Raw genomic sequence first — 57671 nt, forward strand, 5'->3', positions numbered from 1 at the left:
AAAGACCTCGCCGCGCTATTGATTCCGGGCGACGGCAATGCCTGACAGAACGGCAACAGGAGGAGGATGTCATGGCCGAAGAACTGGTATTCTATACGAACCCAATGTCACGCGGGCGCATTGCGCGCTGGATGCTGGAGGAGATCGGTCAGCCCTATCGCACCGAACTCCTGACCTTCGGCGAAACCATGAAGGCGCCGGAATATCTTTCGCTCAACCCGATGGGCAAGGTGCCGGCGATCCGCCACGGCAACACCGTGGTCACCGAATGCGCGGCAATCTGCGCCTACCTCGCCGAGACCTTCCCGGAAAAGGGGCTGGCCCCCAAGCCGGAAGAGCGCGCCGCCTATTACCGCTGGATGTTCTTTGCCGCCGGTCCGCTGGAATCGGCGGTGACGATGAAGGCGCTCGGTTTCGAAATTCCGGCGGAGCGCCTGCGCATGGCAGGCTGCGGCAGTTTCGGCGACGTCATGAACACGCTCGAAATGGCCGTTTCCGGCTCGACTTACGTCACCGGCGAGCGCTTCACCGCCGCCGACGTCTATGTCGGCGCGCATATCGGCTGGGGCCTTGGCTTCGGCTCCATCGAGAAACGCCAGGCCTTCGTCGACTATTTCGGCCGCATCAGCGAGCGCGAAGCCTATAAGCGCGCCAATACACTGGACGACGAAGCCGGCAAGGCGATGCAGGCGGCCTGAGCGTTCAGGCACGATCGAGGACGCGGCAACTCCGCCGCGTCCTCGCATGAGGTCAGGCAAGCGGCATGTGGATTTCTGTCAGAAGCTCGGTTGGCGGCACGTCGCGTGGGTTGTTGAGATATTCCTCGAACATGACGCTGTCCTTCAACTGCCGTCCTGATTTGGGCAGCCATTCCGCATAAAGCCACTGATAGGCCTTGTGCATGTCGGCATAGGGACCCTTGTGACGCAGCACCGCATAGGTGCCGCCGTCGACCCTGCGCCGCTCGAACGGCGCTTCGGCCGGAACGTCGGCGGAGCCGGTCACACAGGCGATCGAGCGCAGCTGTTCGGCCGGCACGATATCGGGATCGTCGAGATAGACACCGATCATCCTCATGTCGGGCCTGGCGAGGCCGCGGGCGTAAAGCGTGCCGAACAATGTCTCGAAGGCTTTGCCGATCTGCATATAAGAGCCGGTATGGGCGACACCGATCAGCTCGGTCGGTGCGATCTCACGTATGGTAACGTCGAACATGGGTTGGGTCTTTCCGTTAGGTGAGGGTTTAAAGGCTGTGTGGCTTCCCTCTTTCCGATAGCGGGCCGGCGGCATGCCGTAGACCGACTTGAAAATGCGATTGAAGGATTGGAGATTGGGATAGCCTGATCGTTTCGCAATCTCGCTGACGGCAAGCTCCGTGCCGACGATCTCGCCCGCCGCGCGATGCAGCCTCAGCCGCTTGACGGTGGCCGCCAGCGTCTCGCCATAAATCGCCCGGTAGATCCTGTGCCAGTGATAGCTCGACAGGCAGGCGATCTCGGCCAGGCGCTCCATATCCAGCTCCTCGTCGAGGTGGTCGTGAATATAGGCAGAAACCCGTCTCAGACGGCTTTCATAAAGTGCCCATGCCGTTTCGCCATTCATGTCAAACCTCAAGCAAATCGATGGGCTGCAGAGAACCATATCCCGATTTGACAAATCCTGCTGACTTGAACTGGCGACGAATCCCGCATAGACCGGAATTCCGGCTCGAACCCAAGAGGAAGACTGATGCCGGACTTTTCAACATTGATACTCTTTGCCGCCGCCGCGCTGATCCTGACTGCCACGCCCGGTCCCGACATGCTGCTGATTGCTTCGCGCAGCATTAGCCAGGGACGCGCTGCCGGATTTTTGACCTATGCGGGTATTGCGCTCGGCACTTACTGCCACGCCCTTGCTGCCGCTTTCGGGCTCTCGCAGCTCTTCCTGACTATACCTATCGCCTATGAGGCCGTGCGCTGGATCGGCTGCTGCTATCTGCTCTATCTCGCCTACAAGACGATTCGCTCGGAAGGTACCGCCTTCGCGCCCGCTTCCACGTTGAAGCGGCTTTCGGGTCGGCGCATCTTCTTTGCCGGCCTCGCCACCAACCTGCTCAATCCGAAGATGGCGCTCTTCGTCATGGCGCTCTTCCCACAATTCGTGAATACGGAGAGCGGCTCAATGGTCGCGCAAATGCTGGTGCTAGCCACCATCCTGAACGCCATCGGCTTCGTCGTGAATGGAACCGTCATCCTTCTCGGAAGCCAGATCCGTTCACGGCTTAGCTCCGTGTGCCGTTTCCCGAAACTGCCGCAATATATGCTCGCAACGGTCTTTACCGGGCTTGCCTGCCGTCTCGCGCTGCAGACGAGAAACTGACCACCGCAGCCGCGCATTGAAAACAAACCGGCTGCGAAATCCAAAATCTCGCAGCCGGTTCCCATTTCAAACAGTTCTCGGACTGGACGATCAGCCTGCGAGTGCCGCCGCGACGGCCTCAAGCGCCTCATCAGCCTTGGCGCCATCAGGGCCGCCGGCCTGCGCCATGTCGGGACGGCCGCCGCCGCCCTTGCCGCCAAGGGCTGCCGACGCAATGCGGACGAGATCGACGGCGCTGTAGCGCTCGACGAGATCCGGCGTCACCGCGACGACGGCGCTCGCCTTGCCGTCATCGGACACGCCGATCAGCGTCACGATGCCGGAGCCGATGCTGGCCTTGCCGTCATCAGCAAGACCCTTGAGGTCCTTCGGATCGACGCCGGCCACGGCCTTGCCGAGGAATTTCACTCCGGCAACCTCGCGCACCGCATCGGCAGACCCGCCCTGCCCGCCGCCCATGGCGAGTTTGCGCTTGGCATCGGCCAGTTCCTTTTCGAGCTTGCGGCGCTCGTCCATCAGCGCCTCGACGCGCGACAGGACTTCCGAAGGCTGAACTTTCAGCGAGGCAGCGAGCGTCTTCACGCGCTCGTCCTGTTCGGCGAGATATTCGCGCGCGGATTCACCGGTCACCGCTTCGAGGCGGCGAACGCCGGCGCCGACGGCGCTTTCGCCGAGGATGCGCACGAGGCCGATCTGACCGGTCGCCGACACATGCGTGCCGCCACAAAGCTCGACCGAGTAAGGCTTGTTGCTCTTTGCGCCATGAAGGCCTGTGCCCATCGAGACGACCCGCACCTCATCGCCGTATTTCTCGCCGAACAGCGCCATCGCGCCTTCGGCGATCGCATCGTCGACGCTCATCAACCGCGTGGTGACCGGCGAATTCTGCAGCACGATTTCGTTTGCCATATCCTCGACGATCTTCAGCTCTTCGGCCGACATCGGCTTCGGATGCGAGACGTCGAAACGCAGGCGCTCGGGCGCGACCAGCGAGCCCTTCTGGGCGACATGGGTGCCGAGCACTTCGCGTAGCGCCTCATGCAGCAGGTGCGTCGCCGAGTGATTGGCGCGCAGGCGCGAACGGCGGGCATGATCGACCGTCAACGCGACAGCATCGCCATCCTTGACCACACCTTCGATGACCGTACCCAGATGCACGAACAGGCCTTCGCCCCTCTTCTGCGTGTCCGATATCTCGATCTTGCCGTGGTCGGACGAGATCACGCCGGTATCGCCCATCTGGCCGCCGGATTCGCCGTAGAATGGCGTCTGGCTGACGACGATCTGCACCTTGTCGCCGGCCTTGGCCTCGGTCGAAACCGCGCCGTCCTTGACAATCGCTTGCACGACGCCCTCAGCCGTTTCGGTGTCGTAGCCCAGGAATTCGGTCGCGCCATGCTTTTCCCTAAGGTCGAACCACACGGTTTCGGTCGCCTTTTCGCCGGAACCGGTCCAGTGCGAGCGGGCTTCGGCCTTCTGGCGCTGCATCGCATCGGTGAAGCCGGAGATGTCGACGCCGATCTCACGGGCACGCAGTGCATCCTGCGTCAGATCGAGGGGGAAACCGTAGGTGTCGTAGAGCTTGAAGGCGGTCTCACCGTCCAGCATATCGCCTTTGGAAAGATCCGTCGTCGCATCCGACAGAAGCGACAGGCCGCGTTCCAGCGTCTTGCGGAAGCGGTTTTCCTCAAGCTTCAGCGTCTCCGAGATCAGCGCCTCGGCGCGTACCAGTTCCGGATAGGCGCGGCCCATCTGCTGCACCAGCGTTGGCAGCAGCTTGAACATCAGCGGCTCCTTGGCGCCAAGCAGCTGAGCGTGGCGCATGGCGCGACGCATGATGCGGCGCAGCACATAACCGCGGCCCTCATTCGACGGCAGCACGCCGTCGGCGATCAGGAAGGCCGAAGAGCGCAGGTGGTCGGCGATGACCCGATGGCTGGCGCTACCTTCCGCCTTGACGCCCATCGTATCTTCGATGGCGCCGATCAGTGTCCGGAAGAGATCGGTGTCGAACACGCTCTGAACGCCTTGGAGAATACAGGCCATGCGCTCAAGGCCCATGCCGGTATCGATCGACGGACGCGGCAGCGGGTTGCGAACGCCGGGCTCGGTCTGCTCGAACTGCATGAAGACGAGGTTCCAGAATTCCAGGAACCGGTCGCCATCTTCCTCCGGGGAACCGGGAGGGCCGCCCCAGACGTTCTCGCCCTGGTCGATGAAGATTTCAGAGCATGGGCCGCAGGGGCCGGTATCGCCCATCTGCCAGAAATTGTCGGAGGTCGGGATGCGGATGATCTTGTCGTCGGAAAAACCGGCGATCTTCTTCCACAGCGCCGCGGCCTCCTCGTCTTCGGAGTAGACGGTCACCAGCAGGCGATGCTTCGGCAGGCCGAAACCTTCGGTCACGAGCTTCCAGGCAAGCTCGATCGCATTCTCCTTGAAATAGTCGCCAAATGAGAAGTTGCCGAGCATTTCGAAGAAGGTCAGGTGGCGCGCGGTATAGCCGACATTGTCGAGGTCGTTATGCTTGCCGCCGGCGCGCACGCATTTCTGCGACGTCGTGGCCGTCGTATAAGGACGCTTTTCCAGGCCGGTGAAAACGTTCTTGAACTGCACCATGCCGGCATTGGTGAACATCAGCGTCGGGTCGTTGCGCGGCACCAGCGGGCTCGACGAAACGATCTCGTGGCCGTTCTTCTTGAAATAGTCGAGAAAGGTCGACCGGATATCGTTCACGCCGCTCATTCTATGCCCTTCAATGCTGCCCGAGGCAGATAAATACAAATCCATCGGCTTTTAACGTTCGCCTCCGCCACTGTCCAGCCGACAAACAAAACCGGCCGCATTCTCATCAGGGAATGCGGCCGGCGGAGATATCCGACAAGAGTCAGGCGCGAGACTTACATGTCCGCGGCGGCATCGCCGTCATCTGCATCCGGTCCGCCGTTCTGCAGGAAGCGGTCGGCGATGAGACCGGCATTCTGGCGCAGCGCCAGTTCGATCTCGCGGGCGAGATCCGGGTTGTCGCGCAGGAAGGTCTTGGCATTTTCGCGGCCCTGGCCAAGACGCTGGCTGTTATAGGAGAACCAGGCGCCCGACTTTTCCACGATCCCGGCCTTGACGCCGAGATCGACGAGTTCGCCGGTCTTCGATACGCCTTCGCCATACATGATGTCGAATTCGACCTGTTTGAAGGGAGGCGCCATCTTGTTCTTGACGACCTTGACGCGGGTCTGGTTGCCGACCACCTCTTCGCGCTCCTTGACCGAGCCGATGCGGCGGATGTCGAGGCGCACGGAGGCATAGAATTTCAGCGCATTGCCGCCCGTCGTTGTCTCCGGCGAACCGAACATGACGCCGATCTTCATGCGGATCTGGTTGATGAAGATCACCATGGTATTCGACTTGGAGATCGAGGCGGTGAGCTTGCGCAGCGCTTGGCTCATCAGACGCGCCTGCAGGCCGGGAAGGCTGTCGCCCATTTCGCCTTCGATTTCGGCGCGCGGCGTCAGTGCGGCGACCGAGTCGACGACCAGAACGTCGACGGCACCGGAGCGCACCAGCGTATCGGTGATCTCAAGCGCCTGCTCGCCGGTATCGGGCTGCGAGATCAGAAGGTTTTGGAGATCGACGCCCAGCTTGCGGGCATAGACGGGATCGAGCGCATGTTCGGCGTCGACAAAGGCGCAGATGCCGCCCTTCTTCTGCGATTCCGCGATGGTCTGCAGCGCAAGCGTCGTCTTGCCCGAGCTTTCCGGCCCGTAGATTTCGATGATGCGGCCCTTCGGCAGGCCGCCGACGCCAAGCGCGATATCGAGACCAAGCGAACCCGTCGAAATCGTCTCGATTTCGATGACGTTCTCGTTGGAGCCGAGTTTCATGATCGAGCCCTTGCCGAACGACCGCTCTATCTGTGAGAGTGCCGCTTCAAGCGCCTTGCTTTTGTCCACCGATTTGTCCTCTACCAGCCGCAATGAATTCTGAGACATCTGATCCACCTTTAGGTTATTGAAGCCGCCCAAGCAATGTCGAGTTTGTACCCTATTTGTTCCACTCTCGCAATAGGCGATCAAACGATTGAAAGAAAAAGGTAAAACAGCCTGTGTTCTATATTTGTTTTATCGATGCAAAGCAACGGCTTAGGCCAGGTGCGCCGGCGTTGCCGCGCCAGGAGGCCCCGTCTCGATTCGCGCTTGGGGCATCGAAAGGCGGTTGAAATGAAGAAAAAGATTCTTGTTCTCGGCGGCGCCCATATCGACCGGCGCGGCCGCATTTCCGGGGAAACGGCACCGGGCGCCAGCAATCCCGGCACCTGGTTCGAGGAGCCGGGCGGCGGCGGCTTCAATGCGGCGCGCAACCTTGCAAGGCTCGGTTTTCAGGTGACGATGATTTCGCCGCGCGGCGGCGATCCCATCGGCGAGATGGTCGGCGAAGCCGCCGATTTCGCCGGCATCGACGACCGGCCCTTCGTTTTTCTCGACCGCAAGACACCGAGCTACACCGCGATCATCGAGAGGGACGGCAACCTGGTGATTGCCCTTGCCGACATGGATCTCTACCGCTTCTTCGTGCCGCGGCGTCTTTCCATCCGCTGGGTGCGCGAAGCCTTCGCCGCGCATGATCTCATCCTTTTCGATGCCAATCTGCCGGAAGAGACGATCGCTGCAATCGTCGCCAAGGCACGGTCGCTGGCCAAGCCCGTCGCGGCGATCGCCATTTCGCCGGCCAAGGTCGTCAGGCTGAAATCCTGCATCACGGATATCGACTACCTGTTCCTGAACGAGGCCGAAGCCGCAGCCCTTATCGGTGAACGGCCGGAAGACGCTGGCGGCTGGCCGCCGCTTCTGAACGAGATCGGCATCCGGAGCGCCGTCGTCACCCGCGGCCAGCGCGAGCTGGTCGCATTTTGCGACGGCCGCGCCGTGACGCTGCAGCCGCCGATCGCCGAGACCCTCGCCGATGTCACCGGCGCCGGCGATTCCCTTGCCGCCGGCACGCTCGCCGCCTTGATGCGCGGCCTGCCGCTCGAGGAAGCCGTCCGCCACGGCACCGCGGCAGCAGCGCTGACTGTGCAGTCGCCGCATGCCGTCAACGAAAATCTGACGCCGGATCTGCTGAATGAGGCGCTTGCCCTTGTTCCCCAGATCAGAATTCTGCATTGAAGCGGCCAAATGAAATAGTCGAGCATGATGTCGTCGCAAAACCGCCGACACATTCGGCATCATGCTCTATCGACGACAGGACAAGATCATGACCCAGCCCATCTCCCCTCTTCTGCCGATCGCCTATTCGAAGGAGGTCGCCAGCGCCAAGCAGCGCGGCGCGCCGCTGGTGGCGCTGGAATCGACCATCATCACCCACGGCATGCCCTATCCCGGCAATATCGAGATGGCCCGCAGCGTCGAGGCGATCATTCGCGAACAGGGTGCCGTGCCGGCAACGATCGCCGTCATTCACGGCACGCTGCATATCGGCCTTGAAGCCGGCGAACTGGAGCAGCTCGCCAAGGCGACCGACGTGATGAAGGTGTCGCGCGCCGATCTCGCCTTTGCGATCGCCGAGCGCCGCACCGGCGCCACCACGGTCGCAGCGACGATGATCGCGGCGGCGCGCGCTGGCATCCGCGTCTTTGCCACAGGCGGCATCGGCGGCGTGCACCGTGGCGCCGAGGAAAGCTTCGATATTTCGGCCGATCTCGAGGAACTGGCCCGCACCGGCGTCATCGTCGTCTGCGCCGGCGCCAAGGCAATTCTCGACATTCCGAAAACGCTGGAAGTGCTGGAAACCCGCGGCGTGCCCGTCGTCACCTATGAGAGCGAAGAATTCCCCGCCTTCTGGTCGCGCTCCTCGGGGCTTCGCAGCCCGCTGTCGCTGAACAGCCCGGCGGCCATCGCCAACTTCCAGACGGTGCGCGAACAGCTCGGCATCAATGGCGGCATGCTGATCGCCAATCCGGTGCCCGAGGCCGACGAGATCCCGCGCGAAGAGATGGAGATCTATATCGAGCGCGCGCTCGACAGCGCTGAACGCGACGAAGTGACCGGCAAGGCGGTGACGCCCTATCTGCTCTCGACCATCTTCGACCTGACGGACGGCCAGAGTCTGAAGACGAATATTGCGCTTGTTGAAAACAATGCGCGGCTGGCGGCAGAGATTGCCGTGGCGCTCGGGGAGTAAGGGGGGATGGGGCAGGTTGTTTCCGCCCAGTCTTTGCCGGATTGCCGTGGATCACCCCCTCTGCCCTGCCGGGCATCTCTCCCACAGGTGGGGAGATTGGGCGGGAGCGCAGGCCGCACGAATAATGAACATTGCAAACTGCACAACGTTAGCGACGTGCGAAGGTCAAGCCGAGCGTCAATCTCCCCCCTTGTGGGGGGGGGAGATGTCCGGCAGGACAGAGGGGGGGGTGCCACGTCGAACGCCCTATCCGGAAACCACGAAGCCGTAACCGCTAACTATCCAGCGTCTCCTTGACCACCACAGCCAGCTGCTTCAGCGAAAACGGCTTCGGCAGGAACCCGAATTTCGCATCCGGCGGCAGGTTGCGGGCAAAGGCGTCCTCGGCATAGCCGGAGACGAAGATGAATTTCAGGTCTGGATAGTTCTTGCGCAGCTCACGCAGCAGCGTCGGGCCGTCCATTTCAGGCATGACGACGTCGGAAACGACGATGTCGACCTTGCCCTCAAGCTCTTCCATGATGCTCAGCGCCTCGACGCCCGAGCCCGCCTCATGCACGGTGTAGCCGCGCGTTTCCAGCATCCGCTTGCCGCCCCGGCGCACCGCCTCCTCGTCTTCGACGAGCAGGACGACGGCAGAGCCTGTCAGGTCCTCGGGCTGCTGCGCAGCAGGCGCCTCGGGAGGCGTGCCGACTGCGGCAATGGCGCTGTCGATCGCGCCGGCTTCGGCGGCAACCGCCGGCTCGGGGATATGGCGCGGCAGGAAGACGCGGAAGGTCGTGCCTTTGCCGACCTCGGATTCCGGCTGGATGTAACCGCCCGATTGCTTGACGATGCCATAGACCATGGCAAGGCCAAGCCCGGTGCCTTTGCCGACATCCTTGGTGGTGAAGAAGGGTTCGAAGATCTTGTCCATGATCTCAGGCGCGATGCCGGTGCCGGTATCGGTGACCTCGACCAGCACCATGTCCTCGGCGGGCATGTAGGAATAGTTGAAGGCGGAGACCTCGGCAGCCGTCAGATTGCGGGTGCGCAGCGTCAGCGTGCCGCCTTCCGGCATCGCATCGCGCGCATTGACGCAGAGATTGATCAGCACCTGCTCGAACTGCGACAGGTCGGTTTTGACAGGCCAGAGATCCCGGCCATATTGCACGTCGAGCTTAACGTTGGTGCCGGAGAGCAGCCGGTCGACCAGCATGCGCAGGTCGCCGACGACATCCGTCAGGTTCAGCACCGAGGGCCGCATCGTTTGCTTGCGCGAGAAGGCAAGCAGCTGGCGCACCAGCACCGCGGCGCGGTTGGCGTTGCGCTTGATCTCCATCAGGTCGGCGAAACTCGCATCGGAGGGCCGCGCCTGCAGCAGCAGATGGTCGGACGACAGCAGGATCGCCGTCAGCACATTGTTGAAGTCATGCGCGATGCCGCCGGCGAGCGTTCCGACAGCGTTCATCTTCTGCGTCTGCGCCATCTGCGCTTCCAGCGCCTTCTGCTCGGTCACCTCGACGGCATAGACGATCGCCGCTTCCTCCGGCGCCTCGTCGCTCTGGTCGATGACAGCATTGACATAGAAGCGGAAATAGCGCGCCTCGTCGGTCGGCGTGCGGGTGTCGAGCGGCGCGATGTCGCCCTGCCGGTCCTTCGCCGCCGCCAGCGCCGCGGCCAGCTGCGGCCGGTCGCTCTCCTGCACGATGGTTTCGAGAGAGGGTGATTTCTCGAGATCGTCGCGCGACACGACGCCGGAAAACAGCTTCAGGAACGGCGCATTGGTGCGCAGAATGCGCCCTTCGCCATCGACCGAGGCGATCGCCATCGGCGTGTTGTTGAAGAAGCGCGTGAAGCGCATGGCGGCGGCCGAAGCGGATTGGCCGCTCTCGCTGCTCTTTTCGCGCGCCAGCACGATCGTCCGGCTTTCGCCGGGCGCCCCGTCGCGCATCGAGGTGACGCTGTGGATGATCTGCACCGGCAGGCTCTGGCCGTTGGTCTTGCGCAAATCGAGATCGAGCGTCACGGTCTTCTTCAGGCCTGGTTCGGCCTGCACCGACTGGATCAGCGCCAGCCCCTCGCCCGCCACCAGGTCGCCGATCGACATCGAGCCCGGCAGGAACTTGGTCAGGTCGAGGCCCAGCCACTCGGCAAGCGTGGCATTCAGGTAGAAGATTTCGCCCTTCCGGCCGGCGGAGAAGAAGCCGGCGGGTGCGTGATCGAGATAGTCGATCGCGTTCTGCAGCTCCTTGAAGAATCGCTCCTGATCGTCGCGTTCGGCGGTGATGTCGGTAATCTGCCAGATCTGCAGCGGCTTGCCGCCATTATCCTCCTGATGCAGCAGCCGCGCCTTCAGCCGGTACCAATGCGCGCCCGAGCTGTTGGAGCCGGGGCCGACGGCGCGCAGCAGACGAAACTCCTCACGGCCCTCCTTGCCCTCGCGCAGACCGTTGACCAGCCGGTAGAGCGCCTCGTTGGACTCGCGATGGCGCGACAGCAGCGTTTCGAGCGTCTGCACCTCGGTCGCCTTGCGCGCGCCGGTCAGCGCGCTGTAGGCAGCGTTGGCATAGATGATCCGTCCCTTGTCGTCGGTGATCAGCGTCCCATCCGGATGACTGTTGAGAAAGGCGCGCGCCAGGCTGTCGGACTGGTGCTGCGGCATCACCTCGATGAAGCCGATGACCGAGGACACCAGGAAGAAGATGCCGACCATGGCAAGCACGCCGAGGCCGCCGAGCACCATCTCGTTGTCGAGTGATCTTTTGAAGACGACGAAGGCGCCGGCAGCCGCAATCAGCACGAGCGCCAACAGAAGGATGCGCAAAACCGTGCCAGAACGCCCCCCACGATCCACAAGCGGTGCGTTATAGTCGTCGGCCTGACGCGGTTTCGTCATGTATTCCTCGCATAAGCCCTTCCCATTTCATAGCACGAACACGAAGCAGGAATCAGGCACTCTTTCCTTCTTAGCAATTTGCCACGCCGGCAAAAACACCGGTCACCGGCAAGACTGCTTGAATTCACAGGCTAGAGCGCCATCTGCCTCGCGCAAGCCGGCAGCCGTCATCCGGCACAATACGAAATCGCCTCCGTGCGTCACTGGACAGGACCTTCGGCCCTTGTTTAAGGAACGGAAAAGTCGTCAATATGTGCCGAATGCGAAATGGAGTGAGTGACTATGTTCGATGATCTTGTCGGAGCTTACGGCAGCCGTTTCCTGCTTGCGGCCGGTGGCGTCGGCCTGGCGCTTCTCCTGCTCATTCTGGCGCTCTGGCTGATTCGAAGCCGCGCCCCCTCGCCCTTCGTGCGCGGCGGCCGCAACCGTCAGCCCCGCCTGCAGGTGCTGGATGCGGCAGCCGTCGATACCCGCCGCCGGCTGGTGCTGGTGCGCCGTGACGACGTCGAACATCTGATCATGATCGGCGGTCCGACCGACATCGTCATCGAAAGCCGCATCCTGGCCGAGGCGGCCGAACAGCCCGAAAGCGTCAAACGGCCAGAGCCGGCTGCGGAGCGGCCGGCAACAGTCCCGCGCCCCGAAACACCGCCCGTTTCCGTAAGCCGTCCGCCGCTTGCAGCCCGTGCCGAGCCGCCCGCTGAACCGGCCTTCGCGGCCTCAGCCGCGCCGGAGCCGCGCCCGCGCCCCGAACCGCCGGCCCAGCCGGCCGTGCCGCCGCCGGTGGCCACCAGCCCGCTTCCGGCGGAGCCCGCGACGGCTCCGCTGTCGGCCGAACGCGACCATTCTCCGCGCCCGGCTCCGCTCCAGCCGCGCCCGCCGGAACAACCGGTTGCCCCGCCGGTCGCGCAGCCCGCGCCCTATCACGATACGGCGAGTGCCGCCGAAATCCTTGACGCCGCCCGCCAGCGGGTCCTGCCGCAGCAGCGCATCGATCCCGAGGTCTCCGCCCCCGACATGCCGGCGCCGCGCACCGCACCCGCGACGCCTGCGGACGAAGCGGCTGCTCAATCGGCAGCGGCGATTCGCCGTGATTTCCAGCGGGTGCTGGAACAGGAAATGGCGAACAATTTGACGGCCGAGCGCATCGTGCCGGCCCCGGCAAACCAGACCCCGCGCCAGACCACGCCGCAGCCCGCCAACCTGCCGCGCCGCGATCCCGAGCTTGCCCCGATCACCGGCGCCGACACGGAGCTGCAGAAGGAAGTTGCCCGCATTTTCGGCGAAATGAGCGTCAATCGCGACAAGTGACTGCCGGCGCAGGCGCGGTTGCGCGCATTCGTGACCTCATCACGAAGTTGCAGAAATGCCGCAACGCCGCGGCTTTTCAGTCCTGGAGCTCTTCGGGCCTCCCCACCGCGTCGATCATTTGTTATCAATCGACGCGAAGAGCTTTGGCGCATCGAGGTCACACTTTGCCTAAGTAAATACCGGTCTCACCCCAGTTTCACCCGTACTGCCGCAAAGCGAGACGCTGGCGGCATGCGACCATGTTCATCGGGTGGTGGCGAGAGACCGGTTTGGCATTGTTACAATGTGCCATGTGCAGCTCCGCTGCCCAGCTCTTCAGCCGCCCACAACATCGCCACACCGCGCCCGCAAGGGTTTCTCCTGCACCATCTTGGTGGACTTCCAAACGGAAGACCAAGACGATATGTGCAAGACGCTTCGGGTCCGATGGACCATCACCCCCAAGACAGCGCCCCAGCCGTGGATTGCATGTGGCGGATGCGGAGGCCTCAGAGCTTTCCGATCCAGCGGCAAGATCCGCTTGAATGCCAACGGGCGCAAGCTCGACGCCTGGCTGATCTACAAATGCCTGACCTGCGAAAGGACATGGAACCGGCCGATCTTCGAGCGCCGGACTATCCGCGACATCGATCCGTTGACGCTCGACGCGCTGCAGTCCAACGACCCCGATTGGGTTCGCGCGGAAACCTTCAATCTCGATGGGCTGCGGCGCAAAGCACAGCGCGTTGACGAGTTCGCCGAATTCGACATCGCCAAGGAGATACGGCACGAGATCGCAGGCTGGACACGCCTGGAAATCGAACTGACAGCCCAGTTCGCGACAAACATACGGCTGGATCGGCTGCTGGCCGGGGAGTTGAAGATGTCGCGCTCGCGCCTGCAGGCGCTGCACGATCAGGGCCTATGTCGAACGGACCCCGGTGGGGTTGACATCATGCGGCGGCGGATCAGGAGTGGCACGCTCGTCACGATCGATCTCGTCATGGAGGCGGAGCGGGAGCGACCGTGGAAACCTCTGGCGGTAGGTGGCCCGCTCTAAATGTATGCCGCCCGGACGTGTGCAGCGATTCCGGGACAACGAGATGCATAAAACAAAGGCTGATGCGCGTCGCTTGAATAAAATGTGATGCGACGCGCATCGATGGGCGGCGCACCAAGACCGATCGACAAGCCGCCAGTAGGCCCCGACAAAAAGGCGCCGCGATCAGATCGCGGCGCCCAATGTGTCTCTGCCTATATCGAAAACGTCATTCGTCGCGATAGACCTTTTCACGGCGTTCGTGGCGCTCCTGCGCCTCGATCGACAGCGTCGCGATCGGGCGGGCGTCGAGGCGCTTGAGACCGATCGGTTCGCCGGTTTCCTCGCAATAGCCGTAGGTGCCGTCTTCGATGCGCTGCAGGGCCGCGTCGATCTTGGAGATCAGCTTTCTCTGCCGGTCGCGGGCGCGAAGTTCGATCGCCCTGTCGGTTTCCGACGACGCCCTGTCGGCGAGATCGGGATGGTTTGCGCTTTCCTCGGCCAAGTGGTCGAGTGTTTCGCGCGCTTCTCTAAGGATATCGTTTTTCCAGGCGACCAGCTTCGCCCTGAAGTAGGCACGCTGGTTTACGTTCATGAACTCTTCCTCTTCCGAGGGAACGTAATTGCTAAGATCGATCTTCTCACTCAACGCGATTCTCCTGAAGAACATCTCATCTGGGCGGGTGTATATCCCAAGCGCTATCCGCGATTCAAGCCAAATACGACAGGTAAACAGATTTTTAAATCTGTTACAATTTTAAGCTAACGGTCTATTTTGTCATGGTTATTCCGGCTGCCGTTTTTGGCTTCGCCTTCAAAACGCCGTGTTGTCAGCCACGTTTTAGGCAGCTGCGGCATGGCTGGCGATTGACGGCGGCCGACCGCAGCCGCTACTGAAAAGACCCGCCCGATCCTGGATTTGCCCATGACCGTACCGCTGCCTCCGCCCAACCGCATCTATCTCCTGCGTCATGCCAAGGCCGCTGCGGCCGACCCCGGACAGCGCGATTTCGACCGGCCGCTCAGCAAAAAGGGCTACGGCGATGCCGAGATCATCGCCGACAAGGCAGCCGACAAGGGCTACCGTCCGGATCTTCTGATCAGTTCGACGGCGCTTCGCTGCCGCGACACCGCCGACGCCGTCCACCGGGCGGTCGGAGTCGGGCTCGACGTGCGCTATGTCGATGCGCTCTACGACGCCACCGTCGGCACCTATCTCGAAATCGTCGATGCGCAGGAGGTTGCCGCCGTCATGCTGGTCGGCCACAATCCGACCATGGAGCAGGTGCTGGAGACATTGATCGGCCACAAGGCGATGGTCGCCGCCCTTCCCCGCGGCTTTCCGACGGCAGGCCTTGCCGTCATCGATTTCGATGCTTCCGTCACCGCCTGGCGCCTGACCGATTTCGTTGTCGTCTGACATCGTCCGAGCAATTCGAAGAGCGGCAGAAATTTTCACTTTCCGCGGAAAACGGAAATGCGTTCGCGCCACTTCTTTTTCGCACAACGCCGCCTTCCTATATTGCCGGCAGTCATCAATCGGAATCGCGCCTTGCCGCCACGCCTGACATCCCTTGCCGACGACGCCCGCATCGCCTTCGACAATCTCGCCGACCGGGCGAACGGCCTCGTCAATCCGACCGTGCGGCTCGGCGTCACCGGCCTCTCGCGATCCGGCAAGACGGTTTTCATCTCCTCGCTTGTTCACAATCTCCTGCATGGCGGCCGACTGCCGCTGTTCGAGCCGGTGCAATCCGGCCGCGTTTCCGCCGTGCGGCTCGAGCCGCAGCCAGATGATGCCGTGCCCCGCTTCCAGTACGAAGATCATATCCGGGCCCTGGTGAAGGATCGCATCTGGCCGGACTCGACCCGCGCCATTTCCGAGTTGCGCATCACGCTCGACTATCAGAGCGCCAGCGGCTGGAACCGGCTGTTCTCGCCCGGCCGGCTGTCGATCGATATCGTCGATTATCCCGGTGAATGGCTGCTCGACCTGCCGCTGCTCGGCAAGGATTATCGGACGTTCAGCGTGGAGACGATGGCGCTTGCGCAAACCGGCGTCCGCTCCGCACTGTCGCAGGGATGGCTGGCGCTGACACGTGCCGCCGATATCAATGCCGGCGCCGACGAGATGATCGCTCGCGAGCTTGCCGCCGCCTTTGCCGATTACCTCAAGGCCTGCAAGACCGACGAACGCTCGCTCTCCACCTTGCCGCCCGGGCGCCTGCTTCTGCCCGGCGATCTCGACGGCTCGCCGGCGCTGACCTTCGCCCCGCTCGCCTTGCCGCCCGACGGTCGTCCCGATCGCGGCTCGCTCTGGGCGATGATGGAGCGACGGTACGAAGCCTATAAGTCGGTGGTCGTCAAACCCTTCTTCCGCGAGCATTTCGCCCGGCTCGACCGCCAGATCGTGCTGGTCGACGCGCTGCAGGCGATGAACCGCGGCCCCGAAGCCGTCCAGGATCTGGAACGCGCGCTGACCGATGTGCTTGCCTGCTTCCGCCCGGGCACCAATTCGCTGCTCTCCTCGCTGCTCGGCCGCCGTATCGACCGTGTGCTGGTCGCCGCCACCAAGGCTGACCATCTCCATCACGAGAGCCACGACCGGCTCGACGCATTGACCCGCCGCCTCGTCGATCGCGCCATCGCCCGCATCGGCATGGCCGGCGCCGGCATCGATGTCATGGCGCTCGCCTCCGTGCGCGCTACCCGGGAGGCATCGGTCAAACGTGACGGCCATGACCTGCCCGTCATCGTCGGCACGCCGATGGCGGGCGAAACCATTGCCGGCGAGCGCTTCGACGGCCAGAGAAAGACCGCGATCTTCCCCGGCGATCTGCCGGAGGATCCGGAAGGCCTGTTTGACCGTATCGTCTCGGGCGAGGCCGGTGGGACCCTGCCCGAAGTCAATGTCGTCAGGTTCCGCCCGCCGCATCTCGAGGAAACCGGCGGCGGCATCAAGCTGTCGGTGCCGCATATCCGCCTCGACCGCGCCATGCAGTTCCTGTTCGGAGACCGTCTCGCATGAGTAAGCCCCCGTCCGATGTGCCGCGTCGCCCACCCGCCGCCTTCGCTTACGACGATGAGCCATCCGAGCCGCGCGACAACGGCCGGCAGCAGCAAGGCCGGCGCAAGCCGGAGAGCTTCTCGGAAGAGATCGTCTTGACGCCCGATGAGGAGGATCCCTTCATCAATCCCGACAGGGATCTCGGCGCAGCACCAGTGGCCACGCCGCGCAAGCGGCGGACCTCCTTCGGCAAGATCGCCGCCGGCGCCTTCGGCATCCTGCTGTCGCTCGGCATTGGCCTCTGGACCGACCGGCTGATCCGCGATCTCTTCACCCGCGCCGACTGGTTGGGTTACGCAGCCCTTGGCGCGCTGGCGATCGGCATCCTCGCCGTGCTTGCCCTCGTCATCCGCGAGGCCGCAGGCATGATGCGCCTTGCCGCCGTCCAGACGATCAAGGCCGAAGCGGAAGCCGCGATCCTCGAAACCCGGCCGGCGAAGGCGCGCGCCGTCGTTGCGCGCCTCACCACGCTGCTTGCCGCCAACCCCGAGACATCGAAGGGACGCGCGACGCTGAAGGCGACCGAGGGCGAGGTCATCGATCCCCCGCATCTGATCGCCTTGGCCGAACGAGAGCTGCTCGCCCCGCTCGACCGCAAGGCCCGCGCCCTCATCGTCAATGCCTCCAAGCGTGTGTCGATCGTCACCGCCGTCAGCCCGCGCGCCGTCGTCGATCTGTTGTATGTGCTTTACGAGGCCGTCCGCCTTATCCGCGCCATGGCGGAACTCTACGGCGGCCGCCCCGGCACGCTCGGCATGTTCCGCCTGCTGCGCGACGTGCTGGCGCATCTTGCCGTCACCGGCTCGATCGCCGTCGGTGACAGCCTCGTCCAGCAGGTGCTCGGCCATGGGCTGGCCTCGAAGCTCTCGGCCCGACTCGGCGAGGGCGTCATCAACGGCCTGATGACCGCCCGCATCGGAATCGCGGCGATGGATCTCTGCCGGCCGCTGGCTTTCCGCGCGCTGAAACGGCCGGGAATCGGTGATTTCATCGGCGATCTCACGCCTTCCATGTCACCGCGCAGCAACAATCCTTAATCGACGAAGCAATTCCGCAGCTTTCGCCTCCCCCAGCGTGAAGTCATGAAAATAGCATCAGATTCAACACGTTAGTGGCAGGATATTAAAATTCGCACAGCCTGGCACGCCTGTAATCCCTGGCATTTCGGCACAGTCGAAAGGAAGGATTAACCATTTTTCGGCAAAACTTGGCGCCAGTTCGTGAGTGGTGTTTGCCAAGGAAAATCCATGTATTCGCGCAAGTTTCTCTTCGTATGCGGCCTCGCCGCCGCGGCATTGTCTCCGGTCGCAGATGTCGCTCCGGCAGCCACCGCCGCAACCCGTGACAAGGCCTTCTTCGAATCCGTCGCCGGCTCCTGGAAAGGCCCCGGCGAGATCGTCGCCGGCAAGTACAAGGGCACGAAATTCACCTGCAACCTGACCGGTGAACCGACCGGCGACAGCACCACCGGCATCAAACTCGATGGCACCTGCCGCGTTGGCGTCTTCAAGCAGCCGATGACCGCCGTCATCTCGCAGTCGGGCTCCAGCTATAAAGGCAAGTTTCTCGACGGCGCCGCCGGCAAAGGTCTTGACGTCGTCTCCGGCGCCGTCACCGAGGATACCGTCGTGGTCGGCATCAACCGCTCCAAGCTGAACGGAGCAATGATCGCCCGCATACGCGACGACAAGACGATGAACGTCACCGTTTCGGTCAAGGTCGAAAGCCAGATGATCCCTGTTATCGGCCTGACATTGACCCGTCAGGTCGACGAAATGGCCGTCGGCTCCATCCAGTAGACAGATCGCATGACGGATTTTCCTGAAGCGGCGGGTTTCCCGCCGTTTCGCGTTTCAGCAGCCGTGCTTAGAGCCCTTTCCTGGTTAGATTGAATCATTCTGTTGGCTCAAACGGAGTCGGATGGTCGACCGGCCGGCGCGCGTCGTAGCCCAGCTCTACGGCCAAGCCGGCCGGGTCGAGCAGCCGGCCCGTTTCAGCCTACCCTCCCGCAGATTTGCCTCGCAAATCTGTAAGACTTGGGAATCGCCGGACGCACTGATCGCTTCGCCATAGCGAAGCGGTGCGGCCGGTGGGCCGGGCATCTCTAGCCGGGATCAGAGGCGATCGGCTCGGACGTACCTTGGGGTATGCCCATCGCCAATCGCCTCTGCCCCTGACGAAAACCTGCTCCGGCAGAATGCTTCAATCTAATCAGGAAAGGGCTCTAGGCGCTCCACCACCAGTCGCCGCTGTTATCGGCGACCTCGATGCCGGTCACATCGGCGTCGAGCAGCCAGTCGCTGACCGGCCGCCCCCTGACGACAAGGCCCGGGGCGATATCGGCAAGCGGCATCAGCACGAAACCGCGCTCGGTCATCCGCGGATGCGGCAGTTCCAACCGGGGCGCGTCCTGGACGACGCCGTCATAGGTCAGCACGTCGATATCGAGCGTGCGCGGCCCCCAGCGTTCGATACGCTCGCGTTTCATCTCGCGTTCGATCGAGAGGCAGACATCGAGCAAAGCTTCCGGAGGAAGCCGGGTTTCGACGGCGGCGCAGGCATTGAAGAAGAACGATTGGTCCGTCTTGCCCCAGGGCGGCGTGCGATAGAGCCGCGACACGGCGGTAACTCGACAATCGTCGTGCCCGTCCAGCCTTTGCAGCGCCGCTGCCATCGCCTTCACCGGCTCGCCGATATTGCCGCCGAGGCCGAGGGTGGCGGATCGGTATACGGCCTCAGGCAAAGTGCTCAACGCTCACCTGCACGAAATCGAGCACGCCAGGCACCGGCGCGTTCGGCTTGCGCACCGTGATCTTCGCCCGCCGGACCTGCGGAAATGTCTCGCAGAGCCCCTTGGCGATATCGAGCGCCAGGGCTTCGATCAGGTAGCGTCGCTTGCCGGTGACGATCTGCTCGATCACAGTGAAGGCGATGCCGTAATTGACGGTATCGTCGATCGAGTCGCTTTTCAGCGCCTCGCCGGCGACGACATCGAGCTCGGCATCGACGAAGAAGCGCTGGCCGAGGAATTCCTCCTCGTCATGCACGCCGTGGCGCGCGAAGAAGGCGCAGTTCTGCAGCGTGATCGTGTAGGTGGTCATGTCGGCCGCTTCCTCTCGAATTCCTGGCGCGCATTGAGCATAGCATCGGCGACATCAAGCGCATCCCTGTTGATTGCGACATTGTGCACCCGGAAAACCGCAGCTCCTTGGAGGCGCAGCAACACGCTCGTCGCTGCCGTCGCCACGTCCCGGTCCGACGCATCCCGCCCTGTCACGGTGCCGAGGAAACGCTTGCGGGAGGTGCCGGCAAGCAGCGGCAGGCCGAAGCGCGAAAGTTCGGAAAACCGCGCCATCAGTTCCAGATTCTCTTCTGCCGTTTCCTTGGCGAAGCCGAAGCCCGGATCGAGCACGATGCGATCTCTGTTGACGCCTGCTGCAGCGGCGATATCAAGCGACCGTTCGAGGAAATGCACCTGGTCGGCGATCACATCGGCAATTTTGACCCTGTCGCGGCCGGTATGCATGATGCAGAGCCCCGCCCCTGTCGCCGCGGCCAGGTCCGCGATACCGCTCTCCTTCTGCAGTCCGGAGACGTCGTTGATGATATGGGCGCCGGCGCTGACCGCAAGCCGCGCCGTCTCGGCGCGATAGGTGTCGATGGATATCAGCGCCTGGGTGCGGCCGCGCAGCGCCTCGATGACGGGCAGCACCCGCGCCTGCTCCTCCGAAGGGCTGACCGATGCTGCGCCCGGCCGGGTCGATTCGCCGCCGATGTCGACAATCGCGGCACCATCGCTCACCGCCTGCAGCGCGTGTTCGACGGCGGCATCGACGGTTTTGAAGCGTCCGCCGTCGGAAAAGGAGTCCGGCGTCACGTTGATGATCGCCATGATGAGAGAACGACGGCCGAGTTCGATCTCCCGGCCATGGCCCACACGCCATAAACTGCCTTCGAGCCCTGTCACCAGACTTATCCTATTGATGACGAAAAAAGCCGCCATCCGATATTGCGCTTGCGGTGGCTATGCCCCAAGCTCCTGTCGATTTCAACATGGATTGCGTTCAGAATGCCGCTTGCAGTGCGTTATATGGTCCTTCCTGTCGCCTTTTCCATTGCCCTTTCTCTCAGCGGCCCAGCGGCAGCCGAAGTGATCGCAACGAAAAGCTATTCCTATTTCGACATCCGCGGCAAAACCGCCGAGGAGCTCGACCAGGAACTCAGCCGGCGCGGCCCGACGGCAAGCGGCTCCTCGGCGCGCCATCCCGGCGCCACCAAAATCCGCTTCGGCGGCGAGGCCACTTATATTCAGGATGACGGCCGCTGCCGCGTCGGCAACGTCAAGGTCACGGTCCACACCCAGATCATCCTGCCGCGCTGGAACAGCCGCCGTGGTGCCAGCAAGGAACTGTCGATGATCTGGGACGCGCTGTCGAGTGACATCAAGCGCCACGAGGAGCGCCATGCCGAGATCGCCAGAGATCAGGCCCGCGCCATGGAGCGCGCTATCCGCGCTTTGCCGCAGCAGCGCAGCTGCGAGGCCATGCAGGAGCTCGTCTCCAACGAATCAGCTCGCGGTATAGAGGAGCACGATCGGCTGCAGGCGCGATTCGACCGGGTTGAAGCGGTCAATTTCCAGAAGCGCATGTTGAGATTGCTGAATAATCGAATCAACGGCCGAGCCGGCGGAAAATAAGGCTTTTTCAAGCTGGTTACGAGCAGAAAAACTTAGCTGCGCAACGAAACTTGTGCGAAACTTGCGCCCTCCCCAGCGTTTCAATGGTCATTTTTCATCCTGGCAGACTCAACCGGAACGCGTTAATATGAACACATTCGAAAGTTCAGCTACGGCATCTGGACTTTCATCGTTGGGTTCTCCTGGCGCGTTCCGAAGCCGCGGATGTTCCTCCCTCATCCGTAGGTAATGCGCCCGCCTCGCCTCGCTCGCACCAGCGCGCGAGGCGTCTTTTTTGTGGCTATGGCAGTGATCGCGGCGAATGCATGTCGCCCGGAAATGTGTAGCGGTTCCGGGACAACGACATGCATAAAAACAAAGAGCTAGAGCCTTTCCTGGTTAGATTGAAGCATTCTGCTGGCTCAAACGGAGTCGGATGGTCGACCGGCCGGTGGGCCGGGCATCTCTAGCCAGGATCAGAGGCGATCGGCTCGGACGTACCAAGAGGTATGCCAATCGCCTCTGCCCTGACGAAAACCTGCTCCGGCAGAATAATCTAACCAGGAAAGGCTCTAAAGCGCGTCGCATGAATCAAATTTGATGCGAGGCGCTTTGGGCGCCGGCCTCAGGCCTGGCGTTCCGGCACGTGCACGACGAGCCCGTCATAGGCGGCCTTCATCCGGATCTGACAGGAAAGCCGCGAGGTGGGGCGCACATCGAAGGCGAAGTCGAGCATGTCCTCTTCCATCGCTTCCGGCTGGCCAACCTTCTCCGTCCATTCTTCGTCGACATAGACGTGACAGGTCGCGCAGGCACAGGCGCCGCCGCATTCGGCCTCAATGCCGGGCACCGCATTGCGCACGGCATTTTCCATCACGGTGGAGCCTTGATCGACGTCGAGGTCGAAGCGCGTGCCGTCGAAGGCGACGATGGTAAGTTTGGGCATCAGCACTATTTCCGGTCTTGAAATGGGTGGGCGGCTTTACTTCCGACAATTCGACGCGTCAGTCAACATTCGGAAATTCGCCATAACCTCGCAGATCAGGCCGTCGCCCGCCGTCTTCAATGCGTCATATCGGACGTCGCAAAAAGACCCGTGGTTCCGCAATGGAACAACGGGCCTGCCCGCATGATTGCTTAAGGATAAGATCATACCGCCATTCAATCTGCCTCAGCGTCGCTTGTGCGTCTGAAAAGACGCGCGGCGCCGCGGCTCCTCGAACGAGCGGAAGAGCGATCAGCCGCGGCAGAGCTTCAGGATGAAATTCTCCGCGTCGAGAACGGCAGCGCCTAGCGCCGCCATCGTGCCGGCATCGCCGCCGGTCTCCTCGATGACTTCCGCCGTCTGCGACACGCGGAATGCGCCAACCGAACTTGCCGCGCCTTTCAGCCTGTGCGCGGCGGCCCCGACACGCACGGTCTCGCCGCTCGCAATATCCTGAAGGCACGCGCGGGCTTGACGGGCAAACATCTGAAGGACTTCGATTTCCAGCGTCTTGTCGCCCATCGTCTGCTTTGCGAGATGAACCAGGTCGATCGGCCGGACCTTCGAGGGACAGGGTCCCTTTGCATTGTCCGGCGCCTCGAATACGATATTCAATGCTGCCATCTGGGCCGCCATTTGCCAATTCTCCCGTCTCACGTCGTCCGCACTTGCAACAGTTCTGCGTCAGGAGGGTGGCCATCACGTTAAATTCCGGCACAGCGGGCACGGAAATCTCGGCGTATGGTTAATGTCCGTTAAATATCCCTAAATTATTGGTTTTTAAGCGGGGTCGAGGATTCAAAATTGTTAACAACGGGTTAACGAGCCGCAAATCTCAAGCCTTCATTAATTGTGTGAAGAGCCCAGATGTGTCACTACGATACTGGTGGAGCGGGTTTATGGTACGCGCCTTTGCCGAGTGAGTGGATAATGGTAGTGTTTTGATACCTTCCGTTTGAAAAAGCGGCTATCTACTCTGAAATGACATGCTTATCCGTCCGCGGTTGGGATGGAGGGCCGTAACGGCAAAGTTGTTCCGGGGTGAGGCGGAAGCCTGGGCAGCGCTGGCGGACCGGCCGACAGTAACGAGGCGTAACCGAATGGCGAATAACAAATACAATGAGTCGATAGAGGACAAGGCGTTCAAGGCATTGGACGAGGCGCTCCAGATCGATTTCGGCAAGGATAATGTGCCGTCTCGCCGCGGCGACGCGCCTGAGGCGCCGGAGGGGAATGTGTCTGATCCATCGAATGTGCGTAATCAGCAAGCCCAGGAAGAAGCGCAGCGCCGCAACCGCCGCGGCGCCAACGGCGAGCAGGCTTCCAGGGCTCCCGCCTTCGCACCCGCCAATGATGCCAGCCGCAATACGCCCGCCTCTATCCTGAAATCTTTCGACGGCGCCTCCAGCCGCTCGGCGATGCGCACCGCCACCCTGTTTTCCGTGCTCTGGGTGATGGCGGGCCTCGGCCTGATGTCGCTGCTTTACGCGCCGCAGATCTGGCAGATCCGGTCGCTGGCCGACCTCGTCGCCCTGCCCGGTGTCATTGCCGGCCTGGTCGGCATCATCATTCCGGTGATGATGTTCTATGCTTTCGCCATCATGATCTCCCGCGCCCAGGACATGCGCAACGCCGCCCGCTCCATGGCAGAGGTGGCATTGCGCCTGGCAGAGCCGGAAACCATCGCCTCCGAACGCATCATGACCGTAGGCCAGGCGGTGCGCCGCGAGGTCTCGGCCATGAACGAAGGCATCGAGCGCACCATCGCGCGCGCTTCCGAGCTGGAAACGCTGGTTCATTCCGAAGTCAACGCGCTGGAGCGTTCCTATGCGGACAACGAATTGCGCGTGCGCGGCCTTGTCCACGAACTCGGCTCCGAACGAGAGGCGATCGTCAATCATGCCGACCGCATCCGCACCTCGATCGGCAGCGTCCACGACCAATTGAAGGAAGAACTGTCGCTTGCGACCGAAGAGATCGCTGTGCGTCTCGCCACATCGGGCGAGGCCTTCGCCTCGCTGATCGACACGCGCGCAGCGACGATCCTGGAAAAATCGGACAGCGCCCTGCAGTCGATGGGCAGCCTGCTCGCCGCCAAGACCGATAGCCTGCTCCAGACGCTCAACGCATCCGGTTTCGCGCTGGCCACCGAATTCGACAACCGCCTCGAAGCGCTCTCCGTCAACCTCAACGAACACGGCGAAAAGCTTCTCAGCCAGTTCGAGACGCGCGCCTCGACCATGGACAGCAGCACCGAGAAGCTGAACGCAGCACTGAACGAGCGCACGCATCAGCTCAACGAAATCCTGATCGCCCGCACCCGCGAGATCAACGAAAGCCTGACGTCAGGCGAACGCACCATCGGCGGCACGCTCGACGACGTGCTGTCGAAACTGAACAGCGCGCTTGACGAAAAGGGCGCAAGCTTCCGCCAGAGCCTGCAGAGCACCGCCGACGACGCCGTCATGGATCTCGACCTTCGCTCCGGCTTCTTCGAAGAGCGGCTGCAGACGACGGTCGCCCAGCTCTCGACTGCCTTCGATGAGCGCGTCGCCGAATTCACCAGCGCTTTCGACAAGCGCACCGGCTCGCTCGATACGAAGCTGATGGAAAGCCTTGCCCGTATCAACGAGACGCTGACCGGCGGCTCGGATTCGATCGACGGCATCCTTAATTCCGGCATCGACCGCATCGGCTCCTCGATGACGGATCACTCGCTGGCGCTCGCCACCGCGCTCGCCACCAGCCACGAAGTGCTGGAAAACACGCTCGGCACTCGCAGCGAAGAAATCACCACTGCGCTGACCAGCCGCACCGGCGAGCTGACCTCGGCACTGCAGAACGCGACGTCGGACATCGCGCTGGCGCTTGCATCGGGCACTTCCGACCTGCAGAACAATCTCCAGGCTCGCTCAGTCGAGTTCCGCGATACGCTGCGCACGACCACCACCGAACTGACCGCCGCCGTTGCCGCCGGCACTGAAGAGGTGACCACCGCCTTCGGCGGCCGCGCCGAGGCGTTGAGCGGCGTGCTTACGGCACGCACTGCCGAAATCAGCGAGGCGCTCGGCGCAGCGCATGGACGCATCGACAGCGTCATGGCAGAGCGCGGCGGCGCGCTCGTCGAGGCGCTGACCAGCCATCACGGCCGCTTCGAGGAAGCGCTGACCACCCGCTCCGACGCGATCATCAACGCTGTCACGGGCACCCACGACCGTCTCGCCGAAACGCTCGACGAGAAGGCCATGGCGCTTGCCATCTCCTTGAACGAGAGCCAAGCCCGGATCGAAGATACGCTCGAAACCCGCTCCGCCACCCTGCTGAACGCCGTTTCCGGCACTCATGACCGACTGTCCGAGACGCTCGACGAGAAGGCAATGGCGCTCGCCATCTCCCTGAACGAAAGCCAGAGCCGCATCGAGGACACGCTCGAAACCCGCTCCGCAGCCTTCCTCAATGCCGTGTCGGGCACGCATGAGCGGCTGTCGGAAATACTCGATACGAAGTCAGCGGCGCTCACGACGTCCCTCGACGAGAGGCACGCCCGCATCGAGGATGCGCTCGGGACACGCGCCGAAGCGCTGCTCAGCACGATCGCCGGCACGCGTGACCGCCTTGCCGATACGCTTGATGAAAAGGCGATGGCGCTTGCCGTTTCCTTGAACGAAGGCCAGGCCCGTATCGAGGACACCCTGGAAACCCGTTCTGCAGCCCTGCTGAACGCTGTCTCCGGCACCCACGACCGCTTCGCCGAGACGCTGGACGGTAAGGCTTCGGCTATAGCCGCCTCGCTGAGCGAGACCCAAGCTCGTATCGAGAATACGCTCGAAACCCGCTCCGCCGCCCTGATGGATGCCGTTTCCGGCACCCATGACCGCCTCTCCGAAACCTTGGACGAAAAAGCGATGGCGCTTGCCATTTCGCTCAACGAGAGCCAGGCCCGCATCGAGGATACGCTGGAAACCCGCTCCGCGGCCTTGCTGAATTCCGTTTCCGGCACCTACGACCGCTTCTCCGAAACGCTCGACGAGAAGGCGATGACGCTTGCCATCTCGATCAACGAGAGCCAGGCACGGATCGAAGACACGTTAGGGACCCGCTCCGAGGCCTTCCTCAAGGCCGTCTCGGGTACACATGAGCGTATCTCCGAAACGCTCGACCAGAATACATCGGCGCTCGCTGCCACCTTGAACGAAGGCCAACGGCGACTGCAGGACACGCTGGAGACGCGCTCGGAATCCTTCCTCAACGCGGTTTCCGCCACCCATGACCGGCTGTCTGAGACTCTCGACGATCGGGCGATGGCGCTGGCCATCTCGCTGAACGAGAGCCAGAGCCGCCTCGAGGAGACGCTGACCTCAGGTGCCGATGCGATCACCAATGCGGTCTCCGGCACGCATGAACGCCTGAACGGCGTGCTCGACCAAAAGGCCAGCGCGCTTGCCGCTTCGTTGAACGAGGGCCAGGTCCGCATCGAGGAAGCCTTGGGGCACCGCACCGCCGCGATCATTGGCGCTGTGACGGCAAGCCACGACCGGCTCACCGATACGCTCGACGAAAAGACCATGGCGCTCGCCATTTCGCTCGACGACAATCAGAGCCGTTTCGACAGCGCGCTCGAAGCTCGCAGCAATTCCATCATGGAAGCCGTCGCCAGTGCCGAGGCGCGCGTCGCCGGCGCCTTTGCCGACAAGACCGATGCCATCCACAACGCCTATGCCGACAATCAGCAGCGGCTCGAAAATGCGCTTTCCCAACACAGTGCAGCCCTCTCGGGCGCTCTCGATGCCGGCGGCGCCCGCTTCGAGGACCTCGTCGGCGGCTTGACCGGCCGCATCGAAGGCCGCCTGAGCGATGCCCATGCGCGGCTCGGAGGCCTTGCCGAGGAGGCCGCAGCACGCATCGAGAGCGGACTGGATTCTGCCCATGAGCGCATCCGCACGACGCTTGAGGATCGCGCCAACGCCATCGATCTGTCGCTGAACCAGGCCCATACGCTGATCAGCGATACGCTGACCGAACAGGCAACCAGCATCGGCACATCGGTGGCGACAAGCATCAGCATGCTCGAAATGTCGCTGGAAGACCGCGAGGCTTCGATCCGTCAGGCGATCGATTCCGGCGCTCAGACATTGGAAGATCGCATGCATGCCGGCGCCGGTCAGATCGCCGGCCGCTTCCAGGAGGCGGCCAACACGATTTCGAGCTCCGCCCAGGGCCTTTCCACCCATCTCGACCAGTCCGTCGCAAGCCTTGCGGGACGTCTTGAAGAAACCGGTTCCCGTATGGAAGCGGGCCTGACTGCCATCGAGAGCCGCATTCGTGACGGCGTCGGCGGCGTTGCCGACAAGGTCGAAGCGGCCAGCAGCCAGCTGTCCGGCGTGCTCGCCGACGGCATTTCCCGTCTCGGCGCGCTTGGTGACGACACAACCCAACGCATCTCGGCGACGCTCGAAGGCAGCGCCGCAAATCTCACCCATGCGATCGACAGCCGGACCGCCAATTTGGCCGAGACGCTGGACAGCCGCACGACCACGCTGACCGGCGCCATCGAGGGCCGCACGGCAAGCCTCGGCGAAACCCTCGACCGCGGCAACGAGCGCATCGAGGAACGGCTTTCGACCATGGATCGCGCTTTGACCGTCGGCCTCGAAGCCGTCAACCGCACCATCGAAGGCAAGGCCGCCGGCCTCGCGTCGACGCTGCGCAGCGCGGTTGCCGAAGCAGCCCAGGGAATGGAAGGCGAAGCGACGAGAACCACCGAACTGCTCGGCAAGACCGGCCAGCAATTCGCCGAGGATCTCAATGCAAAAAGCGACGAATTCACCCGCACCATGGATGAGCGTTCGTCGCAGATCGTCACCCGCGTCGCCGAAGCCCAGAACCGTCTGGCAACCCAGGCCGCTGCCGTCGCCCAGACTTTCTCGGAAGCCGGCAATGCCATCGTCAACAAGGTTGCCGAGGCCGAGACGATCGTCGGCACGCAGGTCAATGCCATCTCCAAGGCGCTGTCGGATGCCGGCCAGTCTCTCGAAGCGCGCGGCGACGCCATCCGCTCGACGCTGTCGGGGGCCGGCAGCGAGATTTCCGCCACCATGGCGGATGTCGATCGGGCGCTCGAAGCTCGCAGCAGCGCCATCCGCTCCAATCTCGAGGAGCGTGCCCGCGAGATCGATACGACCTTCTCCGACATCGACCGGGCGCTCGAGGCGCGCGGCAACTCGATCCGCGCGACGCTCGAGGAACGCACCCGCGACCTCAACTCGATGCTTGCAGGCCGCTCGGTCGAATTGACGCGCATTCTCGACGAAACCGCCCGTCCGATCATCGATCGCTACACCGATGCCGGCGAACAAGCCGCCGCCCGCATCACCGCAGCCGCCAACCTCAGCGCCGACCGTCTGCGCACCGAAAACGAAGCGCTCGCCAGCGCCGTTGCCGCCCGCACCGAGAATGCCGCCAATGCCGTCAGCGCCATCGAAAACAGCCTGGTCGGCAACGTCAACGGTCTGGTCCAGCGCATGTCGGAAAGCAGCGCGGCGATGGCGATGATGATGAACCGCGCCGTCGAGCAGCTGACCAGCGTCGACAGCCGTCTCGGCGAAACCACGACGCGCTTTGCCGACTCCACCACCAAGGCTGCCGAGATGGTCAACGCCTCGACCCGGCTTCTCGAAGGCAAGGTCGACCGTCTTTCCGACATTTCGGGCCAGACACTGTCGCAGGTCGGCGGCATCATCGGCCGTTTCGACGAACACTCCAAGGTCCTGACTCAGGCCTCGCAGCTTCTGGGTGCGGCCCAGTCCAACCTTGCCTCGACGCTCGAGGAGCGTGAAGGCGCGCTGCAGGCGCTCTCCGTCAGCCTGGTGCAACGCTCCGACGAGATCGAAAAGACCATGCGCGGCCTTGGCGGCATGATCGAGACGGTGTTCGAGCGGGCCGAGCAGCGCTCCAACCAGGTCACCGGCAATCTGCGCCAGGGCGTGCAGTCCTCCTTTGCCGATATCGGCCGCATTCTCACCGAAACCGAAAAACGCGCCCAGGAAGCGGCCGAGACGATGCGCCAGGCGATCACCCGGGCCGGCGACGAGGCCAACACGACGATCGACGGCACCTTCGCCAATGTCGAGCGCCGTTCCGGCGATCTCTCCAACCGTATTCGCGGCGGCCTCACCGCCTCGTTGTCGGAAGTCGAGCGCATGCTCGGCGAGGCCGGCCGCGCCTCCGACGGTGCGGCTCAGCACATGCGGGAATCGCTGCGCGAGGCGATCGAGGATGCCGTCGGACGCTTCTCCGGCGCCACCGAGGATATCCGCCGCTCCGCCGCCGACATTCGCAGCGAGCTCGACGCCACCCGCGCCGAACTGAAGCGCGGCGCCTTCGACTTGCCCGAGGAAGCCAAGGAAAGCGCCTCGGCCATGCGCCGCGCCGTCGCCGAGCAGATCAAGGCGCTTCAGGATATCTCCCAGCTCGTCGGCCGCTCCAGCCAGCAGCTTGAAATCTCCGAGCCCGTCGCCCGCTCGCTTGCCCAGGTGCAGCCGGCGCCGCGCCCCGCTCAGCCGGTCGCAGCTCAGCCGCCGCAGCCAGCGGCACCGCCGCCGATCGAAGCGACGGGCCTGCGTGGAACGATCGCCCCGTCCGCTCCGGCCGTCGCCGCTCAGCGCGCCGCCCCGCAACCGACCCCCGCCCGCCAGGAATCAGGGCGCCAGGAACCGGCGCGGGAAAGCGGCGGCTGGATCAGCGATCTCCTGCGCGGTGCATCCCGTGACGAAGCCGCCGACGAGGCGCCGGCCCGGGCCCCGGCCCGCCCGGCGGAAACCGCCGCACCGACCACACGCAGCAACGACAGCCGCAATCCGCGCCATGTCGTGGAATCGCTGAACTCGCTCTCGGTCGATATCGCCCGCGCCATCGACCACGATGCCTCGGTCGATCTCTGGCGGCGTTACCAGCGCGGCGAACGCGACGTCTTCACCCGCCGCCTCTACACGCTGAAGGGCCAGCAGACCTTCGACGAGATCAAGCGCAAATATGACCGCGAGCCGGAATTCCGCACCGCCGTCGACCGCTATATCGGCGATTTCGAAAAGCTGCTCGCCGATGTCGCCCGCACCGACCCGAACCAGACTGTCACCCAGTCCTACCTCACCTCGGATACCGGCAAGGTCTACACCATGCTCGCCCACGCAGCGGGCAGGCTCCGCTAGAAGCCTGGCCGACGCCTTGGATCTAGAGCCGCCTGAACCTGTGTCAGGCGGCTTTCACTTATGATGCCGACAAGATCTGCTCCTATTCCCGGAACCGCGAACGAATGACCAAGGCCCTGCTGATCATCGACGTGCAGAATGCAATTCTCTTCGGGAAGGCCACGCCCGAGCGGCAATTCCAGGTCGATTCTGCGCTGGATGAGACCGTCGCTCGGCTTGCAGCGCTTCAGGAAAAGGCGCGACAGGCCGGCGCGCCGGTCGTGCTGGTGCAGCATGACGGCGGCAGCGGCCATCGATTGGCCGTCGGCACGCCCGGATGGGAACTGCGCCAGGAGATTGCGCCGAAACCCGGCGAGGTCGTCGTCCGCAAGCAAAGCGCCGACTCCTTCTTCGAGACCGATCTCGCCGAACGCCTGAACGAACGGGCGGTCACGCATCTCGTCATCGGCGGCTGCATGTCGCAATTCTGCGTCGACACGACCGTCAGGCGCGCCGTTTCCCTTGGCTATGACGTGACGCTGATTGCCGACGGCCACACCACAGGCGACACGGCGACCCTCACCTTCTCCGAAATTGTCGCCCACCACAACGAAACGCTCGACGGATTCGACGCGGGCAAGGCGGCGGTGGAAATCCGCCTCGCGGCCGCCTTTTCATAAAGCATCGGCAGCAACAGCCGATATCAAATCGGAAGCAGGCGCTCGGTCCTCAGCTTGACGATCAGCGCCTCGACAATCTCTGGCACACCCCTCGCAGCCGTATCGACAATGATCGGCCTCTGCCCCCAGTCGTCATATATCCGCTCGACGACTTCCTGCCACGTCGGTTTAATCAGACCTTCCACATCCGTTTTCCGCGTCTCGACCCGGCGGCGATGTTCGCTCTTGTCGGAACAGATCACCTCGACCTCGGCCGCGATCACGCCGGAGCGCGCGGCGACCGCCAGCCAGGCCTCGCGGGTTATTGTCAACGGGTTGACCGAATCGGCGATCACCATCCTGCCGAGCGTCAGATTATCCTCCGCAACGCCGTAAGCGACGACATAACCCGCCGGGCCGATGTCACTGGAAGGGTCACCCGACGCTCTGATCGCCTGCTCGATCGCATCGACCCTCACATGCACGGCTCCGAGCCGTCTCGCGAGGGCGCGCGCAATCGTCGTCTTTCCACTACCCGGTAAGCCGCCGAAGATCACCAGCATGGTCTCTCACCCGTTTGTGAATATGCGGCAGCGAAGCCGGACCGACTTGTCCGGCTTCGTCCATCCCTTCCTTGTAGAGGAGATGCATGGCAAGGCAAGCAGAAGTAGTCATCCGTAGCAACCGGGGCTATACGATCCCGGTTTCCGTCTTTTACCGATCGACTGCTATGCCCCAATTGTAAACGCACCGATCGAGACCGATGGCGATTTCCAGCACGAGGACATCGTGGTCGATGGCAGCTCCCTTCTTCGGCTGCGACCGGTAGCGCTGCGGAAAGTCCGTGCGGCGCGAGATCGAGCAGACCTCCATCCACTTGTCGCCATTGTCGACCTCGATATCCATCGTCACCTCGGAATAGGCCGGCAGCCGGTCGGAGGGCACGACCCGCGTCGGCAGATGGATCAGCGAGGCGATCATGCGGCGCACCGGTTCGAGGCAGGCGGCGTGATAGTCATTGCCGCTGTCGGCGGTGAAGGCGCATTGGAATTCGAGCTGCCAGAACTCCTTCAGCCGCATATGTTTTGTTGGCTGCTCCTGCTCGCGGCGATAGGACCGGCCCGCCTGCCAGACGCAGAGCGGCATCCGCGTCTTCGAATGGTTTGCGAGAATATGCTGCATATAGGCATAGGTCGACGGCGTGGTCTCCGGCCTCAGCACCAGCGCAGTGTCGCCGCCGGAAAGCTGTTCCTGGACCCAGATGTCGGCATTCGTATAGGCATTCGAAACCAGCGATCGCGGCATCAGCGCAGGTGCCTCGACCCTTCGCACATCCCAGGCCGGATTGACCGATCTCAGAAAACTGCGGACCTCTTGCGCGAAGAAGTCGATCATATGATCGCGCAGATGGATCTGGCGCTCTTCCCAATGGACGAGCGAATTGACTTGATAAATATTGAGCACGGTGCCTGTCTCCCTGGCAACCTTGATTGACGTGGTGAGGGGCTTTACGTCCAGCAGCGCGCCGGACGCCCGTAGCGCCCCGACGTCACAGCAGGACGCGAAGACCTCGTCCGCCGAAAGCGCGCGCGATCGCAGCCTGCGGGCAGGTGCTGATTTCGCGGAAAAAAAGCGCGCTCTTCATGCTCATGATGAATTTTCTACGTGCCGTCAGCGCCCTTGTCAAAACCGAAGACGGCAACGCAAAAGGAATCAGCTGTGGATAGGGCATTTTAATTGCCGCCTGTCCTTCATTTCGTCACAAACTTTCTTGATCGGCTTGCGTTTAGCCAACAGCTCACCCGACCGTCCAAAGACAGAGACAGTAATACCGATGACCAAGACGACCTCCCGCCTCCGTGCCACCGCGCTCTCGTCCGCCTTGCTGATGGGCGCGTTCGCCCAAGCTGAGGCCGGCCAGGCAAGCTTCGTCGTCGATGCGCAGTCAGGTCAGGTCCTTGAAGCCTCCAATCAGGACGATCTGAACTATCCGGCATCATTGACCAAGATGATGACGCTCTATCTCGCTTTCGAGGCTCTGCATGAGGGACGCCTCACATGGGAACAGAAGCTCACCATGTCGGAAAATGCCGAAAGCAAGGAGCCCTTCAAGCTTGCCGTCGGCGCCGGCCGTCAGGTGACGCTGCGTGAAGCAGTCGAAAGCATCGTCGTACTGTCTGCCAACGACTCCGCCGTGGCGATCGCCGAACAGCTCGGCGGCTCGGAACAGGCTTTCGCCAAAGCGATGACCGACAAGGCGCACCAGCTTGGCATGAAGGACACGGTCTTCAAGAATCCTTCGGGCCTTCCCGACCCGGAGCAGGTCACCACGGCGCGTGATATGGCGACCCTCGGCGTCTCGTTGATGCGGGACTTCCCCGAGGAGTTCAAACTCTTTTCCATGCGCGGCTTCCAGTTCCGAGGCATGAAACTACGCGGCCACAACAACCTGATGTATCGTTATGACGGCGTCGACGGCATCAAGACCGGCTATACCGACGCATCCGGCTATAATGTCGTGACGTCGGCGCTGAAGGGTGGCCGCCGCGTGGTTGGCGTCGTCATGGGCGAAAAGACCGCAGGCCTGCGTGACGACAAGATGGCCGGCTTGCTGGACAGCACCCTGTCGCCGTCAACCGCCACGGCGTACACTACACCGGGCACCCAGCCCGGAGCGACGATGACGGATACGCAGCCGACGAAATAGGCCGCAATCTATTTGAACGCCACTTCGAGGTGTTGCCGGTCTTGCGCAATCACCCTGCAATTCGTTTCGAAGCCTTCTCTTTTGATGGCAAGGACGAATTCCGAAGGAATGCCGGTCGTATTGGAGACCGAAATGCCGGCGCTCTCAGCGCCGATGGATTTGACGGTGCAATCGATGGTCGAACGCCGATCATTGAAGAGGATGGAGCCGGCCTTCAGCACCCGCCGCCGAGCGCCGATCGCGTGATCGGTATGAATGGAACTCCATGACACGCAGCGCTTGCGACCGCCGCGCTTGGCCTGATACATAGCGGCATCCGCCTGTGCCAAAAGGGTCTCGACATCCTTGCTGACCATCGAGAGCGCCGAGCTTCCGAGGCTCGCGGTGACGTGGAGAACACCATGATCGCCGTGGACAGGCTGGAGGGCGATGGCGGCTCGGAGTTTTTCGGCGACCGCGAGGGCACCTTGACGATCGACCTGCGGCAGCACGACGGCGAATTCCTCGCCGCCGATCCGGCCGAAGAGATCACCGGCGCGAAGGGCTGCCTTGCAGACCGAAGCCACCGCCTTGAGAACCTCGTCTCCCGCAGCATGTCCATGCTGGTCGTTCACCTGCTTGAAATGGTCGATATCGAAAACGATGCAGGAGAGCTCATGCTGGTGCCGCAAAGCGACCGAAATCAGCTGGTCGGCCTCTTGTTTAAAGGCGCGCCGGGTCATCGCCTCAGTCAGGCTGTCGGTGGCTGCCGACTGCATGAGATCGATGCGGTCCATCGCCGCCCCCGCCAGTTCCTGGAGAATGCCAAGGTCCCTGCTGCCGAACGATCGTGGCCGGCGGTCGATCGCGCATACCGTCCCGATCATATGCCCGGCCTTGGTTCTAAGCGGCACACCGGCATAAAAGCGGATATGATCCTCGCCGGTCACCGCGGAATGCTTCAAAAATCGTGCGTCCTGGGTGGCATCCTGCACGATGACGGGCTCGTCACAGTCGACCACGCAGCGGCAGAACGTGTCTTCCAGCGACACCTCGTCGGCCGACAGGCCGGAACAGGCCTTGTACCACTGCCGGTGCCCGTCGATCAGGGATATGATGCCGATGTCGATGGAAAAGATCTGCTTGATCAGGCGGACGATCCGCTCGAAGCCTTCGTCCCTCGGCGTATCGAGGAGATCGAGCTGCTGCAGCGCAGCCAAACGGTCGTTTTCGCGCTGGATCGCCTCCGGCGACGACTTTCCGAACACTCGTGCGACCACCATACAGCATGCCTCCTGACAGCGTTAACATGATGGGTTCCACAAATTCGTAAAAAGATTGAATACGGTGGCATCCCCAACCGCACGCAGCCAGGTTTTTTTCAGGTTGAGCAACCCTTGATGTCGACGCGCGCGGCCGCCAAATGCCATGTCAGATTGAGCGCAGCGTCCAGCTGACAATCTCAGAAACGACAATGGAAAAGGCGCGGTCAAGCGCCTTGACGAAGCCAACATTGTCCCCGCCGGCGGGCGCCATGGCGCGGAACACCTTCTGGGCGCGCACCGAACCGTTGCGGTCGTTGAGGAGCTTGACGGAGATTTCGACCACCGCCTGGTTGCCGCTCGACGCATCGATCTCGAAGGAGCGGATATCGGTAACGACCTGGTAGTCGATCGCCAGCCCCTGCCCCGGCAAGCCGACGCCGCCGAGCTTGCCCGAATTTTCGAAGGCCTCGACCAGTTTCGACTGCACGATGCGCGGCAGCTTGTCGCCCCACTGCGCCCGCGAAAGATACTGGATCTCCGAAGGCGAGACGCGGATGACGATCTGCTCGCTGTCGAGCGACCTCAGCGCCGTCGGGCCGGCAATCAGGATCTGGCGGGATTTGGCCGCGGGTCCGTCGCCGTCGACGGTACCCGCCAGGTCATAGGTATCGTTCTTGGCCGCGGTGCCGCACCCGGAAAGAATCAGCGCCGTCAGCGGCAGCGCGATCACCGTTCCCCTGATCCATGAACGGCGCGACAACAGATGCGATGCGACCATATTAGGCTACCCCTGACTTCCCCTGTTAGCGCCGCGTCCGGCCGTCATACTGCTTGACCGTGTCCCCACCGAAGATCAGGCGTTGCGGATTGCGGTCGAAGTTGGTGATCGTCTCGTTCAGATTGTTCACTGTCCCGCGCATGTCGTTGACGAGAGTCTGCACGTCGCGCAAGCCGCCGCTCGAGAATTTCTGCAAATTGTCGGCGATCGGCCCGATTCGCGAATTCAGATTGTCGGCGACCTTCTTGAAGGATTCCAGCGTTTCGCGCGCTTGTGCGAACATCGATTGCGTATTGTCGGTCCCGAGCAGCGCATCGACCTTGATGAGAATGCCGTCGATGCGGGTCGATGCTGAGTTCAGCTTGTTGGCCAGCTGCGATACGTCCTGGATCGTCTGGTCGATATCCTTCTGGCGTCCCGAAACCGTGTTGGCGACATCGCGGATCGAGGCGACGGCAGCGCGGGCATCCTTGGTCGCCTGCGAGATGTCGTCGACCGACCCTTTGAGCTTGGCCGGATCGATCTGGGCGACGAGTATATCGACGCGGTCGAGTGTGTCCTGCGCCTGCTTGCCGAAATCGTTGAACGTGGTGGCCGTCTCGTCGAACTTCTGGATCGCGCCCCTGAGATCGCCCGAGGCATCGGCGACGTTGGCGGTGATCCTTTCGGCATTCGAGACGATGCGGTCGATCTTCTGGGCGTCCACCGCCTTGACCAGCGATTCCACAGCTTGAAGCGTCGAATCGACCCGGCCCGAAACCGCCTTCACCGTATCGGAGAGCTCGCCGACGCTTTGCAGGAAGGCGTCGATATTGTCGGAATTCTTGGCAAGCGCATCCGAGAAGGTTTCGGCATTCTTGAAGGTCTGGGTCAGCGGCGCCCGCGAATCCTCGATGAACCCCTGAAGTTCGCCGACGGCATCGTTGGCACGGTCGAGGATCTTGTCTGCAGTGGCGAGAAGATTGGTGACGCTCGACTGGTCGGCGACGATGACGGCGCGTTTGTTATTCTCGATCGCATGTTTGAGGATGCTTTCCTCGCCCTTGCGGCCGCCCGACAGTTCGATATAGGCAGCCCCGGTGAGGCCCTGGATTTCGAGGGCGGCCTTGGTCGAGGGATAGATCGGCGCATCGGTGCGCACCTGGGTGAAAGCCAGCGAATATTGCGGATCGTCGGCATCGATCGACAATGTCTGCACTGAGCCGATCTGGATGCCGTTGAAGCGCACCGGCGAGCCGACGCTGAGGCCGTTCGCCGAACCGGGAATTCGCACGATCAGTTCGGTCATCGGGCCGCCGCGGCCATATTCGGCCATCCAGTAGACGAAGCCGAAGGCCGCCGCGATCACCAGCACCGTGAAAAAACCGACAATTGTGTAATTGGCTTTGGTTTCCATCTTATCCGGTCACTTCCCGCTGCTGCCGTGGCGTGCGCCTTCGTCCTGCGGCACGATCGACCGCGCCCGCTTACCTCTAAAATAGGCCTGTACCCACGGATCGTCATAGGCCAGCATGTCGTCGATCGTGCCTTCCACCATTACCCGCTTCTTTCCGAGCACAGCAATACGGTCGCAGACCGAAAACAGGCTGTCGAGATCGTGCGTCACCATATACACGGTCAGTCCCAGACTATCGCGCAGATTGGCGATCAGTTCGTCGAATTCGGCCGCCCCGATCGGATCGAGACCGGAAGTCGGTTCGTCCAGGAAGACGAGTTCGGGATCGAGCGCCAGGGCGCGTGCAAGGGCGGCGCGCTTGATCATGCCGCCCGAAAGCTCGGACGGATATTTGTCGGCGGCATCGGCCGCGAGCCCCACCATGCGGATCTTCAGATGCGCCAGTTCATCCATCAGCGAGCGCGGTAGATCGAGATATTCGCGCATCGGCACCTGGATGTTTTCCTTGACCGTCAGCGACGAGAACAGCGCCCCCTGCTGGAACAGCACGCCGAGCCGCATGTCGAGCGCGTTGCGCTGCGGTTCGTCGAGTTCGTCGAAGTCCTGGCCGAGGATCTTGATCGTGCCGGAGCGGCGCGGCAGCAGCCTCAGCACCGTGCGCATCAGCACCGATTTGCCGGTACCCGACGCGCCGACGAAGCCGAGGATCTCGCCGCGATAGATATTGAGGTTGAGATTGTCGAGCACCACCTTCGAGCCAAAGGCGACGGTGACGTCGCGCGCCGAAAGCACGACATCCCTGCCCTGTCCTTCGCTTTCGATCGCTTGCTCGTTCACGCGGTCCGCCATGCTAGAAGTTGATCGCTGCATAGAACATCGCAAAAAGCCCGTCCATCAGGATGACGACGAAAATCGCCTTCACCACCGAGGCCGTGACGTGCTGGCCGAGCGATTCGGCGCTGCCGCCGACTTTTAATCCTTCGACGGCGGCGACGATACCGATGACGAGCGCCATGAACGGCGCCTTGATCATGCCCGACAGCACGGTCGAAAGCGTCACCGCCTCGTGCAGGCGTGCCAGGAAGTTGGCGAAGGTGATGCCGGAATAGCCCCACGCGACGGCCGCCGCGCCGGCAAGCGAGGCGAAGTTCGCCAAGACCGTCAGCAGCGGCAGCGCGATGGTCAGCGCCACCAGTCGCGGGAAGATCAGCACGCCGATCGGGTTCAGGCCCATCACCTTCAGCGCGTCGATCTCCTCGCGCATCTTCATCGAGCCGATTTCGGCGGTGATCGCGCTGCCGGAACGGCCGGCGATCATGATCGAGGTCAGCAGCACGCCGATTTCGCGCAATTGCAGGATGCCGACGAGATCGACGACGAAGACTTCCGCGCCGAAATAGCGCAGCTGGAAGGCGCCCTGCTGGGCGATGATCGCCCCGATCAGGAATGACATCAGCAGGATGATCGGAACGGCGCGAACGCCCATATGGTCGATCTGATTGACGATCGAGGCCGGCGAAACGCCGCTGCCGCGGCCGAACTTCATCTGCGCGCCGCGCACCGCCGAGCCGAGGATGTACATGGCGGCGGCGAGATTGTCCCAGACGTCGTAGGTCATCTTGCCGATCGGCGCGAGGATGCGCGCGGCCAGGGAGACCTTCTCCTTCGGCTCCGGCTCCGGTTTGGCCGGCTCCTCGGAAAACATCACCAGCATTTCGTCGATATGCGGATTGGTGCCTTCGAAGCGGACCGTCCGCCCGGCCGCCTCCGCTTCCTTTTTCAGCCGGCACAGCAGCCAGATGCCCGCCGTATCGATATCGGTGATCTCAGACAGATCGACCGTCAGGTTACCGGACTTCTGGTGCAGGAGTTTTTCGAAATCGCGCAGCACAAGATGCACATAGGCGCTGCGCCAGTTGCCGCTCAGACGCACATGCTGTCCCGAACCATCGGACTGGTCGTCCACGGCAAGCGAGGCAGCGTTGCGATTCTCGGCGTTCAAGATACTTGTGTCTTTCAAGGCTTACAGCGACAGTGCCGACTCGCGAAGCGGTTCGTCGCCCGGCGCGTCAATATACAGAAGCAACGTGCAATTTCCATGCTCGCAGGACAGCAATAATGCCGCGCATCCTTGATATCCAGATGAATTCCTTTCCGATTGCCGGAACCTTCACCATCGCGCGTGGCGCAAAGACGCAGGCCGAGGTCATCACCTGCGCGCTGACGGACGAAGGGGCTGAGGGGCATGGCGAATGTGTGCCCTATCGCCGCTACGGCGAGACGATGCAGAGCGTTCTTGCCCAGATCGAAGCCGCGCGTCCGCTGATCGAGGCAGGCATCTCGCGGCGCGACCTGTTGTCGGCGATGCCGCCCGGCGCTGCTCGCAACGCCGTCGATTGCGCCCTCTGGGATCTGGAAGCCAAACAGACGGGCCAAAGCGTCGCGTCTCGACTGGGCATTGCCGATCCGAAACCGCTGACGACAGCCTATACCATTTCGCTCGGCGAACCGGAGGTGATGGCGGCCCAGGCGCGCGAACATGCCGGCCGCGCCCTGCTGAAGGTCAAGGTCGGCACCGGCGACGATGAAAGCCGCATCCGCGCCGTCCGCGCGGCCGCGCCCGAGGCCGCAATCATCCTCGATGCCAATGAAGGCTGGCCGGAATCGGCGCTGGAGCGTCACCTCAACATCGCCGCGGAGGCGGGTGTGGCGCTCGTCGAGCAACCGCTGCCGGCCGGCCGCGACGCCTTGCTTGCCGAGATCCGCCGCCCGCTCCTCGTCTGCGCCGACGAGAGCGTCCACCATACCGGCGATCTCGCAAGCCTTGCCGACCGCTATGACGCGATCAACATCAAGCTCGACAAGTCAGGCGGCCTCACCGAAGCCCTGGCGATGAAGACGGAAGCCGAGCGGATCGGCTTCGCCATCATGATCGGCTGCATGGTCGGCACCTCGCTTGCCATGGCGCCGGCGGTGCTGCTCGCCCAGAATGCCGATTTCGTCGATCTCGACGGCCCGCTGCTGCTCGCCCACGACCGCGAGCCCGGCCTGCGCTACGCCGCTTCCCTGGTTTTTCCGCCCGAAAGCAGCCTCTGGGGCTGAAGGTAATAGGCCGAGATGACGAGGCCGAGGCCACAGAGCGCGACCAGCGCCATGACGTAAAAGCTGACGACGCCGAGTAAGGCGTAGAGATAGCCTGCTGCGATGGTCATCAGCGCCATCGCCATGCCGACATAGAAGAAATAGGCGCCTTGGGCCGAGGATTCCTGTGTCTCCTGCACCGTCGCCACTATCCGCCGCTGCACGCCGGTATGCACGAAGGCGTAGGTAAAGCCGTGGAAGCATTGCAGCAGGAAGAAGCCGGCAAAGCCCGTGTTCATGGGAAACAGGATCCAGCGGCAGACGCTGACGGCGCAGCCGAAGCGGATCAGCGTCCAGGCATTGAAGCGCCGGTTGAGACGCTTCGACAGGAAGAATACCGTCACCTCCGAAGCGACACCGGCACTCCAGAGCAAACCGACCTCAGCGCCGGAAAAGCCCAGCTGATGCCAGTAGATCGACGAGAAAGCGTTGAGCACGGCATGGCTTGACTGCTGGATGGCGACGCCGATCAGGAGCAGCAGCAGATGCGGCTCGCGCAGGCCGCTGCCGGTGGCGGCGGGAATGTTGATCGGCTGGCCACGCCGCCGCGTCGGCCCGATGCGCGGACAAAAGATCGCCATCACGACGGTCATGGCAAAGCCGAACACCATCACCGGCAGCACCATCTCGCCGCCCCACCGGCTGATCAGCTGACCGCCGACGAGCGTCGACACGATGAAGGCGATCGAGCCCCAGACGCGCATCGACCCGTAATCGAGCCCCCAGCGGCGCACGCCGGAGATGACGATCGATTCGACGACCGGCAGATAGGGCGCGAAGGTGGCACCCTGCAGCGTATAGACGATCGTCACCGGCCAGAAACTGGTCGTCCAGTAGAGCGCGATCGCCGTCAGCAGCGACAGGCCGCCCGACCAGAGCAGCACGTCGGCGCGTTCCTTCAAGCGGTCGGCGATCATGGCGACGACAGGCGCCACCAGCACGCGGACCACCATCGGTATGGCAAGGATGATGCCGATCTCATGGTCGCTGAAGCTGTGGGTCGCGAGCCAAACGGGGAAAAACGGCAGAACGATGCCGTTGACCAGCAGCGGCGCACAATAGGAAAGCGCGCTGAGCAGCCGGAAGCGCGGCGGCGCTCCCTCACCCGTCGGGGAATGTTGAGCGGGAATCATGGGTGGACCTGAAGGAAACTGGACGTTGTCCTAACACGCCACCCGGAAGGCGACTATTGCGAGAAATAGCCTCCTGAAACGTTTTAAAAAATAAATTGGGCCTGTCGCCTGACGGGAACGGCTAAATTTCTGTTGCGCGGACGCAGATGCGCCAACGCTGGATGAAACAGGCAAAATCAGGCGGCCTGAGGCGCCAGTTCCGCCCCTTCGCGCTCGACCGCCGTCAGCGCCGGCACGGTGCTGGCGAGCGTCCGCCAAGTGATCAATTCGAACGTGCCGTCCTCGTGCTCGGCAACAGCCGTGCAGCTTTCCACCCAGTCGCCGGTATTGATGTAGCGGATGCCGTCCATGTCCTGGATGACCGCGTGGTGGATATGACCGCAGATCACCCCGTCGGCACCGCTCTTGCGCGCCTCTTCGGCGACGACGCGCTCGAATTCGCCGATGAAATTGACGGCATGCTTGACCTGCAGCTTGGCCCAGGCCGAGAAAGACCAGTAGGGCATGCCGAGGCGGCGACGCACGGCCGCCAACAGGATGTTGATGCGGATCGCCGTATCGTAGGCCCAGTCGCCGAGATAGGCGAGCAGGCGGGCATTGCGAACGACGACGTCGAATTCGTCGCCATGCAGGATCAAGTATTTCTTGCCGTCGGCGCCGTCATGCATCATCCGCTCGACAACCTCGATGCCGCCGAAATGCATGCCCGGGAAATCGCGCAGGAATTCGTCGTGATTGCCGGGGATATAGACGACGCGCGTACCCTTACGCGCCTTGCGCAAGAGTTTCTGGACGACGTCGTTGCAGACCTGCGGCCAATACCAGCTGCGCTTCAGCCGCCAGCCGTCGACGATGTCGCCGACGAGAACGATCGTATCCGCCTCGTGGTAGCGCAGGAAATCCAGCAGGAAGTCGGCCTTCGCGGCCTTCGAGCCGAGATGGACATCGGAAATGAAGAGCGTGCGGAAATGTCTGGGTTCCATCATGTCTATCACGAGCTACGGCTCATGCCCCATCTTTCATATAGCCTTCCAAAACCAGACTCGTGTTTCAGGAAGATGACAGACTGGGGAAAAGCCCCGCAAAAGCCGTGCTGGCGGCACGCCCCGCCGCACGCCGCAGCGACGATCTTGCCCTGCCTGTTGTGCGCGTTCATGATGACTGCGATTCCAGATCCGACACTGCGGGATGGCTGATGCGTCTCTTTCTCGTTCGCCACGGCGAATCCCTCGGCAACATCGACGAACGGGCCTACCGCCAATTCGGCGATCACAACGTGCCCCTGACGCAATGGGGCTACCGGCAGGCGCTGGAGGCCGGCGGTGTGATCGCCGCCTATCTGCGGGCGGCGCCGAGTCCCGGTTTCGGCAAGCTGCACATCTGGTACTCGCCATTCCTGAGGACGCGGCAGAGCAAGGACGCCGTGCTCGAAGCCCTGCCGGCAAGCCTCGTCGGCGATATCAGGGAGGATTATTTGCTGCGCGAGCAGGATTTCGGCCTTTTCACCGAAATCTACGACCACGCCGAACGGAAACAGAAGTTTCCCGAGGAATTCGAAAAATGGGCGAGGCTGCGCAGCAATAGCGGCAAATTCTACGCACGGCCGCCGGATGGCGAGAGCCGTGCGGATGTGGCCCAGCGGGTGCGGCTGTTCCTCCAGACGGTCATGCGAGACGCCGAAAATGACGATCACGACGTCGCCATCGTCGGCCACGGCGTCACCAACCGGGCAGTCGAAATGAACTTCCTGCATCGCCCTGTCGAGTGGTTCGAGCGCTCCGACAATCCCGGAAATTCCGATATCACCCTGATCGAGGGCACGCGCGCACAAGGCTACGAATCCATCCTGCTGCACCAAGCCGCCGACCGGCAGCCGGGCCAGGAAGGTCAGTTGCGCGATGCCTATGGCGCCGACGTGACGATGACGCCGAAGCCCGATGGGTAGTGGAACTCGTATCGGGCCCCTTCCAACAATTCGATCAATGAGCACGGCGCTGCTACATCCCCCTTCTCCCCAGCGGGGGTCCGAAGGACGGGTCGAGACCCGCGGCTCGACCCAGGTTGATGCCGGAGGGCAGATGAGGGGGTGAGCGGCAGGGCCTCGAGTGCCCGAGCGCAAGCGAAGGGCAATGAATGCTGTGCCGTGTGGCCCCCTCATCCGACCCTTCGGGCCACCTTCTCCCCGCTGGGGGAGAAGGGAAAGCAAGCGTCAGTCTCGCCCGGCCACAATCCTCCGCCTTCGCGGATAGCCTACGTCGGCGATGTCACCGTCGCCGGCGCCTGCCCGATCGGGGCCTCCTCGTTCGCCGTCGCCGGCCGTTTCGTCCTCAACAGACGCAGCACGTAGACGAAGAAGACGGGAACGAAGAAGATCGCCAGAACCGTTGCCGAAATCATGCCGCCGAGCACGCCGGTGCCGATCGCATTCTGGCTCGCCGCACTTGGGCCGGTGGCGATCGCCAGGGGCACCACGCCCAAGGTAAAGGCGAGCGAGGTCATGATGATCGGCCGGAAGCGGAGACGGGCGCCTTCGATTGCGGCGTCCATCAGCGATTTGCCCTCGGCAAAACCATCCTTGGCGAATTCGACGATCAGGATGGCGTTCTTGGCCGACAGGCCGATGATCGCAATCAGGCCGACCTTGAAATAGATGTCATTGGACATGTCGCGGCTCATCACCGCGAGCACGCAGCCGAGCACGCCGAGCGGCACGACCAGCATCACCGACAGCGGGATGGACCAGCTCTCGTAAAGCCCCGACAGCAGCAGGAAGACGAAGAGGATGCTGAGGCCGAACAGGATCGGCGCCTGGGAGCCCGATTTGATTTCCTCCAGCGACTGGCCGGTCCATTCGAAACCGAAACCGTCGGGAAGTTCGGCTGCCAGCCGCTCCATTTCGGCGATCGCCGCGCCCGATGAATATCCGGGCGCCGGAGCGCCCGAGAGGCGAACAGCCGGATATCCGTTATAGCCGACGATCTGGGCCGGTCCTTTGCGCCATTCGGCGATGGCGAAGGACGACAGTGGCACCATGCCGCCGCTCGCATTGCGCACATTGAGTTTCATCAGGTCTTCAGCCTGAAGCCTGCTCTTGTCCTGCGCCTGAACGATGACGCGTTGCATGCGGCCGGAGTTCGGGAAATCGTTGACATAGCTCGAACCGAGATTGGCGGTGATTGTGTTGTTGATGTCGGCGAAAGCGACGCCGAAGGTATTTGCCTTCTCGCGATCGATGACGAGAACGAGCTGCGCCGAATCCGGCATGCCCTCCGGCCGGACGCCTGCGATCACAGGGTTCTGTGATGCCTTGCCGAGGAGCATTGCCGCCGCCTCGTTAAGCGCTGCCTGGCCCTTTGCGCCACGATCCTGAAGGCGGAAGGTGAAGCCGTTGGTCGTGCCGAAACCTTCGATCGGCGGCGGCGACAGGGCGAAGGATGTGGCATCCTTCAACGCGAACAGCTGCATATTGACCCGGTTGGAAATCTCCTGCACCGAATTGCCGGCGCCGCGTTCGGCCCAATCCTTGAGCGTGACGAAAACCAGGGCGGCATTCGGCCCCTGCCCCGAGAAACTGAAGCCCTGGATCGCGACCACATTCTCAACCGCCGGCTCGGTCTTGAAAATCGCCTCGATGCTTTCGAGCGAGGCCACCGTGCGGTTGCGGCTCGCTTCCGGCGGGCCCTGCACGTCGACGATCAGGAAGCCCTGGTCCTCATCCGGTACGAAGCTGCTCGGAAGGTTGACGAAGAGATAGCCGAGGCCGACGACGAGCGCGACATAGACCGCCATGACCCGCCAGGAGCGCTTGGCCAATCCCTCGACGGTGCGGGCATAACGGCCGGTCAGCCGGTCGAAGTTGCGGTTGAACCAGCCGGCAACGCCCTTCTTCTCGTGATGACCCTTGATCGGCTTCAGGAAGGTGGCGCAGAGCGCCGGCGTCAGCGACAGTGCCAGGAAGGCCGAAAACAGGATCGATACGACCATGGTCAGGCTGAACTGGCGGTAGATGATGCCTGTCGAGCCCGGGAAGAACGCCATCGGCACGAAGACGCAGGTAAGAACCAGCGTGATGCCGAGGATCGCCCCGGTAATCTGCCGCATCGCTTTCTTGGTCGCCTCCTTCGGCGACAGCCCTTCCACCGCCATCAGCCGCTCGACATTCTCGACGACGACGATGGCGTCGTCGACCAGAATGCCGATGGCCAGCACCATCGCGAACATCGTCAGCACGTTGATCGAGAAACCGGCGGCAAACATCACCGCCAGCGTGCCGAGCAGCGCGACGGGCACGACCAGCGTCGGAATGATGGTGTAGCGGAAGCTCTGCAGGAAGACGAGCATGACGATGAAGACGAGCGCGACGGCCTCTGCGAGCGTATGCGCCACCTTCTCGATCGATGCCGAGACGAACGGGCTGGTATCGTAGGGAACGGAATATTCGACGCCCGCCGGGAAGAAGCGTGACAGCTCCTCCATCTTCGCCTTGACCAGATTGGACGTGTTGACGGCATTGCCCGTCGACGACAGCTGGATGGCGATGGCAGCGCTCGGCTGCCCGTTCAGGCGGGTGGAGAAGCTGTAGCTCTCGCTGCCCTCTTCTATCCGCGCAACGTCGCGCAACCGGACATTCGATCCGTCGGCATTGGCGCGCAGCACGATGTCGCCGAACTCCCGGGTGTCGGTCAGCTGCCCCTTGACCAGCACCGTCGCCGTCAGATCCTGCGAGATCGGATTGGGTGCAGCGCCGATCTGACCGGCCGCCACCTGGGCATTCTGCGCCGAGATCGCCGCGCTGATGTCGGATGCGGTGAGGTGCAGGCCGACCATCTTGTCGGGATCGATCCAGATGCGCATCGCCCGCTGCGACGCGAAGAGCTGCGCGCGGCCGACGCCGTCGAGCCGGCGCAGCTCCCCGATGACGTTTCTGTTGAGATAGTCGCCGAGCGCCACCTCGTCGGTCTTCCCGTCGGTCGAGGTCAGCGAGATGAACATGAGGAAGCCCGACGAAGCCTCTTCGACCGTGATGCCCTGATCCCTGACCGTCTGCGGCAGCCGCGGCTCGACGCGGCGGATGGCGTTCTGGACGTCGACGGAAGCCTGGTCGACATCGGTGCCGGCCGCAAAGGTCGCGGTGATCGTCATCGCGCCTGACGTATCCGATGTCGATTCGAAATAGGAAAGCCCCTCGACGCCGTTCAGCTCCTCCTCGATCTGACGGGTGACGCCCTGATAGATGTCCTGCGGTGATGCGCCGGGATAGCTGGTGCTGATGCTGAGCTGCGGTGGAGCGACCTTCGGGTATTGGGCGACCGGCAGGAACGGAAGCGCGATCAGGCCGGCGATAGAGATGAAGATCGCAAAGACCCAGGCAAGGATCGGGCGATCGATAAAGAAGCGTGCCATTGATCTTACTCCGGCTTCGGGGCGTCGCCGGACGCCACCCGGCCATCGCGCAGCTCGTCCGGTGCAACCTTCGCGCCAGGCTGAAGCTTCTGGCCGCCGTCGACGACCAGGCGCTGTCCCGCGGACAAGCCGCTCTCGACCACCCATTCGTTGCCGGAGGATTGACCGAGCATCACGTCGCGCGGCTGGGCGACATCTCCCTCCTCGACGATATAGACCTGCGCCTTGCCGTCAGTCGTACGGATGACGGCGCGCTGAGGGATGACGATCGCATTCTCACGCACGGCCTGCTCGATGCGAACCCTGACATAAAGCCCCGGCAGCAGATCGCCCTTGGGATTGGGGAACTCGCCGCGAAGGGTAACCTGGCCCGTGGTCGTATCGACACTGGCGCTGCGGAAGAGAAGCTTTCCGGCTCCGCCATAGACCGTGCCGTCGTCGAAGACGAGCTTGATGGCGGCCTTGTCAGGCTCCGTCGATGCAAGGCTGCCGTTCTCGACGGCTCTCTTGAGCGCCAGCAACGCGCCCGAGGATTGCGTGAAGTCGGCATAGACGGGGTCGATCTGCTGGATCTGTGCCAGGGCGTCCCCGGCATCGGCCGTTACCAAAGCGCCTTCCGTCACCAGCGCACCGCCGATGATGCCCGTGATCGGCGCGCGGACTTCGGTATAGCCGAGATTGATCTTCGCTTCGTCGAGGGCTGCCTGCGCCAGCGCGACATCGGCATCGGCCTGGGCAAGAGCGACGGCGGCCGCATCATATTCGACACCGCTTGCGACATCGCGATCGCGCAGCGACTTCTGACGCTCCAGCTGCTGGCGGGCATTCAGTTGCGTCGCCCTGGCGCGCTCGAGGCTTGCTTCGGCGCTTGCCACGCGGACCCGGAACAGCGCCGGATCGATCCGGTAAAGCACGTCGCCCTGGTGAACGAGGCTGCCCTGTTCGAACACCCGCTCCTGCAGGATGCCGGAAACCCTGGCCCGCACTTCCGAGACCCGGGTCGCGGCAATGCGCCCGGGCAGCTCGTTGACGACGGGAACCGCACGGGCCTTGAGCGTCAGGACGCTGACGGCGACAGGCGGCATCGCTCCGTCTTCCTGAGCGTGAGCCGCCGGGCCGGCGCCGAAGAAAAGCGCCAGAGACAGCACGTAACGCAATGATTTCCTATGAAGATGCATATCCATTAGCCTTCCGGATGGCCACTGCAGTCCAAAAAACACAGCCCGCCGAAATGACGTTCGGCGGGCCTCCTGAGCCGACAGATAGTCGATATTTTTTTGCTTTGCAAGATACCTACCGGTTGGTATGATAGCTTTATCATGTCACGAGTTCCCATGGAACCGTAAGCCCAGGAGTGCTACTGACAGCTGAAAGCTCTTCCTCACCAAGACGGGTCATGCCTTGATAGATAGCCCCCGCAACAGAAAGAAACAGCCTGACGTCGTCCGGCAGGCGCTTCTCGATTGCGCCACGAAACTGGCGCTCGAGCATGGTCTCGCCGCCGTCAGCCTGCAGGCGGTCGCCAGCGCGGCCGGCGTGACCAAAGGCGGACTGTTTCACCATTTTCCCAACAAGCAGGCTCTCGTGGAGGCGGTCTTCGACGGCATGATGGAAAGCTTCGACCGCGAGATCGATGAGGAACTAGACAAGGACAAGGGTGGACGCGGCACCTTCACCCGCGCCTACGTGCGCACGCTCTTTGCAGACCGCGCTCTCAACAGCAGCCCGTGGTCGGCGCAGACCATGACCGTACTCGCTGATCCCTATTCCAAGAGCCTCTGGTACAAATGGATCCACGATCGGCTCATCAGGCACGCCGCGACCGACGCGGGAAGCCGGCTCGAGATCGTTCGCCTAGCCGCGGACGGCGCGTGGCTTACCCATGTTCTGAGGCCGGACGATCAAGCCGGTTCCGACGACACGGCACTGATGCAGGAATTGATTGATCTCACCGAGGAATGACCGACCATCGCAATGTCACCAGTCAAGGACATGAAACGCCGCGCATCGGACCCGACGCGCGGCTAGGACTTCAACCTTTTGCTATTACCCGATCCCGTCAGGCAGCCCGGACAGCCGCCATCGGCTTCACGTTCTGGTTCATGCGGAACAGATTGTTCGGATCGTAGCGCAGCTTGATTTCAGCGAGACGCCCATAATTGGCGCCATAAGCCATCTCGACCCGATCCGTCTCATCCTCCGGCATGAAGTTGATATAGGCGGTACCCACAGCATGCGGCTTGGTTGCCTCGAAGAGTTCACGCGCCCAGCCGATGCAGCTTGCATCCATCCCCGCTTCCCGCCAGCGCGCGTGCACGTTCATGACGAAATGCGAACTGCGCTGCGGAAATGCGGTGGCTTCGGTGGGAATACGCCCGGCGGCACCGCCGACATGGCCGATGAATATTTCGCATTCCGGCCCCGGCAGCTTGCGCACAGCGTTGAGCAGCACGTCGATCGCCGCATCCGAGAGGGAGGCGAAATCCTGGGTCTTCCAGTAATTACGCGCGCCAGGTGTCAGCAGCGGATCGAATGCCTGCTGCCAGCCGGTGAACGGCACCGGACCGACGACATCGGCAATCGGTTTTCCGATCGCCCGCAATCTGGCCGTCGCCTTTTCCCCCGCCGCAATATCTCCGCAATAGCACATGGCGAGCACCACGATCTCCTTGCCGTGCCATTCGGCCGGCAGGAACGGCAGCGGCGGCGCCTGGCGCATCACCACCCAGCAGGTCAGTTCATCGGGTGCCTCGTCCAGCGCCTGCCGATATTCCTGCAGCACCTTCTCCGCATCGGCGAAAGGATGCACGACCAGTCCGGCGAGTACTTCGGAATGGAGCGGGTTGAGCTGGAATTCGAATGAGGTGACGACGCCGAAATTGCCGCCGCCGCCCCGCAGCGCCCAGAACAGATCCGGTCTTTCCGTCTCGCTCGCCCTCACCAGCTCACCATCGGCGGTCACCACGTCGACCGAAACCAGATTGTCGGTCGTCAGTCCGAATTTACGGGTGAGCCAGCCGAAACCGCCGCCGAGCGTCAGGCCGGCGATGCCGGTCGTCGAATTGATGCCGGTCGGCAGCACCAGGCCGAAGGCCAGCGTTTCCTTATCGATGTCGCCAAGCGTTGCGCCCGGCTCAATCCTCACGCGGCGCGTTTCGGGATCGACCCGCACCGACTTCATCGGCGACAGATCGATGACGACACCGCCTTCGCAGACGGCGTTTCCGGCAATGCCGTGCCCACCGCCACGCACCGAAACGAGCAGACTGTTGTCGCGCGCAAACCGCACCGCGCGTACGACGTCGGCCGCACCAGCGCAGCGCGCGATGAGGCCTGGCCGGCGGTCGATCATCGCATTCCAGATCGCCCGAGCCTCGTTGTAATCCGTATCCTTGCTGGTCAGAAGATTGCCGCGAAATCCAGCGGCAAAAGCATCCATGGCCACGTCATTGACCATCGTCTGCCCGCTTTGCAGGGTCGTCAGGTTCAAATTGTCCATGATTTCCTCCCTGCGACCGGCGCCCCGCACCGTCGCAGGCGGCATTTTGCGCTTGCTGCCGTCGCCAGACAAGTTTCCCCAAAAGGGTTAGCTAGTGCTGCCGCCATCACGGTCGGCCGCGAAAAAAGAACGAATTGGCCGTGCGGTGGGATACCCCCTCGACGAAAACTTCTCCCATCCCCCATTTCCATACTGTCGCCCGTATCCGATTGATGTATGGAGGGAACTCCAGAAAAAGACGTGCACGGAGGCGGCAATGGATCACCCGGATAAATCCAAGACGGACAAGAACCTGACGAGCGGCGATCTCGACGAGCAGGCGCTCTTCTTCCACCGCTACCCCCGCCCCGGCAAGCTGGAGATCCAGGCGACCAAGCCGCTCGGCAACCAGCGCGATCTGGCGCTCGCCTATTCGCCGGGCGTTGCCGCCCCTTGCCTTGCCATCCGCGACAATCCTGAAATGGCGGCTGAATATACGTCGCGTGCCAATCTCGTCGCCGTCATCTCCAACGGCACCGCCGTGCTCGGCCTCGGCAATATCGGCCCGCTGGCTTCCAAGCCGGTCATGGAGGGCAAAGCCGTGCTCTTCAAGAAATTCGCCGGCATCGACGTCTTCGACATCGAGATCGACGCGGCAAGCGTCGACCAGATGGTCTCGACCGTCAGCTCGCTGGAGCCGACCTTCGGCGGCATCAATCTCGAGGACATCAAGGCGCCGGAATGCTTCGAGGTCGAGCGGCGCCTGCGCGAGAAGATGAAGATCCCGGTCTTCCATGACGACCAGCACGGCACGGCAATCATCGTCGCCGCCGCGATCCTGAACGGGCTCGAACTTGCCGGCAAGGCGATCGAGAACGTCAAGATCGTCGCATCCGGCGCGGGTGCCGCCGCTCTTGCCTGCTTGAACCTGCTGGTAACCCTCGGGGCAAAACGCGAAAACATCTGGGTCCATGACCTCGAAGGCCTCGTCTATGAGGGCCGCACCGAGTTGATGGATGAGTGGAAGGCCGTCTACGCCCAGAAGAGCGACACGCGTACACTGGCTGAAAACATCGGCGGCGCCGATGTGTTTCTCGGGCTGTCGGCCGCCGGCGTGCTGAAGCCGGAGCTGCTGGCGCAGATGGCCGACAAGCCGCTGATCATGGCGCTCGCCAATCCGACGCCGGAGATCATGCCGGATCTCGCCCGCGCCGCCCGTCCGGATGCGATGATCTGCACCGGCCGCTCGGATTTCGCCAATCAGGTCAACAACGTCCTCTGCTTCCCCTATATCTTCCGCGGCGCGCTCGATTGCGGCGCCGAGACGATCAACGAGGAAATGAAGATGGCGGCCGTGCGTGCCATCGCAGCACTCGCCCGCGAAGAGCCGTCCGATGTCGCCGCCCGCGCCTATTCCGGCGAGACCCCGGTCTTCGGCCCGGATTACCTGATCCCCTCGCCCTTCGATCCGCGCCTCATCCTGCGCATCGCGCCGGCCGTCGCCAAAGCCGCCGAACAGAGCGGCGTCGCGCGCCGTCCGATCCAGGATTTCGACGCCTATTTCGATCAGCTGAACCGCTTCGTCTTCCGCTCCGGCTTCGTCATGAAGCCGATCTTCACCGCGGCCAAGGCCGCCGAGCGCAAGCGTGTCATCTTCTCCGAAGGCGAAGACGAACGCGTGCTGCGCGCCGCCCAGGTGCTGCTTGAGGAAGGCCTGGCCAAACCGATTCTCATCGGCCGTCCGCAGGTCATCGAAACCCGGCTCAAGCGCTACGGCCTGCGCATTCGCCCGCTGCAGGATTTCGAGGTCATCAATCCGGAAGACGACCCGCGCTTCCGCGAGTATGTCGATCTCTATTTCTCGCTCGTCGGCCGCCGCGGCGTCATCCCGGAAGCCGCCCGCACCATCGTGCGCACCAACACGACAGTCATCGGCGCGCTGGCGCTGAGGCGCGGCGAAGCCGATGCGCTGATCTGCGGCCTCGAAGGCCGCTATGAAAAGCATCTGCGCGATGTGCGCCAGATCATCGGCAAGCGCAAGGACGTGCGTGATTTCTCCGCGCTCAGCCTGATGATCTCGCAGCGTGGCGCCACCTTCTTCACCGACACCTACGTCACCTTCAATCCGAGCGCCGAAGAGATCGCCGAGTCGACGGTGCTGGCGGCCGAGGAAATCCGCCGTTTCGGCATCACCCCGCGCGCTGCCCTCGTCTCGCATTCCAACTTCGGCTCGCGCGAATCCGAAAGCGCCACCAAGATGCGCAACGCCCTGCAGCTCGTCCGCGACGCCGCCCCCGATCTCGAGGTCGATGGCGAAATGCACGGTGAAAGCGCCATCACCGAAGCCCTGCGCAAGCGCGTCATGCCGCACACGACCCTGCACGACGAGGCGAACCTGCTGGTCTTCCCGAACCTCGACGCCGCCAACATCACGCTCGGCGTGGTCAAATCGATGACGGATGGACTGCATGTCGGCCCGATCCTGCTCGGCGCCGCCATGCCCGCCCATATCCTCGCTCCCTCGGTCACCTCGCGTGGCGTCGTCAACATGGCGGCATTGGCCGTCGTCGAGGCATCGCAGCCGGCATAAGCCGGCTGCTCGCAACCCGGCGAGAAATATCAGACAGCCCGGATCAACAGGCGCCCTTTATCCGCGAGCGCATCGGCACGTTCGTTGCCGGCAATGCCAGAATGGCCTTTGCACCAGGTAACGGTCATCAGGGCGTTCTGCGATAGTTGAAGATCGACTGCCTTCCACAGTTCCGCATTGTCGATCGTTCGCCTTCGAGCGTTTCCATTCGGGCTGCTTTTCTTCCAGCCGTTGTTCTTCCAGATATGTCGCCGGCTGTTGCAGCCTTTGACGGCATAGACGGAATCCGACCAGATGGTCGCAGCTTCGCCGGCTGCTTCGCTATTGATCCAGATTGCAGCCTTCAGGACGGCGGTCAATTCCATCGAATTATTGGCCGACTCCTGGACGCCACCGCATCCGGAGGCGATTTCCACCGCATCGCGATAGGCCACAAATGCCCAGCCGCCGTGCTGGGAACCGGGTTCGTAACAACCGTCCACGAAGATGTGAAGGCCGTGTTGAGCTTCGCGCATCCCGCCGGTTGTTGCAGGCGAGCGGAGTTCGCTGAAGATGCCTATCATTCTCGCCCCGCCCTCGCCTTTGCTGCGCCCGCCGCGCGAATAGCGACGGTCTGCGCGCCGCTTGACGCGGAATGCACCCCGTCGATTGTGCCGACCATTGACGATAGTAGCGGCAGTAGTGCCTATTGCCGAGGGGGAACTATGGGGCAGCGTCGATCATGGACAATCCGTTGAGCAATTGCGGTGAGCGCGATCGAAACGTAACCGTTCGTCGTATTCTCAAGGTCAATCATGCTGGCGAATTCGGCGCAATTCGCATCTATGGCGCACAGATCTGGATGGCCCGTAGGCTGTTTCCCGACATCATTCCCGCACTCCGCGAAATGCGAGACGACGAGATCAAGCATTGCCGCCTGTTTCGCGACGCAATGCCGTCCAGGAAGGCCAGGCCATGCCGCGTCATGGCATTCTGGAGCCTCGGCGGTTACCTGCTCGGTTTCCTGACAGCCCTCGGTGGACGTAACATGGTCTGGATCTGTACCGAGGCGGTCGAAAGCACCGTTCACCGTCACCTTGAGGATCAATTGGCTTTTCTGGAGGCCGGTGACCCCGAGCTTCATGGCCTTATCGCCTCCATTCAAGAGGAAGAATTGGCTCATCTCAGGGAGGCCGAGAAAAACCAGACAGCACGCGGAATGAGCCACACACTGCTCCTGCCCGTCGTCGCCGCACTCACCGATCTGATGATCTGGCTCTCGACATGGGGAGACTCAAGCTGGATGCGTGCCGAAATGGCCCGCTCGAAGCAGAGCTGACAGTCCGCGACCGGATCTGTCCGCGAGCGACTTCAGGCGCGACGCGGTCCATCCGGGGAATCGCCGGCCTCTGCTGGATAAGATCACGAAAATACGCTAAGAATTTCTCTGAGCTTATTAAGAGAAACACGCTAAGAGGAAACGCGCGGCGAAGTGACGTCGCATTCGACCCATCGACCGTTTTGCTCATTCCGGGACGACGCCGTGAAACGCCGAAACCTGTCTCTTGCGCTTCTCCTTGCCTTCGCGACGCCCGTCACCGCGCAGACGAGCGCCATCTGCGACGACCTGCGCGGCCGCCTCGCCGACCTGCCGCGATCGATCGGCAACGGTAATGGTCCGGAAGCGCGCCAGTTTGCCAGTGCCATAGCCGAGCAGAACCTCGAGCTGCGCAAGGTCCGCAACGACCTGCGCAGCTACGGCTGCACCTCGGGCAGCATGGTGGTGATCGGCGGCGAGAATGCCGATTATTGTGATGAGCTCTCGCAGGCTGAAGCCCGGATGATCGACAATATCCGGTATCTCCAGGATCGCCGCGCCGAACTGCGCGGTCAGGGCGGCGGTGATGACGGCGGGCGCCGCGAACTGATGGCTGCTCTTGAGCGCAATGATTGCAACAGCGAGAATTTCTACGCCCCGTCCGAGCGCAGCGCCAACGACCCTGCCCCGAGCATCGAGGAACAGGCGATGCGCGCCGACACCTTCATTCCGCTCGGCGGCGGTGAAGAGTTCGACCCGCGTTACGGCCTGCCGAGGACCGAGATGCTTTCGCCGGTCAGCACCATCTGCGTGCGCAGCTGCGACGGCGGCTTCTTCCCGATCAGTTCGAACACCACCTCGGTCGATTTCGGCCGCGATGCTGAGACCTGCGCCAAGATGTGTCCCGGCATCGAGACCGAGCTTTTCTATCGAGACGTGAGGAGCACCGAAGCCTCGAACATGATTTCGGTGGCAACCGGCACGCCCTACAGCGCCATGCAGAACGCCTTCGCCTACAAGAACCGCGCGCCCGGCGAGAAAAATGCCTGCGCCTGCAATCTCGCCGCCTATTACGAAGAGATGCGCGACAAGCAGGCCCTGAGCGAACCGCCGCAGCAGGGATCGATCACCACGATCCGCACCAATCCGCCGGCGAAAGATACCGCGGCTGCGCCAACGGCACCCCAGCCGTCCGTCCCGGAGCGTCCCTATGACCCTGCGCAAAACAAGGTCCGGCAGGTCGGACCGCAGTTTCTGGCGGGCGACCAGGGTTCGATCGATCTCGCCAACCCGGCAACACCGGGCCCGCAGCCGCAACAGCAGTGACCGCTACGGCTCGCTCCGTCCCCAGCCATCGTGGAAGACGAGCTCCTCGAGCGGCAGCCGCTGCCGCCAGCCTTTGACGGAGAGCTCCGGCTCGTCGTAAAGCCGGTCGACGAAGCCGGCGCAGAGCCAGGCGACCACCTCGATATGATCGGGTATGCCGAGAATGGTTTTCAGCTCGCCTTCGCGAAAGATGCTGACCCAGCCAATGCCGATTCCTTCGGCGCGCGCCGCGAGCCAGAGGTTCTGGATGGCGCAGACCGTCGAATAGGAATCCATCCGTGGATTGTGCGTGCGGCCCAGAACGACGCTGCCGCTGCGCGTGGGGTCGCAGGTCACGCATATGCCGAGCGGCGCCTCGACGATGCCTTCGAGCTTGAGGGAGCGGTACGCCTGCCGCCGTTCGCCGTCGAACATCAGTGCCGCCTCCTCGTTGGCCTTCGCAAAAGCGTCCCGGACGCGTGCTCGCACGGCTTCGCTTTTCACCAGGATGAAGTTCCACGGCTGCATGAAGCCGACGGAGGGAGCGTGATGGGCGGCGCTCAGAAGCCGCGCCACGACGTCATCCGGCAACGGATCGGGCAGGAACTGGCTGCGAACATCGCGTCGCGTCATGATCGCGTGATACACGGCCTCGCGTTCGGCGAGAGAAAAACCGGACGCCGCTGAAACGGCATCCTCATCAAAGGGTCGCATCGTCAAATCCCCAACAACGCAACCGCCCGCCGTCCGCGCGGGTTGGGTCTATCTTGCCAGGCCGGTCTTCTGACTTGGCGTCATCCGCCTGCCGCAGCCTTCCCGGCAAAAGCCAGTGGCGTGATGAAGCGGCGGGCGTCAGCCTTACAGCGTTGGGCACGTTCCGGCCTTGCACCGGATTCCCGATTCTCCCGCCTGAAGAGCGGGCACCTGACGAAGCATCTATTTCAGGAAAGCGACGCGGCAGCAAGCACCGGCCGACCGTGCGAGAGCGAAACAACCTGCGTGTGCCCTCGATCCCATTCTACTTTATGATTTATTCACACATCAAATACACACTGTTTTCGCGCGTTTTGGGTTGCAGCTCGGACATGGGCATGATCGCTCTTGATGTAACCGTCAGCGTGGATGCCCGTGTTGATATGCCGGTCGCAAATATCCGACCGAGCCGCAATTCCAGGCCCCGCGGATGTTCCATTTCTTGAAGACGATGCCTCTGACAGCCAAGCTGGCGGCGATTATCGTTGCCGTCAATCTTTGCGGCATATCCGCCTTGGCCACCTATACGTGGATGTATGAAACCCGCGCCCTGATCGACGGCGCCAAGGCAAACTGGTCGAAGGATGTGGAGCAGTTTGCATCTCTGGCCGCAGGCGGCGTGAAATGGGGCAAGGCGAATGCGGTTCGCGAGGCCTATTCGCTCTACCGCGACGATCCCTCGCTCGATCTCGTGCAGTTTGCCGCATTCAACGCCGAGCCCGCTGCCGTCGATACGTGGACACGCGACGGCATTGCCGGTCTGCCCGCGCCAGCCGATCTGGCGAAGCGCCTCGGTGCGAAGCCCGATAAAACGACAATCGACGATAGCGGCATATCCGCCGGTTTGGTCACGATTATCGCACCGCTGCCGGTGGACAAATCAGGCAAGACAACCGGCTACATCGTCACCAACTGGTCTGTCGAAAAGATCGCTTCCGCGGTCAAGCAGAAGGTTCTGGTTTCGCTGCTCACGCAGTCCGTCATCACCGCCCTCGCCGTCATCGCCTTTCTTCTCGCCATGCGCAGCCTCGTTGGCCGCCCCCTCAGAATCCTCAGCGAACGCATCGGGGCGCTGCAGCAAGGCGATCTGGCCTCCCCCGTCACCTATAAGGAGAATGGCGATGAAATC

The 57671-nt window shown here is 62.7% G+C and carries 45 protein-coding genes and 1 riboswitch (1 of these 46 cut by a window edge); of the genes, 21 read left to right on the forward strand and 24 right to left on the reverse strand.

What is annotated here, in order from left to right; all coding sequences use genetic code 11:
* The first annotated feature begins 71 nt into the window (after positions 1 to 71).
* A complete protein-coding gene (locus CO671_RS05855) occupies positions 72 to 698 on the forward strand; it encodes a glutathione S-transferase family protein (RefSeq protein WP_097605161.1) in 627 nt (208 codons plus the stop codon).
* A gap of 52 nt (positions 699 to 750) precedes the next feature.
* Here CO671_RS05855 and CO671_RS05860 read toward each other — a convergent pair whose 3' ends face one another.
* The gene (locus CO671_RS05860) at positions 751 to 1602 is read right to left on the reverse strand and encodes an AraC family transcriptional regulator (RefSeq protein ID WP_097605162.1); all 852 of its coding nucleotides are present in this window, start codon (positions 1600 to 1602) and stop codon (positions 751 to 753) included.
* Between the two features lie 126 nt (positions 1603 to 1728).
* Between CO671_RS05860 and CO671_RS05865 the strand changes: the two genes are divergently transcribed.
* Positions 1729 to 2361, forward strand: a complete 633-nt coding sequence (locus CO671_RS05865; protein ID WP_097605163.1) for a LysE family translocator — start codon at positions 1729 to 1731, stop codon at positions 2359 to 2361.
* 90 nt (positions 2362 to 2451) lie between these two features.
* On the opposite strand, the gene alaS is transcribed toward CO671_RS05865, so the two are convergent.
* Together alaS and recA are read right to left on the reverse strand one after the other, a co-directional pair.
* Entirely contained in the window at positions 2452 to 5106 is a 2655-nt protein-coding gene (gene alaS, locus CO671_RS05870) for an alanine--tRNA ligase (RefSeq protein WP_097605164.1), read from the reverse strand.
* A gap of 155 nt (positions 5107 to 5261) precedes the next feature.
* Entirely contained in the window at positions 5262 to 6350 is a 1089-nt protein-coding gene (gene recA, locus CO671_RS05875; RefSeq protein WP_064685493.1) for a recombinase RecA, read from the reverse strand.
* A 228-nt stretch (positions 6351 to 6578) separates the two neighbouring features.
* On the opposite strand from recA, the gene CO671_RS05880 reads away from it, so the two are divergent.
* Entirely contained in the window at positions 6579 to 7523 is a 945-nt protein-coding gene (locus CO671_RS05880; RefSeq protein ID WP_097605165.1) for a carbohydrate kinase family protein, read from the forward strand.
* Positions 7524 to 7611: 88 nt separating this feature from the next.
* Positions 7612 to 8538, forward strand: coding sequence for a pseudouridine-5'-phosphate glycosidase (locus CO671_RS05885; RefSeq protein WP_064685492.1), 927 nt, complete (start codon positions 7612 to 7614; stop codon positions 8536 to 8538).
* A 274-nt stretch (positions 8539 to 8812) separates the two neighbouring features.
* Here the strand turns inward: CO671_RS05885 and CO671_RS05890 are convergent, their stop codons facing one another.
* Positions 8813 to 11416 (reverse strand): PAS domain-containing sensor histidine kinase, encoded by a 2604-nt coding sequence (locus CO671_RS05890; protein ID WP_097605166.1) that lies wholly within the window; start codon positions 11414 to 11416, stop codon positions 8813 to 8815.
* Positions 11417 to 11698: 282 nt separating this feature from the next.
* On the opposite strand from CO671_RS05890, the gene CO671_RS05895 reads away from it, so the two are divergent.
* Together CO671_RS05895 and CO671_RS05900 are read left to right on the forward strand one after the other, a co-directional pair.
* Positions 11699 to 12727, forward strand: a complete 1029-nt coding sequence (locus CO671_RS05895; protein ID WP_170964932.1) for a flagellar biosynthetic protein FliO — start codon at positions 11699 to 11701, stop codon at positions 12725 to 12727.
* Between the two features lie 403 nt (positions 12728 to 13130).
* Positions 13131 to 13766, forward strand: a complete 636-nt coding sequence (locus CO671_RS05900) for a DUF1062 domain-containing protein (RefSeq protein WP_097605168.1) — start codon at positions 13131 to 13133, stop codon at positions 13764 to 13766.
* Positions 13767 to 13974: 208 nt separating this feature from the next.
* Here the strand turns inward: CO671_RS05900 and dksA are convergent, their stop codons facing one another.
* The gene (dksA, locus tag CO671_RS05905; protein ID WP_008525884.1) at positions 13975 to 14394 is read right to left on the reverse strand and encodes an RNA polymerase-binding protein DksA; all 420 of its coding nucleotides are present in this window, start codon (positions 14392 to 14394) and stop codon (positions 13975 to 13977) included.
* A gap of 276 nt (positions 14395 to 14670) precedes the next feature.
* Between dksA and CO671_RS05910 the strand changes: the two genes are divergently transcribed.
* The 4 genes from CO671_RS05910 to CO671_RS05925 all read left to right on the forward strand — a co-directional run bounded on the left by CO671_RS05910 (position 14671) and on the right by CO671_RS05925 (position 18611).
* The gene (locus tag CO671_RS05910; RefSeq protein ID WP_010032769.1) at positions 14671 to 15165 is read left to right on the forward strand and encodes a histidine phosphatase family protein; all 495 of its coding nucleotides are present in this window, start codon (positions 14671 to 14673) and stop codon (positions 15163 to 15165) included.
* Between the two features lie 132 nt (positions 15166 to 15297).
* Entirely contained in the window at positions 15298 to 16773 is a 1476-nt protein-coding gene (locus tag CO671_RS05915) for a YcjX family protein (protein WP_097605430.1), read from the forward strand.
* A complete protein-coding gene (locus CO671_RS05920; RefSeq protein WP_097605169.1) occupies positions 16770 to 17849 on the forward strand; it encodes a TIGR01620 family protein in 1080 nt (359 codons plus the stop codon). The genes CO671_RS05915 and CO671_RS05920 overlap by 4 nt, the downstream gene beginning before the upstream one ends.
* Positions 17850 to 18059: 210 nt before the next feature.
* On the forward strand, positions 18060 to 18611 hold the full coding sequence (locus tag CO671_RS05925) for a hypothetical protein (RefSeq protein ID WP_010030055.1): 552 nt from the start codon (positions 18060 to 18062) through the stop codon (positions 18609 to 18611).
* A 425-nt stretch (positions 18612 to 19036) separates the two neighbouring features.
* On the opposite strand, the gene folK is transcribed toward CO671_RS05925, so the two are convergent.
* Genes folK through folP form a run of 3 tightly spaced genes read right to left on the reverse strand, consistent with a single transcriptional unit; the run spans position 19037 to position 20779 of the window.
* Positions 19037 to 19555 (reverse strand): 2-amino-4-hydroxy-6-hydroxymethyldihydropteridine diphosphokinase, encoded by a 519-nt coding sequence (gene folK / locus CO671_RS05935; protein WP_097605170.1) that lies wholly within the window; start codon positions 19553 to 19555, stop codon positions 19037 to 19039.
* Complete coding sequence (gene folB / locus CO671_RS05940) at positions 19548 to 19913, reverse strand: dihydroneopterin aldolase (protein ID WP_009986496.1); 366 nt, start codon at positions 19911 to 19913, stop codon at positions 19548 to 19550. The genes folK and folB overlap by 8 nt, the downstream gene beginning before the upstream one ends.
* Positions 19910 to 20779, reverse strand: coding sequence for a dihydropteroate synthase (folP, locus tag CO671_RS05945; protein WP_097605431.1), 870 nt, complete (start codon positions 20777 to 20779; stop codon positions 19910 to 19912). The genes folB and folP overlap by 4 nt, the downstream gene beginning before the upstream one ends.
* Before the next feature lie 102 nt (positions 20780 to 20881).
* Between folP and CO671_RS05950 the strand changes: the two genes are divergently transcribed.
* On the forward strand, positions 20882 to 21508 hold the full coding sequence (locus CO671_RS05950) for a DUF922 domain-containing protein (RefSeq protein ID WP_097605171.1): 627 nt from the start codon (positions 20882 to 20884) through the stop codon (positions 21506 to 21508).
* 604 nt (positions 21509 to 22112) lie between these two features.
* On the opposite strand, the gene CO671_RS05955 is transcribed toward CO671_RS05950, so the two are convergent.
* Positions 22113 to 22433, reverse strand: coding sequence for a 2Fe-2S iron-sulfur cluster-binding protein (locus tag CO671_RS05955; RefSeq protein WP_010029491.1), 321 nt, complete (start codon positions 22431 to 22433; stop codon positions 22113 to 22115).
* Positions 22434 to 22724: 291 nt separating this feature from the next.
* Positions 22725 to 23108 carry an Hpt domain-containing protein gene (locus CO671_RS05960; RefSeq protein WP_010029490.1) on the reverse strand — a complete coding sequence of 128 codons (384 nt, stop codon included), beginning with the start codon at positions 23106 to 23108 and terminating at the stop codon, positions 22725 to 22727.
* Positions 23109 to 23572: 464 nt separating this feature from the next.
* Here CO671_RS05960 and CO671_RS05965 point away from each other — a divergent pair, with 464 nt between their 5' ends.
* Together CO671_RS05965 and CO671_RS05970 are read left to right on the forward strand one after the other, a co-directional pair.
* On the forward strand, positions 23573 to 30679 hold the full coding sequence (locus tag CO671_RS05965; protein ID WP_097605172.1) for a hypothetical protein: 7107 nt from the start codon (positions 23573 to 23575) through the stop codon (positions 30677 to 30679).
* Positions 30680 to 30783: 104 nt separating this feature from the next.
* The gene (locus CO671_RS05970; RefSeq protein ID WP_097605173.1) at positions 30784 to 31338 is read left to right on the forward strand and encodes a cysteine hydrolase family protein; all 555 of its coding nucleotides are present in this window, start codon (positions 30784 to 30786) and stop codon (positions 31336 to 31338) included.
* Between the two features lie 23 nt (positions 31339 to 31361).
* Here the strand turns inward: CO671_RS05970 and CO671_RS05975 are convergent, their stop codons facing one another.
* Together CO671_RS05975 and CO671_RS05980 are read right to left on the reverse strand one after the other, a co-directional pair.
* Entirely contained in the window at positions 31362 to 31880 is a 519-nt protein-coding gene (locus CO671_RS05975) for an AAA family ATPase (protein ID WP_097605174.1), read from the reverse strand.
* Between the two features lie 151 nt (positions 31881 to 32031).
* Positions 32032 to 32781, reverse strand: coding sequence for an aminoacyl--tRNA ligase-related protein (locus CO671_RS05980; protein WP_097605175.1), 750 nt, complete (start codon positions 32779 to 32781; stop codon positions 32032 to 32034).
* 370 nt (positions 32782 to 33151) lie between these two features.
* Here CO671_RS05980 and CO671_RS05985 point away from each other — a divergent pair, with 370 nt between their 5' ends.
* On the forward strand, positions 33152 to 34024 hold the full coding sequence (locus tag CO671_RS05985; protein WP_097605176.1) for a D-alanyl-D-alanine carboxypeptidase family protein: 873 nt from the start codon (positions 33152 to 33154) through the stop codon (positions 34022 to 34024).
* Between the two features lie 8 nt (positions 34025 to 34032).
* Here the strand turns inward: CO671_RS05985 and CO671_RS05990 are convergent, their stop codons facing one another.
* The 5 genes from CO671_RS05990 to CO671_RS06010 all read right to left on the reverse strand — a co-directional run bounded on the left by CO671_RS05990 (position 34033) and on the right by CO671_RS06010 (position 39462).
* On the reverse strand, positions 34033 to 35286 hold the full coding sequence (locus CO671_RS05990; RefSeq protein ID WP_097605177.1) for a sensor domain-containing diguanylate cyclase: 1254 nt from the start codon (positions 35284 to 35286) through the stop codon (positions 34033 to 34035).
* 148 nt (positions 35287 to 35434) lie between these two features.
* Complete coding sequence (locus tag CO671_RS05995) at positions 35435 to 36046, reverse strand: ABC-type transport auxiliary lipoprotein family protein (RefSeq protein WP_097605178.1); 612 nt, start codon at positions 36044 to 36046, stop codon at positions 35435 to 35437.
* A 25-nt stretch (positions 36047 to 36071) separates the two neighbouring features.
* Positions 36072 to 37442 carry an MlaD family protein gene (locus tag CO671_RS06000; RefSeq protein ID WP_097605179.1) on the reverse strand — a complete coding sequence of 457 codons (1371 nt, stop codon included), beginning with the start codon at positions 37440 to 37442 and terminating at the stop codon, positions 36072 to 36074.
* Between the two features lie 9 nt (positions 37443 to 37451).
* Positions 37452 to 38291 carry an ABC transporter ATP-binding protein gene (locus CO671_RS06005; RefSeq protein ID WP_097605180.1) on the reverse strand — a complete coding sequence of 280 codons (840 nt, stop codon included), beginning with the start codon at positions 38289 to 38291 and terminating at the stop codon, positions 37452 to 37454.
* A 1-nt stretch (position 38292) separates the two neighbouring features.
* Positions 38293 to 39462: an MlaE family lipid ABC transporter permease subunit gene (locus CO671_RS06010; RefSeq protein WP_170964933.1), complete on the reverse strand. Its 1170-nt coding sequence runs from the start codon at positions 39460 to 39462 to the stop codon at positions 38293 to 38295.
* A 98-nt stretch (positions 39463 to 39560) separates the two neighbouring features.
* Here CO671_RS06010 and dgcA point away from each other — a divergent pair, with 98 nt between their 5' ends.
* Complete coding sequence (gene dgcA, locus CO671_RS06015) at positions 39561 to 40544, forward strand: N-acetyl-D-Glu racemase DgcA (RefSeq protein ID WP_097605182.1); 984 nt, start codon at positions 39561 to 39563, stop codon at positions 40542 to 40544.
* Here dgcA and CO671_RS06020 read toward each other — a convergent pair.
* A complete protein-coding gene (locus tag CO671_RS06020) occupies positions 40496 to 41716 on the reverse strand; it encodes an MFS transporter (protein WP_097605183.1) in 1221 nt (406 codons plus the stop codon). The two genes, dgcA and CO671_RS06020, sit on opposite strands and share 49 nt — an antisense overlap.
* A 176-nt stretch (positions 41717 to 41892) precedes the next feature.
* Complete coding sequence (locus CO671_RS06025) at positions 41893 to 42702, reverse strand: UDP-2,3-diacylglucosamine diphosphatase (RefSeq protein ID WP_097579848.1); 810 nt, start codon at positions 42700 to 42702, stop codon at positions 41893 to 41895.
* A gap of 209 nt (positions 42703 to 42911) precedes the next feature.
* Here CO671_RS06025 and CO671_RS06030 point away from each other — a divergent pair, with 209 nt between their 5' ends.
* Entirely contained in the window at positions 42912 to 43661 is a 750-nt protein-coding gene (locus CO671_RS06030; protein ID WP_097605432.1) for a phosphoglycerate mutase family protein, read from the forward strand.
* Between the two features lie 305 nt (positions 43662 to 43966).
* Here CO671_RS06030 and CO671_RS06035 read toward each other — a convergent pair whose 3' ends face one another.
* A complete protein-coding gene (locus CO671_RS06035) occupies positions 43967 to 47119 on the reverse strand; it encodes an efflux RND transporter permease subunit (protein WP_097605184.1) in 3153 nt (1050 codons plus the stop codon).
* Positions 47120 to 47124: 5 nt separating this feature from the next.
* The gene (locus CO671_RS06040; RefSeq protein ID WP_170964934.1) at positions 47125 to 48303 is read right to left on the reverse strand and encodes an efflux RND transporter periplasmic adaptor subunit; all 1179 of its coding nucleotides are present in this window, start codon (positions 48301 to 48303) and stop codon (positions 47125 to 47127) included.
* A 217-nt stretch (positions 48304 to 48520) separates the two neighbouring features.
* On the opposite strand from CO671_RS06040, the gene CO671_RS06045 reads away from it, so the two are divergent.
* Positions 48521 to 49081, forward strand: coding sequence for a TetR/AcrR family transcriptional regulator (locus CO671_RS06045; RefSeq protein ID WP_097605185.1), 561 nt, complete (start codon positions 48521 to 48523; stop codon positions 49079 to 49081).
* A gap of 97 nt (positions 49082 to 49178) precedes the next feature.
* Here the strand turns inward: CO671_RS06045 and CO671_RS06050 are convergent, their stop codons facing one another.
* Positions 49179 to 50618 (reverse strand): FAD-binding oxidoreductase, encoded by a 1440-nt coding sequence (locus CO671_RS06050; RefSeq protein ID WP_097605186.1) that lies wholly within the window; start codon positions 50616 to 50618, stop codon positions 49179 to 49181.
* 256 nt (positions 50619 to 50874) lie between these two features.
* Between CO671_RS06050 and CO671_RS06055 the strand changes: the two genes are divergently transcribed.
* Positions 50875 to 53187 carry an NADP-dependent malic enzyme gene (locus CO671_RS06055; protein ID WP_097605187.1) on the forward strand — a complete coding sequence of 771 codons (2313 nt, stop codon included), beginning with the start codon at positions 50875 to 50877 and terminating at the stop codon, positions 53185 to 53187.
* Positions 53188 to 53216: 29 nt separating this feature from the next.
* Here the strand turns inward: CO671_RS06055 and CO671_RS06060 are convergent, their stop codons facing one another.
* Positions 53217 to 53750 (reverse strand): ribonuclease H, encoded by a 534-nt coding sequence (locus tag CO671_RS06060; protein WP_097605188.1) that lies wholly within the window; start codon positions 53748 to 53750, stop codon positions 53217 to 53219.
* Between the two features lie 158 nt (positions 53751 to 53908).
* On the opposite strand from CO671_RS06060, the gene CO671_RS06065 reads away from it, so the two are divergent.
* Complete coding sequence (locus CO671_RS06065; RefSeq protein ID WP_097605189.1) at positions 53909 to 54505, forward strand: demethoxyubiquinone hydroxylase family protein; 597 nt, start codon at positions 53909 to 53911, stop codon at positions 54503 to 54505.
* Positions 54506 to 54709: 204 nt separating this feature from the next.
* On the forward strand, positions 54710 to 55810 hold the full coding sequence (locus tag CO671_RS06070) for a DUF2865 domain-containing protein (RefSeq protein ID WP_097605190.1): 1101 nt from the start codon (positions 54710 to 54712) through the stop codon (positions 55808 to 55810).
* Between the two features lie 3 nt (positions 55811 to 55813).
* On the opposite strand, the gene bluB is transcribed toward CO671_RS06070, so the two are convergent.
* Positions 55814 to 56503 (reverse strand): 5,6-dimethylbenzimidazole synthase, encoded by a 690-nt coding sequence (gene bluB / locus CO671_RS06075; protein WP_097605191.1) that lies wholly within the window; start codon positions 56501 to 56503, stop codon positions 55814 to 55816.
* A 41-nt stretch (positions 56504 to 56544) separates the two neighbouring features.
* A riboswitch (cobalamin riboswitch) is annotated at positions 56545 to 56732 on the reverse strand.
* Positions 56733 to 56972: 240 nt separating this feature from the next.
* On the opposite strand from bluB, the gene CO671_RS06080 reads away from it, so the two are divergent.
* Positions 56973 to 57671, forward strand: the 5' end (the start) of a protein-coding gene (locus CO671_RS06080) for a HAMP domain-containing methyl-accepting chemotaxis protein (RefSeq protein ID WP_097605192.1). Its footprint extends 1179 nt past the window's final position; 699 of the gene's 1878 nt are visible here — the first part of the coding sequence; the start codon lies at positions 56973 to 56975; the stop codon falls past the right edge of the window.

The organism is Rhizobium sp. M10 (genome assembly GCF_002531955.1).
GTDB classification, from domain to species: domain Bacteria; phylum Pseudomonadota; class Alphaproteobacteria; order Rhizobiales; family Rhizobiaceae; genus Rhizobium; species Rhizobium etli_C.

Excerpts from the sequence above, each read along its gene's own strand:
- CO671_RS05880 (WP_097605165.1), top strand. The coding sequence starts at position 6,579 with ATGAAGAAAAAGATTCTTGTTCTCGGCGGCGCCCATATCGACCGGCGC.
- dgcA (WP_097605182.1), top strand. The coding sequence starts at position 39,561 with ATGCCGCGCATCCTTGATATCCAGATGAATTCCTTTCCGATTGCCGGA.
- CO671_RS05900 (WP_097605168.1), top strand. The coding sequence starts at position 13,131 with ATGTGCAAGACGCTTCGGGTCCGATGGACCATCACCCCCAAGACAGCG.
- CO671_RS05855 (WP_097605161.1), top strand. The coding sequence starts at position 72 with ATGGCCGAAGAACTGGTATTCTATACGAACCCAATGTCACGCGGGCGC.
- CO671_RS06055 (WP_097605187.1), top strand. The coding sequence starts at position 50,875 with ATGGATCACCCGGATAAATCCAAGACGGACAAGAACCTGACGAGCGGC.
- CO671_RS06000 (WP_097605179.1), bottom strand. The coding sequence starts at position 37,442 with ATGGAAACCAAAGCCAATTACACAATTGTCGGTTTTTTCACGGTGCTG.
- CO671_RS06005 (WP_097605180.1), bottom strand. The coding sequence starts at position 38,291 with ATGGCGGACCGCGTGAACGAGCAAGCGATCGAAAGCGAAGGACAGGGC.
- CO671_RS05995 (WP_097605178.1), bottom strand. The coding sequence starts at position 36,046 with ATGGTCGCATCGCATCTGTTGTCGCGCCGTTCATGGATCAGGGGAACG.
- CO671_RS06060 (WP_097605188.1), bottom strand. The coding sequence starts at position 53,750 with ATGATAGGCATCTTCAGCGAACTCCGCTCGCCTGCAACAACCGGCGGG.
- CO671_RS05910 (WP_010032769.1), top strand. The coding sequence starts at position 14,671 with ATGACCGTACCGCTGCCTCCGCCCAACCGCATCTATCTCCTGCGTCAT.
- CO671_RS06050 (WP_097605186.1), bottom strand. The coding sequence starts at position 50,618 with ATGGACAATTTGAACCTGACGACCCTGCAAAGCGGGCAGACGATGGTC.
- CO671_RS05890 (WP_097605166.1), bottom strand. The coding sequence starts at position 11,416 with ATGACGAAACCGCGTCAGGCCGACGACTATAACGCACCGCTTGTGGAT.
- CO671_RS05925 (WP_010030055.1), top strand. The coding sequence starts at position 18,060 with ATGTATTCGCGCAAGTTTCTCTTCGTATGCGGCCTCGCCGCCGCGGCA.
- alaS (WP_097605164.1), bottom strand. The coding sequence starts at position 5,106 with ATGAGCGGCGTGAACGATATCCGGTCGACCTTTCTCGACTATTTCAAG.
- CO671_RS06065 (WP_097605189.1), top strand. The coding sequence starts at position 53,909 with ATGGACAATCCGTTGAGCAATTGCGGTGAGCGCGATCGAAACGTAACC.
- folB (WP_009986496.1), bottom strand. The coding sequence starts at position 19,913 with ATGACCACCTACACGATCACGCTGCAGAACTGCGCCTTCTTCGCGCGC.
- CO671_RS06020 (WP_097605183.1), bottom strand. The coding sequence starts at position 41,716 with ATGATTCCCGCTCAACATTCCCCGACGGGTGAGGGAGCGCCGCCGCGC.
- CO671_RS06035 (WP_097605184.1), bottom strand. The coding sequence starts at position 47,119 with ATGGCACGCTTCTTTATCGATCGCCCGATCCTTGCCTGGGTCTTTGCG.
- CO671_RS05950 (WP_097605171.1), top strand. The coding sequence starts at position 20,882 with ATGCCGCTTGCAGTGCGTTATATGGTCCTTCCTGTCGCCTTTTCCATT.
- CO671_RS05975 (WP_097605174.1), bottom strand. The coding sequence starts at position 31,880 with ATGCTGGTGATCTTCGGCGGCTTACCGGGTAGTGGAAAGACGACGATT.
- CO671_RS05965 (WP_097605172.1), top strand. The coding sequence starts at position 23,573 with ATGGCGAATAACAAATACAATGAGTCGATAGAGGACAAGGCGTTCAAG.
- CO671_RS05985 (WP_097605176.1), top strand. The coding sequence starts at position 33,152 with ATGACCAAGACGACCTCCCGCCTCCGTGCCACCGCGCTCTCGTCCGCC.
- CO671_RS05885 (WP_064685492.1), top strand. The coding sequence starts at position 7,612 with ATGACCCAGCCCATCTCCCCTCTTCTGCCGATCGCCTATTCGAAGGAG.
- CO671_RS05990 (WP_097605177.1), bottom strand. The coding sequence starts at position 35,286 with ATGGTGGTCGCACGAGTGTTCGGAAAGTCGTCGCCGGAGGCGATCCAG.
- CO671_RS06025 (WP_097579848.1), bottom strand. The coding sequence starts at position 42,702 with ATGATGGAACCCAGACATTTCCGCACGCTCTTCATTTCCGATGTCCAT.
- CO671_RS05920 (WP_097605169.1), top strand. The coding sequence starts at position 16,770 with ATGAGTAAGCCCCCGTCCGATGTGCCGCGTCGCCCACCCGCCGCCTTC.
- bluB (WP_097605191.1), bottom strand. The coding sequence starts at position 56,503 with ATGCGACCCTTTGATGAGGATGCCGTTTCAGCGGCGTCCGGTTTTTCT.
- recA (WP_064685493.1), bottom strand. The coding sequence starts at position 6,350 with ATGTCTCAGAATTCATTGCGGCTGGTAGAGGACAAATCGGTGGACAAA.
- CO671_RS05960 (WP_010029490.1), bottom strand. The coding sequence starts at position 23,108 with ATGGCGGCCCAGATGGCAGCATTGAATATCGTATTCGAGGCGCCGGAC.
- CO671_RS05865 (WP_097605163.1), top strand. The coding sequence starts at position 1,729 with ATGCCGGACTTTTCAACATTGATACTCTTTGCCGCCGCCGCGCTGATC.
- CO671_RS05955 (WP_010029491.1), bottom strand. The coding sequence starts at position 22,433 with ATGCCCAAACTTACCATCGTCGCCTTCGACGGCACGCGCTTCGACCTC.
- CO671_RS05895 (WP_170964932.1), top strand. The coding sequence starts at position 11,699 with ATGTTCGATGATCTTGTCGGAGCTTACGGCAGCCGTTTCCTGCTTGCG.
- CO671_RS05970 (WP_097605173.1), top strand. The coding sequence starts at position 30,784 with ATGACCAAGGCCCTGCTGATCATCGACGTGCAGAATGCAATTCTCTTC.
- CO671_RS06030 (WP_097605432.1), top strand. The coding sequence starts at position 42,912 with ATGCGTCTCTTTCTCGTTCGCCACGGCGAATCCCTCGGCAACATCGAC.
- CO671_RS05860 (WP_097605162.1), bottom strand. The coding sequence starts at position 1,602 with ATGAATGGCGAAACGGCATGGGCACTTTATGAAAGCCGTCTGAGACGG.
- CO671_RS06040 (WP_170964934.1), bottom strand. The coding sequence starts at position 48,303 with ATGGATATGCATCTTCATAGGAAATCATTGCGTTACGTGCTGTCTCTG.